At 43.0% G+C, this 57,671-nt stretch carries 53 protein-coding genes and 1 pseudogene (2 of these 54 running past the window's edge); 23 read left to right on the forward strand and 31 right to left on the reverse strand.

Features of this window, described 5'->3' with window-relative positions; translation table 11 throughout:
• The 3 genes from P4S58_RS07765 to cobU all read right to left on the reverse strand — a co-directional run.
• Nucleotides 1-1,177 carry the 5' portion of an extracellular solute-binding protein gene (locus P4S58_RS07765; protein ID WP_337163462.1) on the reverse strand. Its footprint begins 83 nt before the window's first position, so the window shows 1,177 of its 1,260 coding nt (coding positions 1-1,177); the start codon lies at nucleotides 1,175-1,177; the stop codon falls past the left edge of the window.
• Nucleotides 1,178-1,666: 489 nt separating this feature from the next.
• Nucleotides 1,667-2,290, reverse strand: coding sequence for a histidine phosphatase family protein (locus P4S58_RS07770; protein ID WP_337163463.1), 624 nt, complete (start codon nucleotides 2,288-2,290; stop codon nucleotides 1,667-1,669).
• Nucleotides 2,287-2,844: a bifunctional adenosylcobinamide kinase/adenosylcobinamide-phosphate guanylyltransferase gene (gene cobU / locus P4S58_RS07775; protein WP_337163464.1), complete on the reverse strand. Its 558-nt coding sequence runs from the start codon at nucleotides 2,842-2,844 to the stop codon at nucleotides 2,287-2,289. Before cobU ends, P4S58_RS07770 begins: the two co-directional genes overlap by 4 nt.
• Before the next feature lie 310 nt (nucleotides 2,845-3,154).
• Here cobU and P4S58_RS07780 point away from each other — a divergent pair, with 310 nt between their 5' ends.
• The 6 genes from P4S58_RS07780 (at nucleotide 3,155) to P4S58_RS07805 (ending at nucleotide 9,091) form a co-directional block, all read left to right on the forward strand.
• Nucleotides 3,155-4,126, forward strand: coding sequence for a tripartite tricarboxylate transporter substrate binding protein (locus P4S58_RS07780; protein ID WP_337163466.1), 972 nt, complete (start codon nucleotides 3,155-3,157; stop codon nucleotides 4,124-4,126).
• Nucleotides 4,127-4,318: 192 nt separating this feature from the next.
• Nucleotides 4,319-4,816 carry a tripartite tricarboxylate transporter TctB family protein gene (locus P4S58_RS07785; RefSeq protein WP_042487513.1) on the forward strand — a complete coding sequence of 166 codons (498 nt, stop codon included), beginning with the start codon at nucleotides 4,319-4,321 and terminating at the stop codon, nucleotides 4,814-4,816.
• Nucleotides 4,817-4,825: 9 nt separating this feature from the next.
• Nucleotides 4,826-6,352, forward strand: a complete 1,527-nt coding sequence (locus tag P4S58_RS07790; RefSeq protein WP_042487517.1) for a tripartite tricarboxylate transporter permease — start codon at nucleotides 4,826-4,828, stop codon at nucleotides 6,350-6,352.
• 166 nt (nucleotides 6,353-6,518) lie between these two features.
• Nucleotides 6,519-6,875, forward strand: coding sequence for a diacylglycerol kinase (locus tag P4S58_RS07795; RefSeq protein ID WP_102942526.1), 357 nt, complete (start codon nucleotides 6,519-6,521; stop codon nucleotides 6,873-6,875).
• Between the two features lie 4 nt (nucleotides 6,876-6,879).
• Nucleotides 6,880-8,520: a phosphoethanolamine transferase gene (locus tag P4S58_RS07800; protein WP_337163470.1), complete on the forward strand. Its 1,641-nt coding sequence runs from the start codon at nucleotides 6,880-6,882 to the stop codon at nucleotides 8,518-8,520.
• 133 nt (nucleotides 8,521-8,653) lie between these two features.
• Nucleotides 8,654-9,091: a DUF3859 domain-containing protein gene (locus tag P4S58_RS07805; RefSeq protein WP_337163471.1), complete on the forward strand. Its 438-nt coding sequence runs from the start codon at nucleotides 8,654-8,656 to the stop codon at nucleotides 9,089-9,091.
• A 75-nt stretch (nucleotides 9,092-9,166) separates the two neighbouring features.
• Here P4S58_RS07805 and P4S58_RS07810 read toward each other — a convergent pair whose 3' ends face one another.
• Together P4S58_RS07810 and P4S58_RS07815 are read right to left on the reverse strand one after the other, a co-directional pair.
• On the reverse strand, nucleotides 9,167-9,808 hold the full coding sequence (locus tag P4S58_RS07810; RefSeq protein WP_042487529.1) for a LysE family translocator: 642 nt from the start codon (nucleotides 9,806-9,808) through the stop codon (nucleotides 9,167-9,169).
• Nucleotides 9,809-9,857: 49 nt separating this feature from the next.
• Nucleotides 9,858-10,697 carry an AraC family transcriptional regulator gene (locus P4S58_RS07815; RefSeq protein ID WP_337163473.1) on the reverse strand — a complete coding sequence of 280 codons (840 nt, stop codon included), beginning with the start codon at nucleotides 10,695-10,697 and terminating at the stop codon, nucleotides 9,858-9,860.
• A 332-nt stretch (nucleotides 10,698-11,029) separates the two neighbouring features.
• Here P4S58_RS07815 and P4S58_RS07820 point away from each other — a divergent pair, with 332 nt between their 5' ends.
• Nucleotides 11,030-11,851 (forward strand): transporter substrate-binding domain-containing protein, encoded by an 822-nt coding sequence (locus tag P4S58_RS07820; protein WP_337163475.1) that lies wholly within the window; start codon nucleotides 11,030-11,032, stop codon nucleotides 11,849-11,851.
• Between the two features lie 118 nt (nucleotides 11,852-11,969).
• Here P4S58_RS07820 and P4S58_RS07825 read toward each other — a convergent pair whose 3' ends face one another.
• The 5 genes from P4S58_RS07825 to mglB form a co-directional block, all read right to left on the reverse strand.
• The gene (locus tag P4S58_RS07825) at nucleotides 11,970-12,476 is read right to left on the reverse strand and encodes a DUF6653 family protein (protein WP_102965893.1); all 507 of its coding nucleotides are present in this window, start codon (nucleotides 12,474-12,476) and stop codon (nucleotides 11,970-11,972) included.
• Nucleotides 12,477-12,670: 194 nt separating this feature from the next.
• Complete coding sequence (locus tag P4S58_RS07830; RefSeq protein WP_337163478.1) at nucleotides 12,671-14,239, reverse strand: ATP-binding cassette domain-containing protein; 1,569 nt, start codon at nucleotides 14,237-14,239, stop codon at nucleotides 12,671-12,673.
• Between the two features lie 373 nt (nucleotides 14,240-14,612).
• Entirely contained in the window at nucleotides 14,613-15,620 is a 1,008-nt protein-coding gene (gene mglC / locus P4S58_RS07835) for a galactose/methyl galactoside ABC transporter permease MglC (RefSeq protein ID WP_042487540.1), read from the reverse strand.
• Between the two features lie 10 nt (nucleotides 15,621-15,630).
• On the reverse strand, nucleotides 15,631-17,139 hold the full coding sequence (gene mglA, locus P4S58_RS07840; RefSeq protein WP_042487542.1) for a galactose/methyl galactoside ABC transporter ATP-binding protein MglA: 1,509 nt from the start codon (nucleotides 17,137-17,139) through the stop codon (nucleotides 15,631-15,633).
• A 126-nt stretch (nucleotides 17,140-17,265) separates the two neighbouring features.
• Entirely contained in the window at nucleotides 17,266-18,240 is a 975-nt protein-coding gene (gene mglB, locus P4S58_RS07845) for a galactose/glucose ABC transporter substrate-binding protein MglB (protein ID WP_042487545.1), read from the reverse strand.
• Between the two features lie 531 nt (nucleotides 18,241-18,771).
• Between mglB and P4S58_RS07850 the strand changes: the two genes are divergently transcribed.
• From P4S58_RS07850 to P4S58_RS07860, 3 genes are all read left to right on the forward strand, one after another.
• On the forward strand, nucleotides 18,772-19,248 hold the full coding sequence (locus P4S58_RS07850; RefSeq protein WP_052404618.1) for a NifB/NifX family molybdenum-iron cluster-binding protein: 477 nt from the start codon (nucleotides 18,772-18,774) through the stop codon (nucleotides 19,246-19,248).
• 15 nt (nucleotides 19,249-19,263) lie between these two features.
• Nucleotides 19,264-19,467 (forward strand): (Na+)-NQR maturation NqrM, encoded by a 204-nt coding sequence (gene nqrM, locus P4S58_RS07855; RefSeq protein WP_042487548.1) that lies wholly within the window; start codon nucleotides 19,264-19,266, stop codon nucleotides 19,465-19,467.
• Between the two features lie 138 nt (nucleotides 19,468-19,605).
• Nucleotides 19,606-19,947 carry a DMT family transporter gene (locus P4S58_RS07860; RefSeq protein ID WP_337163482.1) on the forward strand — a complete coding sequence of 114 codons (342 nt, stop codon included), beginning with the start codon at nucleotides 19,606-19,608 and terminating at the stop codon, nucleotides 19,945-19,947.
• A 92-nt stretch (nucleotides 19,948-20,039) separates the two neighbouring features.
• Here the strand turns inward: P4S58_RS07860 and P4S58_RS07865 are convergent, their stop codons facing one another.
• Nucleotides 20,040-22,487: a sensor histidine kinase gene (locus tag P4S58_RS07865; RefSeq protein ID WP_337163484.1), complete on the reverse strand. Its 2,448-nt coding sequence runs from the start codon at nucleotides 22,485-22,487 to the stop codon at nucleotides 20,040-20,042.
• 6 nt (nucleotides 22,488-22,493) lie between these two features.
• The gene (locus P4S58_RS07870; protein WP_337163486.1) at nucleotides 22,494-23,603 is read right to left on the reverse strand and encodes a response regulator; all 1,110 of its coding nucleotides are present in this window, start codon (nucleotides 23,601-23,603) and stop codon (nucleotides 22,494-22,496) included.
• Between the two features lie 416 nt (nucleotides 23,604-24,019).
• On the opposite strand from P4S58_RS07870, the gene P4S58_RS07875 reads away from it, so the two are divergent.
• Both P4S58_RS07875 and P4S58_RS07880 read left to right on the forward strand, forming a co-directional pair.
• The gene (locus tag P4S58_RS07875) at nucleotides 24,020-24,418 is read left to right on the forward strand and encodes an NUDIX hydrolase (protein ID WP_102968226.1); all 399 of its coding nucleotides are present in this window, start codon (nucleotides 24,020-24,022) and stop codon (nucleotides 24,416-24,418) included.
• A 132-nt stretch (nucleotides 24,419-24,550) separates the two neighbouring features.
• Nucleotides 24,551-25,726 carry a sugar efflux transporter gene (locus P4S58_RS07880; protein WP_337163487.1) on the forward strand — a complete coding sequence of 392 codons (1,176 nt, stop codon included), beginning with the start codon at nucleotides 24,551-24,553 and terminating at the stop codon, nucleotides 25,724-25,726.
• A 96-nt stretch (nucleotides 25,727-25,822) separates the two neighbouring features.
• Here the strand turns inward: P4S58_RS07880 and P4S58_RS07885 are convergent, their stop codons facing one another.
• The 14 genes from P4S58_RS07885 to P4S58_RS07950 form a co-directional block, all read right to left on the reverse strand.
• Nucleotides 25,823-26,287, reverse strand: coding sequence for a hypothetical protein (locus P4S58_RS07885; protein ID WP_042487566.1), 465 nt, complete (start codon nucleotides 26,285-26,287; stop codon nucleotides 25,823-25,825).
• Nucleotides 26,288-26,336: 49 nt separating this feature from the next.
• Nucleotides 26,337-26,558 (reverse strand): hypothetical protein, encoded by a 222-nt coding sequence (locus P4S58_RS07890; RefSeq protein WP_042487569.1) that lies wholly within the window; start codon nucleotides 26,556-26,558, stop codon nucleotides 26,337-26,339.
• 240 nt (nucleotides 26,559-26,798) lie between these two features.
• Nucleotides 26,799-27,077 carry a DUF4242 domain-containing protein gene (locus P4S58_RS07895; RefSeq protein WP_042487572.1) on the reverse strand — a complete coding sequence of 93 codons (279 nt, stop codon included), beginning with the start codon at nucleotides 27,075-27,077 and terminating at the stop codon, nucleotides 26,799-26,801.
• A 166-nt stretch (nucleotides 27,078-27,243) separates the two neighbouring features.
• The gene (locus P4S58_RS07900; RefSeq protein ID WP_337163490.1) at nucleotides 27,244-27,717 is read right to left on the reverse strand and encodes a response regulator; all 474 of its coding nucleotides are present in this window, start codon (nucleotides 27,715-27,717) and stop codon (nucleotides 27,244-27,246) included.
• A complete protein-coding gene (locus P4S58_RS07905) occupies nucleotides 27,704-29,038 on the reverse strand; it encodes an ATP-binding protein (RefSeq protein WP_337163491.1) in 1,335 nt (444 codons plus the stop codon). The genes P4S58_RS07900 and P4S58_RS07905 overlap by 14 nt, the downstream gene beginning before the upstream one ends.
• 12 nt (nucleotides 29,039-29,050) lie before the next feature.
• Nucleotides 29,051-30,472, reverse strand: coding sequence for an SLC13 family permease (locus P4S58_RS07910; protein WP_102953108.1), 1,422 nt, complete (start codon nucleotides 30,470-30,472; stop codon nucleotides 29,051-29,053).
• A 322-nt stretch (nucleotides 30,473-30,794) separates the two neighbouring features.
• The gene (locus P4S58_RS07915) at nucleotides 30,795-31,268 is read right to left on the reverse strand and encodes a DUF2947 domain-containing protein (protein WP_042487584.1); all 474 of its coding nucleotides are present in this window, start codon (nucleotides 31,266-31,268) and stop codon (nucleotides 30,795-30,797) included.
• 9 nt (nucleotides 31,269-31,277) lie between these two features.
• Nucleotides 31,278-31,868: an HD domain-containing protein gene (locus P4S58_RS07920; RefSeq protein WP_337163494.1), complete on the reverse strand. Its 591-nt coding sequence runs from the start codon at nucleotides 31,866-31,868 to the stop codon at nucleotides 31,278-31,280.
• 1 nt (nucleotide 31,869) lies between these two features.
• Nucleotides 31,870-32,448, reverse strand: coding sequence for a GNAT family N-acetyltransferase (locus P4S58_RS07925; RefSeq protein WP_102963425.1), 579 nt, complete (start codon nucleotides 32,446-32,448; stop codon nucleotides 31,870-31,872).
• Nucleotides 32,448-33,992 (reverse strand): transcriptional regulator TyrR, encoded by a 1,545-nt coding sequence (tyrR, locus tag P4S58_RS07930; protein WP_102953105.1) that lies wholly within the window; start codon nucleotides 33,990-33,992, stop codon nucleotides 32,448-32,450. Before tyrR ends, P4S58_RS07925 begins: the two co-directional genes overlap by 1 nt.
• A 102-nt stretch (nucleotides 33,993-34,094) precedes the next feature.
• Complete coding sequence (locus P4S58_RS07935; protein WP_337163495.1) at nucleotides 34,095-35,117, reverse strand: YcjF family protein; 1,023 nt, start codon at nucleotides 35,115-35,117, stop codon at nucleotides 34,095-34,097.
• Complete coding sequence (locus P4S58_RS07940; protein WP_337163497.1) at nucleotides 35,114-36,493, reverse strand: YcjX family protein; 1,380 nt, start codon at nucleotides 36,491-36,493, stop codon at nucleotides 35,114-35,116. The genes P4S58_RS07935 and P4S58_RS07940 overlap by 4 nt, the downstream gene beginning before the upstream one ends.
• Before the next feature lie 111 nt (nucleotides 36,494-36,604).
• On the reverse strand, nucleotides 36,605-36,790 hold the full coding sequence (locus P4S58_RS07945) for a hypothetical protein (protein ID WP_042487601.1): 186 nt from the start codon (nucleotides 36,788-36,790) through the stop codon (nucleotides 36,605-36,607).
• Between the two features lie 123 nt (nucleotides 36,791-36,913).
• Complete coding sequence (locus tag P4S58_RS07950; protein WP_042487602.1) at nucleotides 36,914-38,431, reverse strand: fumarate hydratase; 1,518 nt, start codon at nucleotides 38,429-38,431, stop codon at nucleotides 36,914-36,916.
• A gap of 178 nt (nucleotides 38,432-38,609) precedes the next feature.
• On the opposite strand from P4S58_RS07950, the gene pabB reads away from it, so the two are divergent.
• The 7 genes and pseudogenes from pabB (at nucleotide 38,610) to P4S58_RS07985 (ending at nucleotide 48,417) form a co-directional block, all read left to right on the forward strand.
• Nucleotides 38,610-39,992, forward strand: coding sequence for an aminodeoxychorismate synthase component 1 (gene pabB, locus P4S58_RS07955; protein ID WP_337163498.1), 1,383 nt, complete (start codon nucleotides 38,610-38,612; stop codon nucleotides 39,990-39,992).
• Between the two features lie 87 nt (nucleotides 39,993-40,079).
• Nucleotides 40,080-40,697: a CoA pyrophosphatase gene (locus P4S58_RS07960; RefSeq protein ID WP_042487608.1), complete on the forward strand. Its 618-nt coding sequence runs from the start codon at nucleotides 40,080-40,082 to the stop codon at nucleotides 40,695-40,697.
• 265 nt (nucleotides 40,698-40,962) lie between these two features.
• Nucleotides 40,963-42,216, forward strand: coding sequence for an aromatic amino acid transport family protein (locus P4S58_RS07965; protein WP_337163499.1), 1,254 nt, complete (start codon nucleotides 40,963-40,965; stop codon nucleotides 42,214-42,216).
• Nucleotides 42,217-42,303: 87 nt separating this feature from the next.
• Nucleotides 42,304-43,664: pseudogene (locus tag P4S58_RS07970) on the forward strand (L-serine ammonia-lyase).
• A 185-nt stretch (nucleotides 43,665-43,849) separates the two neighbouring features.
• Nucleotides 43,850-45,031: an efflux RND transporter periplasmic adaptor subunit gene (locus tag P4S58_RS07975; protein ID WP_337163500.1), complete on the forward strand. Its 1,182-nt coding sequence runs from the start codon at nucleotides 43,850-43,852 to the stop codon at nucleotides 45,029-45,031.
• Nucleotides 45,031-46,989, forward strand: coding sequence for a MacB family efflux pump subunit (locus tag P4S58_RS07980; protein ID WP_337163501.1), 1,959 nt, complete (start codon nucleotides 45,031-45,033; stop codon nucleotides 46,987-46,989). Before P4S58_RS07975 ends, P4S58_RS07980 begins: the two co-directional genes overlap by 1 nt.
• A 3-nt stretch (nucleotides 46,990-46,992) precedes the next feature.
• Nucleotides 46,993-48,417, forward strand: coding sequence for an efflux transporter outer membrane subunit (locus P4S58_RS07985; RefSeq protein ID WP_337163502.1), 1,425 nt, complete (start codon nucleotides 46,993-46,995; stop codon nucleotides 48,415-48,417).
• Nucleotides 48,418-48,509: 92 nt separating this feature from the next.
• On the opposite strand, the gene fdhD is transcribed toward P4S58_RS07985, so the two are convergent.
• From fdhD to P4S58_RS08000, 3 genes are read right to left on the reverse strand one after another with little or no spacing between them, the layout of a single operon-like run.
• A complete protein-coding gene (gene fdhD / locus P4S58_RS07990; protein ID WP_337163504.1) occupies nucleotides 48,510-49,346 on the reverse strand; it encodes a formate dehydrogenase accessory sulfurtransferase FdhD in 837 nt (278 codons plus the stop codon).
• Nucleotides 49,346-50,263: a LysR family transcriptional regulator gene (locus tag P4S58_RS07995; RefSeq protein ID WP_337163506.1), complete on the reverse strand. Its 918-nt coding sequence runs from the start codon at nucleotides 50,261-50,263 to the stop codon at nucleotides 49,346-49,348. The genes fdhD and P4S58_RS07995 overlap by 1 nt, the downstream gene beginning before the upstream one ends.
• Before the next feature lie 15 nt (nucleotides 50,264-50,278).
• A complete protein-coding gene (locus P4S58_RS08000; protein ID WP_337163507.1) occupies nucleotides 50,279-50,476 on the reverse strand; it encodes a hypothetical protein in 198 nt (65 codons plus the stop codon).
• A 302-nt stretch (nucleotides 50,477-50,778) separates the two neighbouring features.
• On the opposite strand from P4S58_RS08000, the gene P4S58_RS08005 reads away from it, so the two are divergent.
• Nucleotides 50,779-53,103: an FdhF/YdeP family oxidoreductase gene (locus P4S58_RS08005; protein WP_337163508.1), complete on the forward strand. Its 2,325-nt coding sequence runs from the start codon at nucleotides 50,779-50,781 to the stop codon at nucleotides 53,101-53,103.
• A 137-nt stretch (nucleotides 53,104-53,240) separates the two neighbouring features.
• Here the strand turns inward: P4S58_RS08005 and queD are convergent, their stop codons facing one another.
• Entirely contained in the window at nucleotides 53,241-53,606 is a 366-nt protein-coding gene (gene queD, locus P4S58_RS08010) for a 6-carboxytetrahydropterin synthase QueD (protein ID WP_042487637.1), read from the reverse strand.
• Nucleotides 53,607-53,907: 301 nt separating this feature from the next.
• Here queD and P4S58_RS08015 point away from each other — a divergent pair, with 301 nt between their 5' ends.
• Together P4S58_RS08015 and asnS are read left to right on the forward strand one after the other, a co-directional pair.
• Nucleotides 53,908-55,521 (forward strand): methyl-accepting chemotaxis protein, encoded by a 1,614-nt coding sequence (locus tag P4S58_RS08015; protein WP_337163509.1) that lies wholly within the window; start codon nucleotides 53,908-53,910, stop codon nucleotides 55,519-55,521.
• A gap of 165 nt (nucleotides 55,522-55,686) precedes the next feature.
• A complete protein-coding gene (asnS, locus tag P4S58_RS08020) occupies nucleotides 55,687-57,087 on the forward strand; it encodes an asparagine--tRNA ligase (RefSeq protein WP_042487642.1) in 1,401 nt (466 codons plus the stop codon).
• Nucleotides 57,088-57,161: 74 nt separating this feature from the next.
• Here asnS and P4S58_RS08025 read toward each other — a convergent pair whose 3' ends face one another.
• Nucleotides 57,162-57,374, reverse strand: a complete 213-nt coding sequence (locus tag P4S58_RS08025) for a hypothetical protein (RefSeq protein ID WP_102953092.1) — start codon at nucleotides 57,372-57,374, stop codon at nucleotides 57,162-57,164.
• Nucleotides 57,375-57,607: 233 nt separating this feature from the next.
• On the opposite strand from P4S58_RS08025, the gene P4S58_RS08030 reads away from it, so the two are divergent.
• Nucleotides 57,608-57,671 carry the 5' portion of a hypothetical protein gene (locus tag P4S58_RS08030; RefSeq protein ID WP_042487649.1) on the forward strand. 173 nt of this gene lie beyond the right edge of the window, so only the first 64 of its 237 coding nucleotides appear in the window; its start codon is at nucleotides 57,608-57,610; the stop codon falls past the right edge of the window.

A 57,671-nucleotide genomic window follows, 5' to 3' on the forward strand; every position in this document is an offset into this window, starting at 1 on the left:
TAGAGCTTAACGCTGCATCAACCTCATAGGTGTAGATGCCGTAGTTCACTTCTGGAATCTGACCTAGCCAATCCGTGAAGTTCGCGTAAATTTTCTGACCACCAAAAAACTCATTGCTGTACTGATAAGCCGCCGATTGTCCAGAAGGCATATATGAACCAACCGCACCACGCTCTTTAAGAATAGTTTCATAGAAAGGAACATTAGAGCCAAAGGTTGCGTTAAGGAACTTAATCGCTTCTTGCTTCTCTTTTGAAGAACTCAATACGTACCAGCTTGAACCACCTAAGTTCGATGCGTTTACCGCGCCAGCTTTTTGCAGACGAGGTGTCGCTGTCACAGCCCACTCACCCGCTTGGTCTTTACCTGCTTCAACCGATGGCGTAATCCAAACACCAGTAACAATAGAAGCCACTTGACCACGGTTTAATGAACCTACCCACTCAGACCAACCAATTGTTGGGCGAGAGACTTCTGGGCTCATCAACTCTTTAAATACATTTAGTGCTTCTTTTAGTGATTCGTTAGTAGTGATATTTAGAGAGCCATCTTTGTTGAAGTACCACTCACCACCTGATTGCATCATCACGCGCACTAGGCCAAGGTCATCTGGGTTCATGCCCAGCATGGCAACGCCCGTTTTTGCTTTCACTTGCTTACCAATTTCGATGAAACGTTCCCAAGTGATGTTCTCTAAATCTTTCGCAGTAAAGCCTGCTTTCTCAAGCAAGTCTGTACGGTAGTACATACCTGTAACACCAGTGTCGAAAGGTAAGCCGTAAACTTCACCGTTCAGCGTCATAAGGTTTACTTTGTATGGTGCGAAGTTTTTGTAATCAACATCTTTTGTCATAGGCGCAAAAGAACCTGGGTATGACTGAAGGTATTTTTGAGCGTTGTAATCTTCAATAAGAACCACGTCAGGAAGTGATGACGTAACGCCTGATGCAAGCATAGTGTGCAGTTTTTGCTCGAGGTCAGCCTTAGCAAAGTCCACCACATTGAACGTGGTTTCTGGGTGGTCTTTCATATAAACCTTCGCTGCTTCTTCCATAATCGCAACGTTAAAGTTTGGATCCCAAGCCCACACGGTAATTTCGTCGGCAAGTGCTGCATTACTGAAACACGCCAAACCAATCGAGGTTGCAAGCATATTCTTAAGCATTTTCTTATTCATAATCACATTCTCTTTTTTATGAGTAGGGTGCCATATCACTTCAACCAACCACTGATTTGCACGATGAAAACATTCCGTGTTCATCATTCATTAAAGTAACATGGAAACGTTTACAATTCAGGTTAACATTCACCATCATGAATAAGTAAGATCTAACCCTCATTTTCGTGATCGTCTAAGCATTAATTTCTAACACCGCAGCCACTCTGAGGCTTTCAACTTTACATTTCGCGCATTTACATAAACGACAACCAACACAAGAACACATGATAAGTGTATGTATTTATTACAAATATAAAACAGAAAGCAGCTAATTATTAGATGTTAATCCTAAAGCCACCTTAATCTAGGTGGCTTCGGCGTTAAGTATCTGAAAGGTTAAAAAACGGAGGGTATAAAATGAACAGATTGAAAATAAAAACACTGTAAACGCATCCAATCTCTCATATAAAAAAGAGAATTTTTTATTAAACCAGTGGTATAGCACTATTAAATCAATGGAATACCAATTGCTTTTACAGAGAAAAAGACTTTGCCAGCAAACTTGCTGATTTGAATATGAGTAATGCTCTGATTATCGATAGAGAGAGAGGTGTATAGCTGAGGATTTTGCCAGTCAAGCCCAAGCACATGAGCAAGAATGAAGCGAATAGGACCACCGTGAGAGACGATCAGCGTATCTTGCTCGCAATGCTGAACAATCTGTTCCCAAGCTTCGGTGACACGCTCATACCCCACTTGCAACGGCTCCGCGTTAGGTAAAGTGTTTTGCGCAGGATTCGCCCAGAACTGCTCTAGCTTTTTCCACTCATGAGTTAAGTCATCGAAAGGTACGCCATCAAAATCACCAAAGCTCTGCTCTTTTAAACGTGGTTCGATCACCAGCTTAAGTGTCGGATTAAGTCCTGTGACGATCTCTGCAACTCTTTGACATCGAATCAAAGGCGAAGCATAAACTTTGCTAAACGAATATTGTTCTAAAACACGATGAGCGATAGCGTTCTGAATTGATTCATCAACCACTACATCTTTATGACCATTCAGCGCGGGCTTTCCCTTGGTTTTCCCATGCCTCAAGAGGTAAAGGTTAAACTGGTTTTGGCTTAAACTCATTTTTCTCCCTTCAGAGTCATTGGCATTCCTGCGACGACAAAATCGACTTTCCCAGCGATTTTTGCCACCGCTTGATTCATCCATCCGCTATGGTCGACATACAATCTGGTTAATGTGCCCATAGGTACAACGCCCAACCCTACTTCCGTCGAAACACAAAGTATAGTGGCTTGGGTTTCGGCCAATGCGTGAGTGATCTCATTCAATTTCTGCTTTATTTGTTCACTGTTCGCGTTCTCCCCTAAATAGTGAATCACATTGTTCAGCCAAACCGTCAGGCAATCCACCAGCACCACATCGTGCGCTTCAAACTTGGACAGCAATTGTGCTAACTCTACAGGGCATTCATGATTGTTCCACATTTCATCTCTGCGAGATTGATGTAATGAAATACGATCTTTCATTTCTTGGTCGAAAGGCTCGGCGGTTGCAACATAGTGGAGTTGTGTTTGAGGGTGGCTGAGTTTACCTTCTTCTAACAGTCTTATTGCTTGTTGCTCAGCATAAGCCGATTTCCCACTGCGAGCGCCCCCTAAATACAACCTTACTGACATGTTGTGTTCTCCACTATTTCTGATTCGATGAATTAAGCCACATATTTGCTATGAAGCACAGTGAGTTATCGCACTTTATAATGAATTGATTTGCCAGCCCCTTCACACCATCTTCTCACTTATCAACCGTGAACTTTATGAACAAAATCGACACAATAGACAATATTATTTTTATCTCGTCTTTACAGACTTATCGTTAACACACTCATAACATTTCACTACCCGTTAAGCACTTTATGCCCTACATGCGGGAAACATAACTATAAGCGTCATTCTGACTGGATGATGCGGAAACATAAGGAACGTGAAAATGTTAAAACATATCAAACCAACCCTTACTGCGTCGCTTCTTGCGGCTATGTTCTCACTACCTAGCATGGCAGCAGAGCTAGAGAAAATTCACTTTTTAATTCCTGGTGGCGCTGGCGGTGGTTGGGATATGACGGCTCGTGGTACCGGTGACGTATTAATGAAAACTCACCTAATCGACAGTGTTTCTTACCAAAACCTTTCTGGTGGCGGCGGTGGTAAAGCTATTGCACACCTTATTGAAACTGCCGATCGTCAAGAAGACACCTTAATGGTGAACTCTACTCCTATCGTTGTTCGCTCCCTTTCAGGTGTATTCCCTCAATCATTCCGTGATTTAACACCCGTTGCAGCAACAGTAGCGGATTACGGCGCACTGGTTGTATCTGGAGATTCCAAATACAACTCTTGGGAAGACGTCGTTGCTGATTTCAAAAACGACCCTAAAAACGTGAAAATCGCTGGCGGTTCAGCACGTGGCAGTATGGACCACTTGGTTGCAGCGGCGGCATTTAAAGGTCAGGGACTAGACCCGAAAGCGGTACGTTATGTTGCGTATGATGCAGGCGGTAAAGCTATGGCAGCACTGCTTTCTGGTGAAACTCAACTGCTATCTACTGGCTTGGGTGAAGTGCTGGAGATGTCTCGCAATGGTCAGGTAAAAGTACTGGCTATCACAGCACCTAAACGTCTTGAGTCTGCGCCTGATATTCCAACTCTGGGTGACTACAACAACCCTACCGTATTTGCTAACTGGCGTGGTTTCTTCGCAGCTCCGGGTATAAGCCAAGAGAAAGTGGATGAATGGAACGCGGCACTAAGCAAAATGTACACTACAGATGAGTGGAAAGTGGTTCGTGACCGTAACGGTTGGATCGACACTTACAAAGCGGATAAAGAGTTCTTTGCGTTCTTAGAAGATCAAGAAAAGCAAATGGGTGACCTAATGCGCGAACTCGGCTTCCTGAAATAATCTCTCCCATGGGGCAACTCATCCTTGCCCCAAATTTTCCCCGTAATTGAGTGTGCTTATAACTCCTTTGTTTATTGGTTGGAAATTCGACTAGCAGCGAATGACTTACTTTTGGTTAATGATGTTCATTACCTTGCTCAATTACGGTTCTTTTTTCCTAGATTAACTACTACGTAAAACATGGAGTTGGATATGTCGGAGTCGCCAACGAATTTATTCAGCAAAGAGAACTTATTGTGCCGCGATCGAGTGGGCGCTATGGTTTTTCTGGTGCTGTGCCTTTGTTATGGGTATCAAACCTCTCAGATCCCTATGTTTCCCGGCGATGAATATGAACCCTTCAACGCCAGAACCCTACCAACAATCCTGACCTATATCGGTGTTGGATTATCGCTTCTTCTGCTGATAGCGGGCCAACCTGATAAGAAAAGCGGTGCGGTATTGGATTTCAACTGGAAACTTCTGATTGGCTTTCTAGTGCTAATGACGCTTTATGGCGTTGGCTTAACCTACTTAGGCTTTGTGCTGGCAACGGGTTTGTTCCTTTTAGCCGGTTTCTACTTACTGGGCGAACGTCGTAAGTCTGTGCTGTTTGGCGCATCCTTCCCGTTTGTTGTCGCTTTCTATTTGTTATTAACCAAAGGGCTGGATGTTTATCTAGAGCCCGGTCTTATTTTCACTATTTGGTAGGAACGGATTATGTTAGACGGAATTTTACAAGGACTCTCTACCGCCGTAATGCCATTTAATTTATTGATGGTTATCGTCGGATGCTTTGTCGGTACTTTCATTGGTATGTTGCCGGGTTTAGGACCAATTTCAGCTATAGCGTTGATGATCCCTATTACCTATGGTTTAGACCCTTCTTCAGGCCTGATTTTAATGGCGGGTGTCTACTACGGTGCGATTTTCGGTGGTTCAACATCGTCGATTTTGATCAACGCGCCGGGTTGTTCTGCAACTGTGGTTACCGCTTTTGATGGCTACCCAATGGCGCAAAAAGGACAAGCAGGTAAAGCGCTTGCTCTGGCGGCTTATGCTTCGTTCACTGGCGGTACCTTATCAGCCATCATGTTGCTGGTTGCGGCTCCTGCGTTGGCAAAAGTATCGCTCAGCTTCCAGTCTTCTGATTACTTTGCACTAATGATGATGGGGCTTTCTGCCGTGGCTGCATTTGCCGGTAAAGGGCAAGTCCTTAAAGCATGGATGATGACCATTCTTGGTTTGATGCTATCAACTGTGGGTATCGACAAAGGCATTGGTGTTGAACGTTTTACCTTTGGTTTAACCGATTTAATGGATGGTTTTAGCTTCCTACTGTTGGCAATGGCTACGTTCGCGCTGGGTGAAACCTTAATGGGCATTTTAAAGCCCGAGCTGGATACACGAAATGAAGAGAGCAATAAGCTAAGCAACATCGGCAGTATGAAAGTCACTAAAGAAGAAGTGCGTGAAGCTGCGCCTGTGGCACTGCGTTCATCACTCCTCGGCTTCTTTACCGGTGTTTTACCGGGTGCGGGTGCAACCATTGCAGCCTTTCTAAGCTACGGTATGGAGCGTAACCTTGCACCTAAGAACAAACGTGAAGAGTTTGGTAAAGGTTCATTACGCGGTCTGGTTGCTCCAGAATCGGCAAATAACGCGGCTTCAAGCGGTTCGTTTGTTCCGCTACTTACACTGGGTATCCCAGGTTCAGGCACCACAGCGATTATGCTTGGCGCGTTGATCGCTTACGGCATTCAACCAGGTCCAAGACTGTTTGTTGAGCATCCGGATGTGTTCTGGTCAGTGATCATCTCAATGTATGTCGGCAATATTGTTCTACTTGTTTTGAACTTGCCGCTGATCCCTTATATTTCGAAGTTACTGGCGGTACCAAGAACCGTGCTTCTGCCTATGATTTTGTTCTTCTCAATCACAGGGGTTTACTTAGTTTCATTTAACACGATGGACGTGTTCATTATGATTCTAATCGCTATGGGTGCTATTGCTTTACGTCTTGCTAACTTCCCGTTGGCTCCCCTACTACTTGGGTTTATCTTAGGTGGTTTGATGGAAGAGAACTTACGCCGCGCGTTAATGATCTCAGATGGTGAAATCAGCTTCTTGTGGGAACGTCCGATTACACTGGCATTTACTGTTATTTCAGTAATAGTGCTCACTAGCCCAATCGTGGTGGCAATTGCGCAGCGATTCCGTCGTCCACAAACGGCCAAAGTTTCATAACCTTTATTGTATTTATCTCTTCAAGCCTAGTGTTCTCACTAGGCTTTTTTGTGTCTGGAGAAAATAAACTTAAGGATGAGTTTTCGAATTTTTTGTCGACATAAATTTCACGCTTGTACTCGTAGTATCTGCGCTATAGGTACAAATACTCTCAGAGGTACAAACCGTGAAGCCAGGTAGAACAGGTATTCAACGCATTATTTTCGCAACAGGCTATTCATTGAAAGGTCTTCAAGCTGCATGGATCAACGAAGCCGCTTTCCGTCAGGAATTAGTAGCTTCCGCACTGCTCACCATCAGTCTGTTTTTTCTCCCTGTCACTAATCTAGAACGCATCGCTATGGTGGGTTCTTTAACACTGGTTTTACTTGCAGAACTCCTCAACTCAGCGATAGAAGCTGTGGTTGACCGCATTGGTAGTGAAAAACACGAACTCAGCGGACGTGCCAAAGATATTGGCTCGGCTGCGGTGTTTGTTGCTTTGGCATTTGCTGCTTTTACTTGGCTAATTATTTTGGTGTAACACGATGAAACTGACTAAACCAAACATCTCACTTTCTTATGCCGGTATCACCTTAGTACTTGCCGTCTTTTTCGCATTAGTAATGAACCTGCCGGTATATTCTTCGCTGGTTGGCATTTTCGGTAAGCTAGATAGCGTAAAAATTGGCTTCATCATCTCTTTGCCATTTTTCTTCGCTGCCGCGTTGAACTTTTTGTTCAACTTGTTTAGTTGGCCATACATTACTAAGCCTTTCTTCATCACGTTAATCATTGTCTCTAGCTTTGTAAGCTACGCGAGCTATAACTACGGTACGCTGTTTGATACAGAGATGATTAACAATATTGTTGAAACCGATACCAGCGAAGCCGGCTCTTACTTAAGTCTTTATTCTCTCGTTTGGGTTGCGCTACTTGGCTTCCTGCCAGCAACTTTGCTAGCGTTTACCAAAATAAGCAAGCCACGCTCATGGCTAAACTTCACCTTGAGAAAGCTCGGCTCCATGATGGCCTCTTTGGTGGTCATCGGTGTGATTGCCATAATGTACTATCAAGACTATGCCTCTGTTGGTCGCAATAACAGTTACTTGAAAAAACTGATTATTCCAACTCAGTTCGTTTACAGCACAACTAAGTTTGTTCAACAGAAATACTTCTCTACACCCATCGTCTACAAAGAGCTTGGTTTAGATGCAAAACAATCGCCTAAAGCACTGGCTGCTGCGGAGTCCAAGCCGACACTGTTTGTCTTCTTGTTGGGTGAAACCGCTCGTTCATACAACTATGAGCTAAATGGTTATGATCGCCCAACTAACCCTTACACTCGTGATTTAAACGTAATTTCTTTTAAGGATGTAAGCTCATGTGGTACTGCAACAGCGGTTTCTGTACCTTGTATGTTCTCGGCGATGGACAAAGGCAGCTTCAGTCGTGATGTAGCTGACAACCAAGACAACGTTCTGGACATTCTTAGCCACGCAGGCGTAGACGTCGCTTGGCAAGAAAACGATGGTGGCGACAAACAAGTGGCTAAACGTATTAAGAAAACCGAAGTTAACCGCAAGCGCGTTGATGATATGTGTAACGGCGAAACCTGCTATGACATGGCAATGCTGGAAAACTTCGACCAGAAAGTGGACGAGTTAAAAGGCAACCGCATGATGGTGATGCATCTTATTGGTAGCCATGGTCCCACTTACTTCCAACGCTATCCAAAAGAGATGGGAGCATTTCAACCGGATTGCCCTCGTAGCGATATCGAAAACTGTAGTGTTGATCAGATCGTCAATACGTACGACAACACCATCGCTTATACCGATTACGTAGTAGCGCAAACCATCGATAAGTTGAAGGCATTACAAGACAAATACAACACCGCTTTGGTTTATATCTCTGACCATGGTGAGTCCTTGGGTGAAAACGGTATGTTCTTACATGGTATGCCTTACGGCCTAGCACCGAATAACCAAACCCATGTGCCGCTTATTGTTTGGCTGTCTGATGGCTTTAAACAAGAGAAGCATCTAAAAACAGATTGTTTGAAGAAAAACGCAACAAGCCATCAGTACTCACAAGATAACGTGTTCCATTCGTTGCTTGGCATCATGGACGTGAGCACTAGCGCCTACAACCCTGATATGGATTTATTCGCTAGCTGTCGTTCTTGATTGATAAATGATGTTTATTACTGCGCTATGTTTGCGCCCTTCAACGGGCGCTTCTTATTACTGGTGACGTCGTTTGAACACAATCCGGTATTTAAGTAGAATCGCCACACATTCAAATAACGAGCATAAGCCAGTGGCAAAACATACACCTGTGATAGAAATGACTTCTTATGGTATCTATTCCCATTGGGATGCCAAAGCCAAAGAACTGCCGAAGATTAAAGAGTTCACTCAGGTGATTACCGCAGAGGAAGACATTGAATTTGGTTTTATCGTCAATATTAAAAAAGCCAAAGGTCAGCTTCTTCAGTTTTGTATCCATCATCCCGGCATCATCAACAAGAAAGGACAAGTTCTGGCACCATTTGATGGTGAAGTATATGTTCGCAGTAATGATTGGAACTTCTATCTTGGCGACACGATTCAAGTGCTCTGCCCGATTAACGGACTAGAGAGCAACTTCGGCGAATGGCGCATGACGTTAGAAATGGAAGGTAAAACCATTGCCGAGAAGTCATTTAAAGTTGTTGCACGCGATGAAGGACAGTTCTGGAAAAAGCGAGGATTTTAACCTCGCTTTCAGATACACACCATTTGCAAAGTGGTTAAGTACTGCTACATCAAAACTACGTTTTTGGTAGAACAGTTAGGATAAGTAACCCGTAAATAACGTTATTCCAAAGAAGATCAGCACCAATCCAGCCACTCTTTCTATAATGTGTATCACCGCTTTGAGTTGCATCTGAATGCGTGGACGCCCAATCGCAGATGCGATAAATAGATCCCAGAGTAAAACCGCAAAAAACATCCATACTCCGCAAGAGACTTGCTGAATCAAGGTGACTTCACTTCCCAGAATAACGGTCATTAAGCTCATGTAAAACAAAGCATTCTTTGGGTTGAGCAATGCTGAATTCAAACCAAGGAACAGCTGATTAATAGCCGATGGAGCTTTCTCCTGTTCGTGTTCAGCCTCGACTAATGTCTCTGTTTTTTGACTTCTCAGTAACCGTTGCCCTATCCACAAAAGATAGATAGCCCCCAAAATTTCCACAAAAGAAAAAACGAGCTGATTGTCCCGAATGTTGGTCCAGCCCAGTATGGCTAATGCGATGTAAAGAGCGTTTCCTAGCGCGACGCCAAGGCAGATAAATCGACTACCTTGCAATCTATGACGAATTGAGTGACCAACAATTAAGAAAAAGTCCTGTCCTGGGCTTAAAAGCGCAACAAAGTGAGCCAGCGCCAATGCAGGAAAAGCAACGGGGAAAAGAGTTGAAAGTGACATGAATATTTACCTATAGCCAAAACTGTCGTCAGACTATAGGTTTTCCAACTTAACAATTATTGTCGAAAATTGACGTTACTTGCTGATATTGACGTGGTGTTGAGGCGGTATAGTTAACGAATGTGCGATGCAACTGACTTTGGTCTGAGAAACCGACTTCTGCTGCCACATCAACAATGTTCATCCCTGACTTAAGTAAGATCTTCGCTTTTTCGATGCGACTGTTGTTCAAAAATGACTTGGGCGTGATACCAAGCTGCTTTTTGAATAGTCTAATCAATGTTTCTTTTGGTCGACCCAGTTCCTGAGAAACAAGATCCAGCGACGGCGCACAAGCAATATCCTGAAGCAGTCGCTCGCGTAACTGTCCTACCAACTCATTTTCATCGTCGTTGTGCGTTTGTGGCATACAGTAACGGCTCACCAAATTCAATAAGCGACTCTCAACTTCAGTCACCACACTCTGAGATGGCTGATCCAACAATTTGAAAATTAAACCGGATAAGTTGGCATCGCCTTCGATTGCAGTGTGCAGTTTTTGCTCACAATAATATCTTGTGACCTCGTACCCGTAGATCTTCGACAACACCTTACGGCACCATTCATCATCCAGATATAACATATGGTAGCTGCGAGGCTTATTCCCTACCGGATTACAGGCATGAACAATGTTAGGTTCTATCAGAATAATGTCCCCCTTTTTGAGGACAATATTTCCATTAGGGAGTGACAGTCGGGTCTCTCCCGACTCAATGATGCCAATGGATAGCTCACGATGGCTGTGAGCTTTATAACTCTGTGTACTGTTGCAAGTAGTGCGGAACGTCAAATAAGGAATATCCTTATTTTTCCAAAAACGCTGGTTTACATCACGAACCGTTTCTGCCACAGCACTCCACTCCATACACTCAAACTTGTTGGATATCGTATTGCACTGAACCGTTAAGCGCAATAATCGGGCTAACAATAGCCAAAGGATTATTCGAGTACTTTCAGTTACTGCCTGATGCTAGTTGTATAACCCACTCCCAAAACGTGCGTTTTTTAACCGTTAAGAATACTTTCCAAATGTAATCTAAGAGAGGAATAAAATTAGAATATCTTATAAAGAATAATGTATTGATTATTCGTGTAAATTCTTCATCATTCAAGGGCTTCACCGTCTGACGTTCTCAGACCAAACACAACAATAGAAAAATAAGAAATATTTGGATGTATAAAATGAAGTTAAAACCTTTTAAACAACAAGTTCGAGGTGTATTCGCCTCTTCAGTTGCGCTTTTCACTCTTTTGTCCCCAGTAAATGCAAACGCTGCTGAATCAGCACTGAATGGAATTCTAAGTTCCGGTGAGCTTAAGTTCTGTTTTGAGTCGGGTTATATCCCGTTCGAAATGACGGATAAAAATGGAAATTATGTTGGATTTGATATCGATTTAGCCAAACAGATGGCACGCGCTATCAACGTTAAATTTGTTCCGGTAAATACAGCTTGGGATGGCATTATTCCAGCTCTAAAGACCGGAAAATGCGATTTTATCGGCGGTATGACTATCACGCCCGAGCGTAATTTAAGTGTCAACTTCGCTGATCCATACATTGAAGTTGGCCAGACGATACTAATTTCACCTAAGCTGGCTGGCAAAGTTCACTCGTTCCGTGAACTAAACGATGGTCAATATACAGTGGCTACCCAAATGGGTACTACAGGTGCTGAAGCTGCTAAAAAGTACTTATACAACGCAAAAATCGACCTTTACGAAACCTCTGCTGATGCGGCACTGCAAATTGCAAATGGTCAGGCAGACGCTTTCGTATATGACTTTCCTTACAACGCTATGTATGAAGCACAACACAAAGATACTGTTGTACACCTAGATGAAAGCTTCACTTTTGAACCGCTAGGCTGGGCGATACGTCAGGGAGATCCAGATTTCTTAAACTTCCTGAACAATTATCTGCGTCAAATTAAAGGTGACGGCACCTATCAGCGTATCCATGACAAATGGTTCAAATCTGATAAGTGGGTTAACAACGTTCAGTAAACATAAATTGATCTGCAATCAACTACCGAGCAGTTCTGGCTAGTTGATTGCAGGAATTCTCAGTTTACAAACACGAAAACTAATAAGCCTGGAATATCTGAAAAGGTATTCTCTGCACCTACTTAAGCCAGCTAGAGTATTCAGGATTGGTCTCTTTCATATCAAGGTATAACCAAACCATACGGTCAACAAACCAAGCTTTGAAGACCATTATCCAAAGGTTTCCTGCTAACACAAAGCTTAGATCTAAACTCCACAAGCCGTAGATAAATACAGGTATCCCTAAAGACGTTAACGACTGCAGGATTAAAATTGGTTTGATATGGTGCTGAGGTATCGGCTCAACCTTTCTTTTCAAATAGATGCGCTCGCCAAACGTAGCCATTGAAGCCCAGTTGTTCGTTTTCTCGGGAACGCCAAATAGTCTTGGGTTAACCCACACCCATAAGAAAGAAAGTAGAATCGCAATTACTGAATAACCCCCTATCCATTCCCGTGACCAAAATGCGAGAGAGATGATAGGCAAAACCGAAAACCGGCTATAAACACTCCATGGATTTGAATGTCGATGCCAACTCGATTCATCCATTGTCATCATCTTCTCTAATCTTTTGATTACATCCACAACAATTCCTCTGTTATATGTCTGTTGTTATCGCAAAAGGGAACGAAATCGACAGTATAGGCTCTTTGACACACTGATTATGTGACACAACTATGAGAGGGGCAGAACTGAATAACTAGCTGTAGCTAGTTTACAATCTGAAAATGGAGCAACACCACGCTGCTCCACAGTGTCTACCCTATGATGTGTAAGGCTTACAAACTCACTTGCCGATTCACACCTGACTCAATGGCAAAGTCATAATCATGGCTAACGAGAATAAAACCTCCTCGGTAATTCGATAAAGCCTTGGCTAGCATAATTTTCGAATCGAGATCGAGGTGGTTGTCGGGTTCATCAAGTAACAACAAAGGCTGCTCCTGTTGATGGCTAACAATCAACATAGCCAACTTCATCTTTTCACCACCACTAAGTGTATTCCCTAAACGAAATACACTGTCACGACGGAATCCAATCCCGGCGAGTAAGGTTCGGGCATCATGTTCTTTCATACCGTGACAGTGCTCGGTCAAGTTCTCCAGCATCGACAGATAAGGCTGAATCGTTCCGAAGTGCTGATCAAGATAATATAAGGGCGTATTTAATTGCAGATCCCCTTGGCTAAATGAGAACTGACCTAATAGCGTTTTCAAAAAGGTAGATTTACCACAACCATTTCTGCCAGTAAGGTGGATTTTGTTATCAGCGTAGATTTGCAGCGTGATGGGCTGAGAGCAACCAAAAGGCAATACACCTTCAAGCACTGACACTACCTTTCGCAAGCGGCTTTGGCTGTCAGCCAGATAAAGCTTTTGCTCTTTCATTAGCTCCTGTCTGGCTTTTAACGTCTGTTCTTTCTCTTGCAGATAAGTTTGACGCTGCTGCTCATTTTTATTGCGATTTGCTGCGCTCGCCGTTGCTTTGTCTTTCTTACCATCAAGTAAAATTTTAGGCTGACTGCCCTCCTTCCGTAGCCTGTTGCCTTGTGCTGCTCTTTGTTCCGCCTTTTCCCGATTTCGCTGTGCTTGTTCTTCTAGTTTCTTTTTCTGCTTATCAATACTCGCGAGTTGTCTCTCTACAGCTTGCAGCTCGATTCGCTTCTGTTCAGAGTAATTATCGTAATTGCCACCGAACACCTGCAAACCTAACCCTGACAGCTCCCAAATTTCTTCCATTTCCCGGAGTAACTCGCGGTCATGGCTGATAAGTAAAATAGCACCGTCGAAAACGCGCATTGAGTCAATTAACCACTGCTTTGCATAGCTATCAAGGTGGTTGGATGGTTCATCAAGAATTAACAACTCAGCGTCACTTTCCAACAGTTGCCAAAGTTGTAATCGGGCTAACTGCCCGCCACTGAGTTGCGCACAAGGAAATTCTGGCTCTGGTGGTAAACTCAAATCCTTGAGTTTCTGACTGAGACGCGCTGAAATGTCCCATTGTTCCCCGATAGCGTCGAACAAGTGTTCAGAACAATCCCCAGATTGAACCTGCTTTAATGCTTTCAGTACGTCGTCTTTACCTAAAAACTGGGCAATCGTTAAGTCACCCGACAATAGATGCGAGGGTTGCTGATGATAAACCGCGTATGATTTAGGTGCTGATACGCTGCCACTAGAGGGCTGTTTCTCTCCGCACAACAGCGATGCGAATATCGATTTTCCAATACCATTGCGTCCGACCAACCCAACACGTTGCTTAGTCATGGAGCATGAGACTTGCTGAAACAACACCTCTCCGTTATCAAATTGAAAGCTTAAATTGTTTGCTTGTAAAACTGGCATAAATTGCCTCCTGTATAACAGGGACAAGGGCCGTAGCATAAATATCTAGAGATGAGATCGTTGCAAACACACAGATTCAGGCTAGGTATTTCCCTAAAACATGGTCGCAATAAAATATCGGAAAGTGAGCTACGCCTACTAACCCTGTGAATCCAAAAAATAAAATGAAAAATGGATAACAGGTTTAGTTATTCATATTGGCGTAATCTCCTGAAGAAATGATGGTCGTAGATTAGTGCATTGAAGCAAGATGAGTCAAGAGCGTTACTCATCACCTTAACTCAAGTCTTTTAGTATTGTTGAACTGGGTTACCTTTCTTGAGATAAAAAAAGCGCTGCCGAGGCAGCGCTAAGTACGAATAGAAAATTAATCTTATTTCTTGTTTGCGTACTTCATTGAGTCCAATGCTACCGCGAATACGATGATTGAACCTTTGATGATGTACTGCCAGTAAGGGCTAACACCGATGTAAGTCATACCGTAGTTGATAACGGTGAAGATGAGAACACCCGTTACTACACCAGCAATACTACCAACACCACCTGCAAATGACACACCACCGACCACACAGGCTGCGATTGCATCAAGTTCGTACAAGAAACCTAAGTTATTGGTTGCACTACCGATACGACCCGCTTCTAACATACCACCGAAGGCATAGAAGACACCTGAAAGTGCGTACACTTTTAGTAGAGTCATCGGTACGTTTACACCTGATACTTTTGCAGCTTCTGGGTTACCACCAACTGCGAAGATGTTTTTACCAAATACTGTCTTGTTCCATAGTATCCACATGAATATTACAGCGATGATGGCATAGAAGGTTATGTACGAGAATCGGAATCCACCTAACCGAATAAAGCCTTGGGTGAACACTGTAAAGCGTTCGTCAAAGCCCGCGATTGGTGATGCACCTACTGCGTCGTAGTAAAGAGAGTTAATACCATAAACGATGATCATAGTACCCAGTGTTGCGATGAAAGGTGTTACTTTCAAGTAAGCAACGATCACACCGTTCACTAGACCAATGATTGCGCCGATAAAACATACACAAAGGATAACCGCTACGATTGGCACGTCACCAATACTTGGGAACACTTTGTTCACGTTTTCAATCGACTGTAGCAAGGTTGCTGATATAACCGCCGCTAAACCCACCTGGCGACCAGCAGATAAGTCGGTACCTTGTGTAACGATAAGACCCGCAACACCAAGCGCAATAATTACGCGCACGGAAGACTGAGTTAGAATGTTACTTAAATTTCGTAAACTTAAAAATGATGGTTCTTGAATAACGATAACCGCTAATAAAATAAACAGAACCGCGTAAATTGCACCTTCTTTTAAGTGCTTTAATGCAAATGACTTAACAGCATCCATAATAGTTTCCCTAGAGGTAACGAGAGGCTAGCTCTAATATTTCAGTCTGAGTGGTTTCTTTAGTATTCACGATGCCCGCTGCGCGGCCGTTACTCATTACTAAAATTCGATCGGTAGTACCTAATAACTCTGGCATTTCAGAAGAAATCATAATGATTCCTTTATTTTTCTTCGCGAGCTCCAACATTAGTTGGTAAATTTCAAATTTAGCACCCACGTCGATACCACGAGTTGGTTCATCCAACATTAATATTTCCGGCTGAGTTAATAACCAGCGTCCAATAATAACTTTTTGTTGGTTACCACCTGATAGTGAGCCTATATGAGTTTGATGCGTTGGTGTTTTAACACTCATCGAATCAATTACCCACTGAGTATCACTCTTCATCTTTTTATTACTTAATAAACCAGATTTCGTTTTATACTCATCAACGTTTGCAACCAATGAGTTAAAAGTAATATCGAGGTTACCGTAAATACCTGTTGAACGACGTTCTTCAGTTACCAATGCAAAACCATTGCGAATTGCTTCATGTGCATCACGGTTTTTCATTTCACGCCCATGAAGAACAATGTGCCCTTCACTTCTTTCACGAATACCAAAAATCGTTTCAACGATATCTGTACGACGTGAACCAACAAGACCTGCTATACCTAGAATTTCGCCCGCTCTAAGTTCAAACGAGACGTCTTGAATTGAAGGCTGGTTCAACGCTGTCAGGTTATTAACTTCTAAGATGACTTCTTTAGGAACGTTAGTCTTCTCAGGGAAACGGTTTGTGAGTTCTCGGCCTACCATCATCGCGATGATCTTATCCATATCTAGGCCTTTCAATGGGCGAGTATCAACCCATTGACCATCACGTAGAATAGTAATTTCATCACAGATAGAGAATATCTCTTCCATTTTGTGAGAGATATATACCACACCACAGCCTTTATCCTTCAGCTTATTGATAATGGTAAATAAGTGATTAACTTCTTTTTCTGTTAGAGAAGAAGTTGGCTCGTCCATGATCACTATTTTTGCGTCGTAAGAGAATGCTTTCGCAATTTCCAACATCTGCATTTGAGACACAGATAAAGTCGCTACTTTAACTCTAGGATCAATATTAATATCTAACTCTTCGAAAATGGCTTTTGTATCTCGATACATTTTATCGTGATCAACAAATAAACCTTTTCTTGGATAGCGACCAAGCCAGATATTATCCATTACTGAACATTGTTTAACCTGGTTTAATTCTTGGTGAACCATGGACACGCCAGATTCTAATGCTTCTTTAGAAGAGGAGAAGTTAATATGTTTTCCTAAGAAAATAATATCGCCTTCATCTTTTTCGTAAATTCCAAATAGACATTTTAATAGCGTCGATTTACCCGCTCCATTTTCACCCATTAATGCGTGAATTGAGTGCGGTCGAACTTTTAAATTAACTTTATCTAATGCCTTTACACCTGGAAATGATTTACTCACCCCTGTCATCTCTAACAGGAATTCATGTGTTTGATCTACCATGGCATCACTTAATTGTTTTTAATTTGAAACCAATAAATATCAATTAATAATTATCAATGAATAAGTACTAATTAAGATATTAACGGGTAAATATAGGGGCTGGGCGCCCCCTAATTATAACGTCTGTTACTCAAGAGTTGATTTATCAACACCTACGTAAGGAACGCGAACAATTTTGTCTTGCATTTCCCACTGAGTGCCTTCAGTTGCTGATTTACCTTCAGCTAGGTTACGAGCTAGTTCGAATGTTGCTTTCGCTTGAGAAGTTGCATCGTTTAGTACAGTACCAGCCATTTCGCCAGACTTAACTAGAGCTAGAGCTTCAGCTAGAGCGTCAACACCGAATACTGGGATTTTTTGGCCAGCGCCACGTAGTGCTTCGATTGCACCCATTGCCATGCCGTCGTTGTTTGCGATAACAACTTCAATTTTGCTACCGTTAGGGCCAGATAACCATGCATCCATTTTATCTTTAGCCATTGCGGTATCCCACATACCAGTATCCATGTGAAGCTCTTCAGTTTTGATACCGTTCTCGTTGATTTGCTTAACAGAATAAGTAGTACGAGCTTCTGCATCTGGGTGGCCAGGTTCACCTTTTAGCATTACGTATTGAAGTACGCCATCACCGTTTTTGTCCCAAGATGAGTTTGCTTTCCAGTGTTGTGCAATTAGATCGCCTTGGATAACGCCAGATTCTTTAGAGTCAGTACCTACATAGTAAGCTTTATCGTAGCTTGCTAGTGCTGCTGCACTTGGTTCTTTGTTGTAGAAAACAATTGGTACATCATCAATTTTCGCTTTGCTAATAATAGAAGGTGCTGCAGCTGGGTCTACAAGGTTGATAGCAAGCGCTTGAACGCCACGAGCCAACATAACGTCAACTTGGTCGTTTTGCATTGATTGGCTGTTTTGAGAGTCGTTCATTAGAAGACGAACGTCTTTGTCGCCAGCAGCTTCTTTTTCGATAGCTTGGCGTACTACAGACATGAAGTTGTCATCGTATTTGTAGATTGTGAAACCCAAAGTGGTGTCAGCTAGAGTTTGCGTAGCGAAACCCATACCAGCAGTTAACATAGCAAGTGCAGTTAGCTTTCTCATGTAAGTGTCCTATTTATCTTATTAATATACGTGTAGGGAAACGTTTACCATTCCAATGAAAACGTTTACGCATTGAAGTATATTGATTAACAGGATGAATTGTGTGAGCCAGATAGGATTTTGTTAGCGCCAATTAACAATTGTAACGGTTTGTTTAAATTGTTTGAGGCCACATGCAAAAACAGACCTCGTACGTAACATAGTGTAACAGCGAGACTTATTTCGCGTTTTAGGGGCAATACAGATCACATTTCGATAGCATTTGATTCATATATGAATGCATTTAATCACATATAAATCATCCACATAAGATGAAAGATTTTTGAAGACGATGACGCAGAGATCCTTGTTATACCTGTAAATGAACAAAATTTGAATACTTAAATTGCACTTAAAATAATTGGCATATGCTATTTATGAGTTCACTATCCTCTGTATCCCCTGTTTTACATGTCAAATCATGTGAAGATTTAACAACTCTGTAAAATCTTCATTTAACGGGGAAGGTCATTTACTCGTGAGGACAATTTTATGAAATACGCTATCCCTATCTGTAACGACAAGCTGTTTAATCACTATTCGAAAGCACCTCAGTTCTTGCTTGTAGATGATGTTACAAAGCACGAACAAACCATTGATTTGACGCCTACGATAAAGGCAAAAACCTGTGGTAAGAAGACTCAGATGCTTTCTCTATTCACTGCTCATAATGTTGGCGCTGTGATTATTAAAAACATCGGTGAAGCGATGCTTTCAACTTTATTTGATCAGGGAATAAAAGTATTCCGCCTTAACAGAGGCGCTGATATTCATGCGTTGGATTTTTCTCAGCTAGTACCCGTAGAGGACTTAAGTTATGCAAAACCTTCCGTCAATAAACGCAATAAGGTCCATACTTGTTGTAAGGGTAAGCAAACTGGTTCTTCCTTTAAATGGGAACCTAAAGAAAGCCGCCTTGATGCTAAGACTCTAAGAAATCTGCGCAGCATTCATAAAATTCATCTTTAATAGGAGCTGGCCAACATGATTTACCTAATCACATTCGGTGCGTTTATTCTTTTTGTTTTACTCATGACACTGGGTGTTATGGCAAAACGAAAACCAATACAAGGTAGCTGTGGTGGCCTGTCAAATGTGGGAGTTGATAAGGTGTGCAACTGTGAAACGACATGTGAAGAGCACAAAACTAAGCTTTATACGATTAAAGAGCCAACACCAAAGCGTTAACGGCCTTATTGCACACAAGCTTTTCTAGTCGATACTAAATCTAAGTATTTGCTTCACTTACTGTTCTGAATTAAAAAAAACGCAATATTGTGGGCATATTATTCGCGTAACCAACCTTTTAATGTTATCGGAACACTCATGCTTGCTCTGCCACCTCTAGCGACATTAATGATCGCTATTTTGTTAGAAGTCATCGCGACATCCTATCTGCCTAGAACTCATCAGTTTACCTCCCTCTCTGTCACTGCGGGCGTGCTGATTACCTATGCACTCGCCTTCTACTTTTTATCGGTGACGGTTAATACCATGTCTCTAGGCATCGCTTACGCTATTTGGTGTGGAATAGGGATTGTTCTGGTTGCCAGTATATCTTGGCTTGTCTATGGGCAAAAACTCGATATTTACGCCATCGTTGGTATAAGTTTTATTCTGATGGGAACAGTCATAATTAATGTGTATTCAACATCGGTAAACCATTAACTATTGTAAAAGTAACAGAAAATAAAAACGGCAGAGAATAAAAGGCAGCGCCGGTAAATCCAGTCACTGCCTTGCTAAAACCTCGATGGAAGTTAACAACAATCGTTGTTTAATAACCCTTTCTCTTTTAGAGATTTTTCAATTCTGTCCGTAGCGACAAGTGCACTGGTATAGTCGCAACTAGAAATGAACGCTGCCAGCTGGTTACTGCAATTTGGCACAACTTTGTCGAAGTAAGCTTTTTGCTGTAGGAAGTAATCTTCAGCAGCAAGATTGTTATCATTTAACAGTTGATTCAGACAGTTAAGTTTTTCAATTAGCATTTCTAAATCGACTTCTTCCAATATTTCAGCATCTGACTCTTGAAGCTTAGATTTGTAGTCAAGATTACTTAGACGCATTGAATTGTTATGTTGCTCAGGATTGATATCAAAACTCGTATCTAAGGTAACTTCGAACCAAAATGTACTCCCTTCTCCTGTTATACTATCAACGCCGATCTCACCGTCCATCAATTGAGCGATACTTCTAGAGATTGTCAGGCCTAAGCCGGTACCACCGTATTTTCGAGTGGTGGAAGCATCAGCCTGTTGAAAGCTTTCGAAGATTTTTTGTTGTTCTTCGTTCGTTAAACCGATCCCTGTATCTTTTACTTCGATACGGACTTTCTTCTTACCGACTAGAGTCGCAGTAACATAAATGTGGATATTGATGTCACCCTGAGCCGTAAACTTAACGGAGTTGCTGATAAAATTGAGTAAAACTTGCTTGATGCGCAACGGATCGCCGATCAAAGTTGGAATCTTTTCTTCTACATCAAAGTGGAAACCCAGACCTTTGGTGGTGACTTTTGCTTCAAACAGCTCATACACATCTTGTGCAATCGAGTAAATACTGAAAGGGATTTTTTCAATATTTAGGTGCCCAGATTCAATCTTTGATAAATCTAAAACATCATTAATCACTAAGAGTAAATGCTCACCAGATTTTTTAATCCTAGTCAGAGAGTCTTGTTGATCACGATTAACATTGCTCGCCAGTAACATATCTGACAAGGCCAAGATCGAATTCATCGGCGTTCTGATTTCATGACTGATATTAGAAATAAACTGACTCTTAGCAATATTCGCTTCTTCAGCCTCTATCTTTGCGGTTTTCAGCTCATTCGTTAATTTACCTAATCGACCGCCCATTATTATGGTTGCATTGGCAGTGTCATTTAACTCTTTGAGGTTAAATTGTTCATGAGAAACATCGAAGTTGCCCGAACTCATCTTGTTAAACATATTTCTGATTTGAGATAGAGGAGCGGCAATTGATTCGCTCATCCGCTTTGATACCATCCAAGTAAAAGCTAAGAAGAGAATATAGAAACCGATCAAACCCATAATCATGATGTAACCGATGCCTTGGTATTTTTCTTTCAACGCCATCGATTCACGATACATTTCATTTTCATCAACAACGAACAGCAATTTCCAGTTTGTTTCCGGAATGGTCACCCAAGAGACCAGCTTGTTTTCATTGTTAAGCACTAGCTTAGTCAGTCCCTGACTCTGACCATCAAATTGAGGCTGCAATGATTTTGTGTCTGGCCTTTTGAACAGGTTAAAGTCTTCAGGCTTGAACATCTCATGCGTGACCGCGCTTTCATAGTTATGTTGTTTCAGTTCCTTAATATTAAAGTCCTGCTCTCCTTTTGGAGGCAGCGCCATGATAGTTCCTTCGCTGTTTGCAAGAATGGCATAGCCATTCCAAGGAACAATCAAGTTTTGTATGTTTTTTACAATAGTATCTACAGTAATATCTATACCAATGACGCCTTCCAACTTGTCACCGTTATACACTGGTGCAATCGCTGAAGTCATCCAGCCCTGCCCTGCAGGGTCGATATAAACTTCGGTCCAAACCACTTCTCTTTCTGGATTGTATTTATCCATAGCCAAATAATAGAAATTGTATTCTGGGATATTCATATCCGCTGGATATTGATCCAAGGTTTGGAACCAAGGGTAGATATGATTATAAGAATCCCAACTATTGAAATAGACGGCAGCAATAAATGGATCGCTATTTTTAATCTCTTTCATTAAAGAGTCTAATTTGGCGAGCTTAAATATTTTATCCAAATCCTTCTCATTATTTTCTGTGAAGGCTGAATAAAAGGAGGCCGAACCACCTTTATCATCTTTGCTGTGTAAAACACCGTTATCACTGAATGCCAAATTTGACATATCCACATCATCAGGATGCAGTGATTCCTTGAGAACTCGTTGAGTTTCATTTCTGTATATTTCTGCAAGTCGAGATACTGAATTTATACGTTCTCGCACTACATCACTTTCGATAGAGGAAGTGATATACAGTTCATTATTAACCTGTGAGCGAATGTAGTTCATGTTGTCTGAACTAATGAAATGATTACTGATCAGATAAATGGTAACTAACAGAAGTTCGACCAGAATCAATGGAATGATTCCGGTTTTGACCATGGAGCGCCATACCCAGGCTTGTACACTTATTTGGTTTTCTTTATTCATAGCAAATCACACGTAACGTATTGCGATTGAATGGATATCCTCTTGAATATCCATAAATGCTTCAACGATGGTTGGATCAAAATGAGCGGCACTTTCACTGCTGATCATTTTGATGGCTTCATCATGACTAAAGGCCGGTTTATAAATACGCTTACTGATCAATGCATCATAAACATCAACAATAGCCATCAGTCGTGCCGAAAGTGGTATATCTTCGCCCGACAATCCTTCCGGATAACCGCTACCATCCCATTTTTCATGGTGAGAATGTGCAATTTCCTTAGCAACACGAAGAAAACTCATCACTTTACCATTGTTCTCTTCAGCCTTATTGATCGCTTCAAACCCAATAGTGGTATGAGTTTTCATGATCTCAAACTCTTCTTCTGTTAACTTTCCTTTCTTCATCAATATATGGTCTGGAATGCCTATTTTTCCTATATCGTGTAAGGGTGCGGATTTAAAGAGTAAGTTGATAGTGTTGTCGTCCAATTGATTGGCATACTTAGGGTCTAAACGTAGACGTTCAGCTAGGAGTTTAATATATAATTGTGTGCGACGAATGTGATTGCCCGTTTCGTTGTCACGAGTCTCAGCAAGCGAGATCATCGCGTTAAACGCGATATCCTGAATGACATGTAAATCTTCAATTTGCTTAATACTTTCTTGAGTTCTCTTTTGAACCTCTTTTTCTAATGACTCATTTTCCCCCTTAAGGAGATCTGAGGCCATTTTTAAAGATAAATGAGTTCTAACCCGTGCCTTGACGATTTCAGGCACGATAGGCTTCGTGATGTAGTCTACAGCACCTAACTCAAGCCCTTTTCTTTCATCAATACTTTCGTTCTTTGCAGTGATAAATATAACGGGAATATCTTTGGTTGAAGGATTCTCTTTTAAGTACGAACATACTTCAAAGCCATCCATATCAGGCATCATGACATCAAGCAAAATTAAGTCTGGTTTATCGTTAGCGGCGATCGATAAACCTTTGTCGCCACTATTGGCGCCTTTAACTTTGTAATCATCTTTTAACAGCTTATACATTAAGCTGAGATTTTCGGGGATATCGTCTATGACAAGCAATGTCGGAGTGTACGAAAAAGAATGGTACATCTCTAATGTCCTTAAGTTATTGATTATAAGAATATTGCCGTTCGACGAGATGAATTTATTTTTATTTTAATAATCAATATAAACAATAAGCTAACTAAATTTAGAAACTGCTTATACATGACATATAGCGTTTATCATATAGAAAGGCTGTGACAGAAATCTACTTATTTTATTTCCATAAAAACAAATAACTTATTTTAGAGCGATTACTCTTTCGATAATTAAATCAATTATATAGAAACAGCTCTTTTATTTAGTTCATTCTTTCGATCAAATAAGTTTTTATGTTTTAAGATCCTAATAATTTTTTTCACCAGATAACAATAAACACTATTTTTTTTATAACCCTCTCATCGACACATGATGATCATGCTATGCTTTCCAACTATCCGAAGGATTATTACATGGAAATAAAAATGGAAGTATTTGAATGTGTGTCATTTATCTTATTGAAAGATAAACAAGTTTTATTAGAGCATCGCTCAAAATTAAAAGAAACCGATCCCGGTATGATCGCAATACCCGGCGGTCATTTAGAAGCTGGTGAGACCCAACAGCAAGCATTATTACGAGAACTAAAAGAAGAACTCAATGTGACACCAAGAAATGCGAAATATCTCTGTTCACTCTATCATCCAACGATTGAACTACAGCTTTTGCACTATTACGTTATCACCGAATGGGAAGGTGTAATTGTTCCATTAGAAGCGGACGCTGTTGATTGGTTTGAAATTGACAACGCACCTGTAGCAACTGAAGCTGACCAAATCGCACTTGCAGAAATTAGTCGTGTAAATCAGTTCTTAGTTGATTGAACTTCAATCGAAATTTCGCATACATTAACAGCATAATACTTATGAGAGATTTGCTCGCAAGCTCATAAACCAGCCACTTATCGGAGTGTTAAATGGTGCATATCACTAATCTCACTCAAAAGGAGATAAACGTTGTTTAAAAGCCAAACTCCGGTTTTGTTCGCTATCAATGGACTGACCGCACTCGCTTTTTCTTTTATTATGCCCATCATGAGCTTGTTCCTTGTTAGTGAACTTCATACGGAACCAGCGCTTATTGGCCTCTATACATCCCTAACTGCATTGATGACGATTATTGTCAGCCAGAAACTAACAGGGTTGATTGATAAAGGCGTACCAAGCAAGTTTCTCTTATTGCTATCACTTGCTGGTATTTTTTCTGCGGCCATAATGTTTTCTCTCGCAACAGAGTTTTGGCATGCTATCGTTATTGGCTGCCTCTTAATGCCCGTGGCTTCAAGCTCTATTCCTCTTATCTTGACCGTGATAAGACGCTATGCAGATTCAACCGGAAAAAACAGCGCCAAACTCAATTCTCAAATGCGCTCTGCCGTTTCTTTTCTTTGGATATTTGGCCCACCTTTAGCTTTTTTATCAGTCGACCAATTTGGTTTCGATAACAATTTCTATATTTCAGCCGCTATAGCCGGTTTTGTGATTATTTGGATTGCATTCTTGTTCCAAATGCCTGTCATGGAATCAGACAAAGTTAAAAACAAGCCTAAAATCAAGCTGCCTTCAGCTGTCTGGTTTCTTGGGGTTGTCATACTTATCGCTAACATTGCTAACAGCACTTACATCAATGCAATGCCTCTCTTTATGACTCATGAACTCGGTTTATCAAAATCTTTCCCTGGCATCTTATTGGGAATAACAGCGGCGGTCGAAATACCTGCGATGCTATTAGCTGTTGGCTGGGCGCAGCGCTTTGGGAAAAGCCAAGTGATACGGTTTGGATTTGTGGCCGGTGCCGTTTTTTACCTTGGTATGTATTTCAATACGTCAATAAACATCTTCTTGGCTTTGCAGATTTTGAATGGGCTCTTTTTTGGCATCTTTGTTGGTTTAGGCATTACCATCATGCAAGATTTTGCACCAACTGCCGTAGGTAAAGCTTCGGCGTTTTATACTAATGCAATGCTGGTTGGCACTATGATCGGAACAAGCACCATGGGTATTATTTCACAGTATTTTGGGTTTAAAGCTCCGTTGCTTCTGTGCTTAGGCGCTATCACTTGTTCGTTTGTTGGTTTGATACTGTTTGACGCCTATATTGCAAATCAACAACGCAAGGTGCAGTGTGCCTAACAATAAAATTGGCGTGATGAGCACATGAAAAGGCGGTGACGTTTTTGTGCTCACCTGAACCCAATGACTTGTATTTCTACAAGAGATTTCCGTAATTTAATTTTGTATGTCTTTGAACTGTTTATACAGATACCAGTATAAAAGTGCATTCCAGATGATATACAACATCGTTTCCAAACCTTCAGTAGAAAAAGTTTTTCCTGACTCTAGATGGGTGGAAAACACCAACGAATTAACAAACGCTATCGGTATCAAAAACACTATAAAACGAACTGTAACGACAAAACCTAAGCTGAAATATTTTCCTAGAAAATCAAAACCGTTATTGCCACCATTAACATGGTACGTTGCGTAAGTACCAATGAAGAGTATGATTAAATTCGCTATAAAACTCGTCAGATACCACTCATTAAATTCGTATCTGTCAGGAGCGAAGCTCAAGATTTCTATAGTGATGGTCATAAAAAGCAAGTATATGAACAGATAGATAAAGCGATCTGTTTCCGTTAGTTGGTTACGTTTAATATCCTGTTTTAACTGGTTAATATTCCATATATACAAGTTGATTCCTCCATTTCTAATTTCTAAGTAATTTTATTGCGCAAAAAACTCACTCAAACTCGTTTCCCATATTTTCAAGTACTTTTTTGCCGCAGATTGTGCAGGTGACATAGCGGTTCATGTTGTAGTAGTGACCGCCGTTGATGAATTCATGTATCAACAACATGCAACGCCCAGCTATAGATTTGTCTCGATCATAACTCGACGGTTTACGCACTAAACTCTCTTTATGCTCTGTCGGAGCTTTGCAACGCTTGCAGTATCTAATCATCGGTATATCCTCTTAGCGTTAAACACTTAGCGAATATACGCCTTTGCGAAATACGCACTTAAATGCACATAGATTTATGCGAGTGACTTAAAGAATTGGCGGGATATCAGACGGAGAGGGTGTTCTGACTGGATACATTAGTAGACAAAGGTAATGTATCAATGGGGTATGAGCACTCCTAAACATTAACCATTAAAGTTCAGGAGTACTTAAATAAATTAACGAACGTTTACTGCCCCACTAAGCTACCTCAGCAGCAGTTGGGTCTATAACAGATGTTACTTCGTTAATTTGGTTGGCTGGGAATCCTCCCATTTCAGCATGCTTACGGACGAGTTCTTTATTTTCCGCTATAAAAACGCAATAGATTTTGTTGGGAGTAACATACGTCTCTTGCCACTGTATTTTAGGGCCAAGTTGCTGCAGTACTCCACAAGATGTTTGAGCAATATCCTGAAGTTCTTTCGGTGTAAGATTACTGGCACCTTCAACTTCTCTCTCGATAACATATTTAGGCATAATTACCTCCTTTCGCTCAGTTCAATTTTAGTCCAAAAGCATTAGAGGTGATTAATAAAATAAGAATTATTCTCAAACTAACCAATAAACAAAATGTTACACAAGGCACGTATATACACTTTACCAATTTGAAGTTATGCCCACTTGGTCGTAAAACAAACAACCCTTAACGCAGTCTATTCAAAACAACAGACTTGTCTAAATTACTCTGCCATTCAGTATAATCAAGACCTTTATCAAATATGAATTCAGTGACTAATGTTCTGACACATTCCACTAACTCTCTTGTACCCCAAGGCTTTTCAAAGTAGCGATTAATACCAGCACTATTAATTGCATTTATAGTGTCAGAATGGGTTGCCTGTCCGGTGAGCAGAACTTTTTTAGTATAGGTAAAACGAGCATCTGCACTAATTTCTGTAAGGAGTTCAACACCTGTTTTTTCTGGCATAACATGGTCTGAGATCACCAAAGCAACATACTCGCCGTTAGCATCGAGTTCATCCATAAGTTCTAACGCTTCAGAGGCTGACTCACAGTCTTCGATATTCAGCCAGAAGCAGAGAGGCTCTAGGTCTTGTAACACTGCGCTTAGCACTTCCCTCTGGTCATCCACGCATATGATATTAAGTTTCTCCATGGTCATCCTCTACTGGTAACTTTATTCTGAAAATGGTTGCGTCTTGATCGCTTTTGACCGCGATACTTCCGCCATAACTTGAAACGATTCGCTTAACGATAGACAACCCCAAACCTAAACCAAACGATAACCCATATTTCTTAGTAGTGAAGCTTGGTTGAAAGATTTTCCGCCTTGTCGCTTCATCGATTTCAGGCCCGTTATTGGTCAAGGTGACGAGAAGACGATGCTTACTATATTTGGTTTGGATATCTAATCTTGGCTCCGGCGTCACCATCATGGCATCACAAGCGTTCTTAACGATGTTGACCCACACCTGAACCCATTCTGTTTGCGATCCTTTTAACTTAGGTAAATTGCCCGGTCTCATTCTTACTGAAACTCTACGTAAGTCGCTTTGCAAAAGGGTCAGCGCTCTGTTTATTGTGTCGTTAATGTCTAGCTCTTCATCGAGATTAACTTCACTTCTTGCAAGCTGCTTAACGGACTTCACAATGCCTACAGTGTGGCTCGACGCCACACGTAGATCGTGTAAATCCCTGCCCATTTGCCAGTAACGAATGGCGAGATTCGCGTTACTTATCCAATGAGAAGACAGTTCGTCTTCCGGTACGGCGCGTGCAAGTTCTCTCGCAACGTTTTTAGGAAGTTGATACTTACGTTCTAGTATCAATCCTCGCCGTCTGGCTTCACTGGAAGAGACTTTTTGACCATGCATTAATCCATAATCAAAGAACTGGCTGGCCTCGGGATGAACCTCTTCCAACAGTTCCATAAAAAGGCTTTCAAGACGTTCGCTTTTACTGCTAACTACACCTATTGCATTGTTTAGCTCGTGAGAAATGCCCGCAGCTAACTGTGCCAATGTGGTCATCTGTTCTGCGGAGTGCAGTTTTTCCAACGCTTTCTCTTTTTCTACCGCTTCCTGATGCGCTCGACGCTGGCGACGATTTAACTCCGCAACAATGACCGGCATAAATTGAGTACTGAGTGGGCCGAATTTTTCTACCTCTATGGCTTCACAGTGCCTGTCTATCCAACTGAGTTTTACTTCGGTTTGAGCCACAACCGTTGAAGAAGCCGTCCATGTTCCAGAAAAGAAACTGTGTACGCCAATAAACGCGCCTTTTGATGCAGAAAATACCTTTACATGGCGACCTTCATACTCTTCAAAATCCCCCACCAGTTCACCAGAATGGACATAGTAAAGTCGGTCATTGTAACCATCTTGCTGAATCACTTTACTGCCCGCTGACAGGGTTATCGTTCTCTCATTGTTTCTGAAGTAACGCTCTACAAGCGTGCGTTCTTGTTCATTCATGTTATTTGCCGACTAACCAATGAATCCGACCACATTCAAAGCCGCAACCATAACAAAGCTCAATAACACCCCTACGAGTCCAAGTACAACTCCAACTCTTGCCATCTGATTACTTTGCACATAGCCAGTAGCATGAGCCAAAGCATTAGGAGGTGTACTGATCGGTAACGACATACCCAAAGAGGCAGCAAAGGTCACCACCAAAATTAAAGTAACTTCACCACCCAGTGCGCTAAGAGATGTCATTGAAGCGCCTAATGCTGCCATTATCGGCATAAGTAAGTTTGCAGTCGCAGTATGAGACATAAAGTTTGCCATTAGCAGACATAACAATGCAGCACCAAACAACACCACGTAAGGCGAAAAATCACCGAAAGGAATGCTGTGAACAACCAGAGCGGCTAACCCTGTTTTATCTAACGCCAGCCCCAGAGCGATACCACCGGATACCAGCCAGAGCACATCCCAAGATATCTTTTTCAAATCTTCTTTGTTGATGATCCCTGTTACTGAGAATACTGCGACGGGAATTAACGCCACGGTATACGAGTTCATACCGTGTAAATCCCCCACCAACCAGAGCAATATGGTCGCGGCAAAAGTGATATACACCACCAGAGCCTTTGGTGTCTTAAGGAATTTGCCTTTAATCGTCAGCTCAATTCGTTGCTGATCGGCTTTGTATAGTGAGCAAATTAAAAACCACGACAATGCCATCATCACAACCACAAACGGCACACCAAACGCCATCCATTCACCAAAAGTAATGAGATTGTCACCGACGAGATATTTGAGTGCTATAGCGTTAGGCGGCGTTCCGATAGGGGTTCCTATCCCGCCAATATTAGCTGCAACAGGAATACACAGAGCAAACGCTATCCGTCCCGGGTCTTTCGGCCCAAACACAGCAATAACGGGTGCCAAAATAGAAAGCATCATCGCAGTAGTTGCAGTATTGGACATAAACATCGAAAAAACGCCCGTGATCAGCATTAAGCCAAGCATGACGTATTTAGGATTCTGACCAAATGGCTTGAGTAATACCCGAGCTAAGTTGACATCCAATCGATACTTAGTTGCCGCCATCGCCAAAAAGAAACCGCCGAGAAACAGCATAATAATTGGGCTTGCGAAGGTTGCCATAATGTCGCTGTATTTAAGCAGTTGCCCAAACTCGGGTTGCGATTCGTTTAAACGAAACAGAATAAGCCCTTTGTTTGAAAGCATCAGCAATTCAAGGACAATGATAACAACCGAAGTGGCGTAGATTGGGATGGGTTCAAACACCCACAACAGGGCAGCAAGCAAGAAGATTGCAATGACACGTTGCTGAATAAGCGTCAAACCGTCGAATGGAAAAGCCGACAACGGCATAAGCAAAATAAGTAAAGGTATTACAATTGGAATAATAAATTTTAAGTAAGGGCGTACCATCGATGCTCTTCCTTGCTGCAGGTTAAACCAATCTGAAAAAATGGAGTTTCAAGACCAATCACTATCTGTTCTTTATTGCCCTAAGCGATTTTCACAGCGCAAATGCTTGAAAGAAAAATGACAGGTTTTGATATGACACCAGAATTCAAACTAACGGATACATTATGGAAGAGCGAAAACAAAAAGTTAGGAGTGAGATCAACGATTCAGTGTTCCTTCAAAACAACATGTCAAAAATGAGGGCTTAGACACAAACTCGGCCCTATAGCATCAAGATAACCGAATGAAGAAAAAGAAAAATCCGGCCTAAGCCGGATTGGGTTTAATCGTGGGTGCCTAATTTCACTTTGCCATTGGTTTTAAACCACAGCGCTTCTTTGCGACGACGACCAAGCAGAATAGGACCATCATCATAGAATAAGAAGTTCTTCCAGTGACGTTTAAACACGGACCATTTGGTTTCAATCACATTGTATTTTTCATAACAAAAATAGACAGTAACATCGTCTTGCCAGTCAATGTGTTCTAACACAGCTTGTGGTAGATCTTCATCATCACTCTCCCACTCAGCCATCCAGTCTATTTCGTTCGACCAACTGTCTGCTTTGCTCGGCCAGTCTTGAGAGCTGAAACGCTCGGCATCTGGGCTCTGCGAGCTTAAGTTCTCTTTCCAATACTGAGCAGCGCGAAGTTGAGTCATAGGTTTTATCTGTGCCAAATCCTCTTCTGGAACTGGCATAGATTGATGGGTAAAAATCCATTTTCTTTGGTAATCATCCAAAGGCAAATACGACATGAAATGTCCTTAGGCTTTGAGCCATCCATTTTCGGTGGCTTGTTCAATCATTTGCTGCGCATATTCCCACAGCGTATGTGAACCATCGTCAATACGTCGATTCACGGTTAATGCTTGTTGGCGAGTTACGTTATTTTCTCTCCAACCAATCCCCTGATTGTTGAAATTCAGCATCATAGGAATCAATCTGTCGAGCGCTTTGGCAAATTTAGCATCCGCGCTCTCGGCGGCTTCGAATTCACGCCATAGAGAAAACAGCTCTTCCGCCTGATCGTCTGGTAATAAACCGAACAACCTTTCAGCAGCAGCCAGCTCTTTTTGCGCTTGCTCTTTTGAAGCTGCTGCATCATATACAAAGGTGTCGCCAGCATCAATTTCAACCATGTCATGCATCAATAACATTTTCAGAACCCGACTAATCTCGACAGGTTCATTCGCATGCTCTTGCATCACCAGTGCCATCATAGCGACGTGCCAACTGTGCTCAGCACTGTTTTCTAGTCTATCTTCCGCACATTGAATACGGGTACGACGCAACACAGATTTTAATCTGTCCAATTCTAAAACAAGACTGAGTTGTTGTTGCAATCGCTGATTCATATTATTCCTCTTTCCAATGCGCGTTGATCAGTGACATCAGGTTGTGATCTTCCCACTTACCGTTAATCAGAATGTAGTCTTTGGCATGCCCTTCGTGTGAGAAACCTACACGTTCGAGTACACTTTCACTGCGTTTATTCCGAGGGATATAAGCCGCCATAATGCGATGCATATTCTGAACAGAAAACATGTAGTTGCATGCCATTTGCAATGCGCGGGTCATGGTTCCTTTGCCTTGTGCATCACAGGCAAGTGAATACCCAACGTTGCAAGTATAAATAGGGAAGCGATTTAAGTTACTGAATGAAATAGTGCCAAGCATTTTATCGGTCTTGGCATCAATAATCAGCAGGTAGTAACCCAAAGAAAGTTTATGTACCTCGGTGAGCTTAAGTAGTCTCTGCTGCCAACCTTCTGCAGTAAAGAAGGCTTCTTCACGCGCAGGGTCCCATGGCTTTAGGTGTTCTCGGTTCTCTTTGAAGTATTGGGCAATACGCTCAGCATCGCTGAACTGAGCGGTAACCAGTAGTATTTCGCCATCAGTTTCATAGACTGACGTTGGCGTGCTGTTCGATTCAATCAACGTTTCTTAATTCCATAATCTCGAAGCTTGTTGGCAACAGAGGTGTGTGAGACGTCTAGGCGCTTAGCCAGTTTGCGGCTTGAAGGGAAAGACTGATACAAACGGTCAAGCACTTGAGCTTCGTAATCTTTCATGATGTCGTCCAGTGAGCCATCAAGATTAATATTGGTGACACCCACATTATTGCTTTCCAACTGTGGCAAATGGAAAAGTTCAGCAGTAAGCACATCGTCTTGCAACTCAGTAAGCGCACGTAAAACCATATTATCTAGCTGACGAATATTGCCCGGCCATTGATACAAAGCCAGTTGATCGAGCAAACCTTCGTCCAGTTTCGGCTTAGCCATACCAAGTTTTGCAGTGTGCTTGGCAATAAACAGTTCCAACAGAGGCTGAACATCACTAGGACGCTCTCGTAACGGTGGAATAGTCAATGTCAGTACATTGAGACGGTAGAAAAGGTCTTCGCGGAACTTGCCGGATTCTGCCAGCTCAGCCAGCTTATAACGTGTAGAAGCAATCACACGCACATTGACATGGATTTCGTGTTCTTCACCAACGCGGCGGAAAGTGCCATCTTGCAAGAAACGTAGCAGCTTGATTTGCAGATGGGGACTCATTTCACCGATTTCATCCAGCAGTACTGTGCCGCCATTCGCTTGTTCAAAGATACCTTTATGACCTTGCTCATGGTTGAACGAACCCGGAGCATGACCAAACAACTCAGTCTCCGCCACATCATCAGGCATAGACGCACAGCTTAAAACTAAGAATGGATGATCGGCACGGTCTGAACGATTATGACAGGCTCGGGCAAGCATCTCTTTACCTGTACCCGTATCCCCTTCAATCAACAATGGTTGATCGAGCATCGCAAGCTTTTTCGCTTGGGTGATAAGTGCCTTATGGCGATTCGAAATACCGACAAAGTGCTCGAAACCAAGGTTGTTATGCAGAGACAGCTGAGTTTCAGTTGCAACACCGGTGACTCGAGGGCGAATGATCATCATAGCGCTGGCAAAGGTCGATTCTTTGGATTCGCCAGTGATGTACACAGGCATCATTTCCATTAAGTAATCCAGACCATCCAATACGATCTCCTCGCGAAGACGAGACTTACTGCCTTCTATCCAACGCTGGAAATTGAAACTTGGTAACAACGTTGAGATGTGTACACCATTCATATCGCCAGTGTCTTTGTTAAACAGAGACAATGCAGAATGGTTAGCCATATCGACAGAGCCCTTTAGGTCAATCGATAGCACCGCATCAGGCAAATTGTTCAATAAGGAAATCAGTTCCGTATTGTGCCTTTCCATTGGCATAAACTGAATTTTACGTACGTCTTTAACACCGGAAATTCTACGAATTTCAGCCATTAACTCACTGAAAGTTTCAAAATCAATGTCTGGACAGTTTAAGTAAATGATTCCGGAAATATCGATTTCGATACCACGTAAATCGATATTTTTAGAGGCGAGTATGTCGAGGAGTTCTCGAGTCAGACCAAGTCTATCTTCGCAAAATACTTCAAGGCGCACAGAATGATTTCCCAATAAGAAAGTGTCACGAAAAGTTGACAGTAGTTTCTATCAAGGGCTGAAATGCGTCAAGTAATCTGTGTGCCTGTCGCGAGTTTTCTCTTATTTCACGGTCAACGCGGTGACTTTCGTAACGATTTGTTTGCGTATTGCGCTCAATTTTACAGCGCGATCTTTATGCCATGGTAACGGACGTAACAATGTCATTGCTTTTAAACCTAAACGTGCCGTTAAGATACCCACACCGATACCCTGTCCTGCACGCGCCGACACTTTGCCCGCTAAATCCATAGAAAGCAGATCCATACTGGCATCGATCACCAGTTCGCTTGCCCCTGCTGCGGCCATGTTAACCAATACAGATTTAAACAGTTTCAATCGTGACCAATACCCAAGCTCAACACCATACAACTGCGCAAGTTGATCAATCATGGTGAAGTTGCGCCAAGCCACCAGCAACATATCTGCAATCGCTAACGGACTTATCGCCACTAATGCAGCCGCTTCGGTTGAGAACTTAGACACAAGCTGAGTGGCTTTTTTATCTTGTTCGCTCACCACCATAGCATCATACATATCTAAAATTTCAGCATCGCTGTGACTGTCACTAACACTGTTTTTCCAGCGTTCATAAGCTGGCGACGTAGTCAGCACTCCACCTTGTTTTGCCAAAGACTCGCAAAACGCTTCACCCTGCCCAACCACGTCTTTGGTCATTAACGCTTCCGCTTGCTCCTGAGTTGAAAAATGATTTCTCAACTTGCGGAGTTTCCAGAGCTCTCGACCTATCGCACCTAGTCCTAGCGATGCAAGCGTGGCGATAAATCCTGTCCAGCCAAGGCTTAACCAATCTGATGTTTGAACCGCCTGAATCACAGAGTCTATCGCCTGCCAAGTAACAAGGCCGCCAAAGCCTACTAATAAGCCGGAAGCCAACCAGCGACGACCGCGCTTAGGTCGGATAATTTGCTCTAGTTGCGTTTCAATATTGCTTTCTTCAATCTCAGCGACTGAAGGGACGAACTTCTCTTGTGCGGTAAACTGCTTTTGCGCAGTAAGTTCTACTTTGTCATTTTCTTTGTCTAACGACTGAGTGAAGACTTGTTTTGCTTTTAAATCGCTCATTGCAGCTTATCTCCAATCAAAGTATCCAACGCTTTGTCTACGCGAATATGCTGACAAGGCTCATCATGATTCATGCTCGCAGGTCGGAACAAAGTGAAATCGAAACGGCTCTTTTGCCAAAAATCAGGATTTGGCAACTTGTTAGGCACTTCTCCCGGATACAAAGTGAGCGACTCTCCTGCTTCAGTCAAACCCTGAATAGCCGGAACTCTACCTTCATTAGTATCAATATGACCGGATTTGGTTGCACGAACTGAGGCCATGCTAATACAGCTCATCTCAATGTTTTCATACGCCGCTGACTGCCAAGCAGGATGAATCATCTGCTGAAGCAGCGACACTAGGTTCCCATATTGATCGGGGGTTATGTGGTCGGCTTTGGTGGCTGCAAACAGCACTTTATCGATCTTGGGAGAAAAGATGCGTTTCAATAAGCCATTTCTGCCATAACGGAAGCTATGCATAATTTGTTCAAGCGCGCTTCGCATATCCATAAAAGATTCGTGACCATCATTCAGAGGGGAAAGACAGTCGACCAGCACGATTTGACGATCAAAGGTTGAGAAATGGTGTTTGTAGAAGGCTTTAATAACCTTGTTCTGATATTCCTCATAACGCTTTTTCAGCAGAGATAAAACACTGTGCTTACCCGCCTTGGTCGCAGCTTCAATATTTCTACACGGGAAAAATTGCAGTACAGGAGCCCCTTCCAGCTCTCCGGGTAAAACAAATCTTCCCGGCTGAACCCAATGCAACCCAGACTCCTTACATTTGTGAAGATAGTCTGTATATAGCGAAGCAATGTGCGCGAGTGTTTTTTCATTCGCTTCTTCATTCAAATCGAGTTTGTCTAGCTCTTCAAGCCAAGGTTTCGCCAGTTCGGCTCTAACGCCATGCATGGCATTGAATTGCTGTACAGACCACGTAGCAAAATCCAGCTCAAGCATCGGCAAATCAAGCAGCCACTCACCCGGATAATCGATAATATCCAGATACAGAGTCGAAGTACTACTCAGTAACTTTTTGGTCCGCTTCTTAGTTTTGTACTTGATAGCTAAACGAATTTCACTCACATCGCGAGTTGGAACCGGCCACTCTGGTGGCATAGAGTGCAGTTGCGCCATTGCTTCGTCATAACCAAAACGCGGCACCATTAGGTTGGTTTGTGGAACACGTTTCGCGCCGATAATTCGCTTATCTCGCGCTGCCGCTAGCAATGGCAAATTATCATGTGTGGATGTATGCAGCAGTTGATTCACCAACGACGTAATAAATGCGGTTTTGCCTGCACGGGATAGCCCCGTGACGGCTAATCTCACATGGGCATCTAAACCACGATTAATTAAGTCATTCACTTCTTGGCGAATTCGCTTCATTGACAGTCTCCCAGAAAATCTTTAGCGCATCATGACGATGTTAATCTTAATACGAGATGAATAAAAAAGCCCCTGAATAAAATCAGAGGCTTAGTATTCGTTTTTAAACGGTTAGTCTTCTTCAATCAACTTGTAGATAACAAACAGTGCGATTTCCAACATCACGAACAGCACACAGGTAATCGTTACGTACTTATCATCAAAGATACTGATCCCATGAAGAATAAGGTCGTAGCCCACAAAAGCACCGATGACCACGGCTATGAGGATTTGAAGAATTTTTATAAAGCGAGGCATCATGCTCTCCTGACGTTTCAATAAGTTAACAAGCCAATAATTATTAAAGCATTATATAGACAAAAAGTGCCGCTTTCGCCGCACTTTTTGTGATTTATTGGTCAATATTATCTTTATTAAGAATTACTTGGCAGCTTCAGCGATTTTTACGCGCCAAGTATCCGGACCAGTTTGGTGTGCGTTTGTCCCCGTAGAATCAACCGCAACAGTTACTGGCATATCTTCCACTTCGAACTCGTAGATCGCTTCCATACCTAAGTCTTCAAAAGCAACCACACGAGCTTTCTTAATCGCTTTAGCAACAAGGTAAGCTGCGCCACCCACTGCCATCAGATAAACCGCTTTGTGTTTCTTAATCGATTCAACCGTTGCAGCGCCACGCTCTGCTTTACCAATCATGCCCATAATGCCTACTTCTTCCAGCATCATGTCAGTAAATTTATCCATACGCGTTGAGGTTGTTGGGCCTGCAGGACCAACCGCTTCATCACCCACCGCATCGACAGGACCTACGTAGTAGATAAACTTGTCTTTTAGATCGACACCTTCAGGTAACTTCTCACCATTTTGCAGCATGGTTTGAATACGCTTATGCGCAGCATCACGACCTGTAAGGATCTTGCCTGAAAGCAGTACCGTTTCACCCGTTCTCCAAGACTGTACTTCTTCTGCTGTCACAGTATCTAGGTTAACTCGGCGAGTATTCGAACCAGCTTCCCACGTGATTTGTGGCCAATCTTCTAGCTTCGGTGGCGTTAGCTCCGCTGGGCCTGAACCGTCCAAGGTGAAATGTACGTGACGCGTTGCAGCACAGTTTGGAATCAAACACACTGGTTTAGAAGCTGCGTGTGTCGGCGCTGTTTTGATTTTAACGTCAACAACGGTTGTTAAACCGCCAAGACCTTGAGCACCGATACCTAATTTATTTACACGGTTGAAGATATCAATACGCAGTTCTTCTTCCGCATTTTGTGGGCCACGAGCAATCAGCTCATGAATATCGATATGCTCCATCAAGGATTCTTTTGCCAGTACTGCCGCTTTCTCAGCCGTACCGCCGATACCAATACCTAGCATACCCGGTGGACACCAGCCTGCACCCATGGTTGGCAATGTTTTCTCTACCCATTCTGCAATATCGTCAGACGGGTTTAACATCACCATTTTGGTTTTGTTTTCACTACCGCCGCCTTTAGCCGCGATTTGAATTTCAACTTTATTACCCGGAACCATATTGATATGTACAACCGCTGGCGTGTTGTCTTTAGTGTTAATACGTTTACCAGCAGGATCCATCAAAACAGATGCACGTAGTGGGTTGTCCGGATTGGTGTATGCCTGACGAACACCTTCGTCCACCATTTGCTGAACCGTCATATCAGTAGAGTCCCACTGAACAGCCATACCAATGTTAACAAAGCAAGTTACGATACCTGTGTCTTGACAGATAGGACGGTGGCCTTCTGCTGACATGCGAGAGTTAATCAAGATTTGCGCGATAGCATCTTTCGCAGCTTGGCTTTCTTCTTTGTTGTAGGCTTCTTCTAGGGCTTTGACAAAATCTAGCGGGTGATAGTAAGAAATGTATTGTAGAGCATCCGCTACACTACTGATTACGTCTTGTTGTCGAATTACCGTCATTGCTTGCCTCTTTTATTGTTATGCTTCCTTGAGCTTTTAAAGAGCTTACCTTTGAATCAGAAAATTGCATGGAATTGGTGAGCCCATCAAGTGGCTTTATGATACTCTTGCTTTCCTCAACGCGCCATTCGGTGAACGGTCTCTTTGTCACAAATTACTAAAATGACAATTTATTAAAATGAATAACAACGAACAAAAAATCATTCAGTCAAAAGCACTTACCTATCATGCGGATATTGCAACTCAACTGTTTTCAAAGGTAGAAAATCGCCCTTGGGCCATGCTGTTACGCTCGGCTTCTGAGACACATATCGACAGCCGCTATGACATTTTGGTGGCGAACCCAATAGCGACACTCACAACCACTGGTGAAGAAACAATCATCACTGAACCCTCCGGTGTAACTTCATCCTTAGAAGACCCATTTGCACTGCTTGCTACTTTGCAAAATCAGTATCTGCCTAAGCAAAGTTATAGTGAGAGCCTGCCATTTGTTGGCGGTGCAGTCGGCTATTTTTCATATGATTTAGGCCGCAGAGTCGAGAAACTCCCTACTCTTGCCAAGCACGATATCAATATGCCAGATATGGCGGTGGGTATTTATGAGTGGGCAATTGTGGTCGATCACCACAGCAAAACGGCTCAATGGGTTGGCGTAAACTTAGATCAGGCGCAGCAGTGGCTGGAAATGCAAGACAGCGACGCCCAAGACGCAAAGGCCAAACAAGCATTCTCTCTTACAACGGCTTGGCAATCGAACATGACACCGCAAAGCTACGCTGAAAAATTTGCGCAGGTTCAGGAATATTTGAAATCCGGAGATTGTTATCAGATCAACCTCGCACAGCGTTTCGAAGCTCAATATCAAGGCTCTGAATGGCAAGCGTACCTTAAGTTAGAAAACCACAACCAAGCACCCTTTTCTGCCTTTATTCGTACTGAAGACGGCGCAATTTTAAGTGTTTCGCCAGAGCGTTTTTTACAATTGCGTGGAGACGAAATCGAAACCAAACCGATTAAAGGCACCCGACCAAGAAGCCAAGATAAACAATTAGATGACGCTTTTGCATCAGAGCTTGCTCATGCTGAGAAAGACCAAGCCGAAAATCTGATGATTGTTGATTTGCTGCGTAATGACATTGGTCGTGTCGCGGCGCCGGGCTCTGTTCACGTACCTAAACTGTTCCATATTGAGAGCTTCCCAGCGGTTCACCATCTTGTCAGTACCATTCGTGCCAAGCTAGACAGCCAATATTCGGCTTGTGATCTACTCAAAGCAGGCTTTCCGGGCGGATCCATTACAGGGGCACCGAAAGTGCGTGCAATGGAAATCATCGAAGAACTCGAACCTCATCGTCGCAGCGCTTACTGTGGTTCGATTGGTTACATCAGCCGACACGGGCAAATGGACACTAGCATTACAATTCGCACCCTAGTTGCGCACAATCACAAAATCTATGCTTGGGCTGGTGGCGGTGTGGTTGCGGACAGCCAATGTGAATCAGAATTTCAGGAAACATTGGACAAACTGAGCAGAATTTTGCCTATATTAGAAAGATAAGTTGAACGCCAGATAAGCAGCTTCTTCATGAAATTGCTTATCTGGTTACCTTTTCTAATGTCATAGAAACAAAACAATTGAGTCAGTATGAAAGCAAGAACACCGCTCACGAAAACGGAACTAATACAGCGATTCCAACTTCATCAACCCGTTGATTATCATGTTGAATCAACGCGTCGCTATGACAAAATCCCAAGAGATTCACTACGCAAAGCATCTGTACTGATTGGATTTGTACAAAGAGAGCATGGGTTGAATATTGTTTTGACCAAACGCGCAGAACATCTCAAACATCACCCCGGTCAAATTAGCTTTCCGGGTGGAAAATACGAAGAAGGCGATCTGACGCTGTACAGAACAGCGATACGAGAGGCAGAAGAAGAAATCGGAATTACCGCTTCTGATATCGAAACCTTCGGTCAGTTGCCCGAAATCGTCACCATAACTAAGTTTTCAGTCACTCCTATCATGGCTTTTATCAATCCTGACTATCAGGCAACGATTGATCCCAACGAAGTTGAAGAGGTATTTGAAGTCCCCGCCGATCATTTGTTAGACAAAAACAAACTCTATTCGGGTATTTTTCAGGTCAAAAGTCAGCCGCATCGAATATTTGCCATCCCCTATCAGCGACATTTCATCTGGGGTATGACGGCGCAAATCATCCAAGCTTTGCAACGTCACATTAATATCTCTCACAAATAAGTCCATATCATTAACATTAGTAATGCTTTTTATTCGAGCACAAAGCGATAACAATTAATTAAACTCAAGATTACTATTAGTTTTTCTAATCAAACATCTCAAAATAACTCATGTGTGGCACGTAAATTTCGTGATCTACTTGTTATTTTGAGTAAACAACTTATCTACAGAACTGTTGATGTGATTTATATCAACTATTTTTGCAACACAAACAAAGAGAATTGCGCCCGAAATTATTTTCCCATAAAAAATTGAGATATAAAAAATGAACACATCGATTGCTATCGAAAAATCAGAACAATCTTCTAATAAATGGACTTATCAAGATTTTGCATGGACTCTCTCACTTTTTGGTACAGCTGTAGGCGCAGGTGTACTTTTCCTTCCAATTAAAGCGGGTGCAGGTGGTTTTTGGCCATTAGTAATTCTGGCATTGATCGCAGCCCCAATGACATGGTTCGCTCACAAGAGCTTAGCTCGTTTTGTACTGTCAGCTAAAAACCCTGAAGCAGACATCACTGACACTGTAGAAGAACATTTCGGTAAAACTGGCGCAAACCTTATTACTTTCGCTTACTTTTTTGCTATTTACCCTATCGTTCTTATTTACGGCGTTGGTATCACTAACACGGTTGATTCATTCCTAGTAAACCAAGTAGGTATGGAATCTATACCTCGCTGGCTGCTATCTGGCTTATTGATCGCAGCAATGACTGCAGGTGTTTTATTTGGTAAAGAACTGATGCTGAAAGCAACTTCAGCAATGGTATACCCACTTGTAGCCATTCTACTGGCTCTGTCTTTCTACCTTATCCCTGAGTGGAACAGCTCTATGGTAGAAGTAGCACCTGATTGGTCTTCAATGCCTTCAATCATTTGGTTAGCAATCCCAATTATTGTGTTCTCTTTCAACCACAGCCCTATCATTTCTCAGTTCTCTAAAGAACAGCGTATGAAATACGGTGAAGACGCAGTTCAGAAAACAGACTCAATCACTGGCGGCGCTGCTATGATGCTGATGGGTTTTGTTATGTTCTTTGTATTCTCTGTTGTTCTTTCTCTTTCTCCAGAGCAACTAGCAGAAGCAAAAGCACAGAACATTTCTGTATTGTCTTACCTAGCAAACATTCATGAATCACCGCTGATCTCTTACATGGGTCCACTGGTTGCTTTCGCTGCAATTACTTCTAGCTACTTCGGTCACTTCCTTGGTGCTCACGAAGGTCTGGTTGGTCTAATCAAATCTCGTTCACAATCACCAGTAAGCAAGATTGAAAAAACATCTCTATTGTTCATCGTTCTTACTACTTGGATCGTTGCAATTGTTAACCCAAGCATCCTTGGTATGATTGAAACAATGGGTGCACCAATGATTGCTGCTATCCTATTCTTAATGCCTGTGTTCGCAATGCATAAAGTTCCTGCGATGGCAAAGTACAAGACTTCAGCTCCTGTGCAAATTTTCACAGTTATTTGTGGTCTTGCAGCAATTAGTTCTGTAATCTACGGCGCGTTTTAATCCCAAACTTTGTAAAGTCCGATTAAACTAAAAATATAATAGTAATAAGCCTCCTTTTTACAGGAGGCTTAGTTTGAGGTAATCGCTATGATTAGTGTGTTTGATATCTATAAAATTGGCATCGGTCCTTCGAGCTCACATACAGTTGGACCAATGAAAGCCGGTAAACAATTTGTTGATGACTTAAGCGCAATGGATAAGCTACAAGACATCACCAAAATTACCGTGGACGTTTATGGATCATTATCGCTGACAGGGAAAGGTCACCATACAGATATTGCTATCATCATGGGCTTAGCAGGTAACACTCCTGAGCATGTTGATATCGACAGTATTCCAGGTTTTATTGAAAGCGTTCAGCAGACTGAACGTCTTCCTGTTGGTACGCACAATCATACCGTTGCTTTTCCACGTGAAGGTGGCATGGTTTTCCATAAGAGCTTCTTGTCTTTACACGAAAACGGCATGTCAATTCATGCGTGGAACGGTGACGAAGTTGTTTACAGTAAAACCTACTACTCTATCGGCGGTGGTTTTATTGTTGATGAAGAGCATTTCGGTCAAAAAGCAAAAACTGAAGTATCAGTTCCTTACCCTTTTAACTCTGCAGAAGAGCTTGTTAACCAGTGTAAAGAGAGCGGACTTTCTATCAGCACTCTAGTAATGGAGAATGAGAAAGCTCTTCATACTGATGTTGAAGTGAAAGAGTACTTCGCGAACATCTGGAGAACCATGCAAGAGTGTATGGAGCGTGGTATGGGTACTGAAGGTATTCTTCCAGGCCCACTACGTGTGCCTCGTCGTGCAGCAGCTCTACGCCAACAGCTTTTGACTTCGGAAAAATCACTAACGACCCAATGGCCGTTGTTGACTGGGTAAACATGTACGCTTTCGCAGTGAATGAAGAAAACGCAGCGGGTGGTCGTGTGGTTACAGCACCAACTAACGGTGCATGTGGCATCATCCCAGCAGTACTTGCTTACTACGACAAGTTCATCCAAACAGTAACAGAGAAAGATTATACTCGTTACTTCGCAGCATCTGGTGCTATCGGTGGTTTGTACAAGCAAAACGCTTCTATCTCTGGCGCTGAAGTAGGTTGCCAAGGCGAAGTTGGTGTGGCTTGTTCAATGGCTGCTGGTGGTCTAGCTGCACTGCTAGGTGGAAGCCCTGAGCAAGTGTGTATGGCCGCTGAAATTGCCATGGAGCACAACTTAGGTCTGACGTGTGACCCAGTAGCAGGACAAGTACAGGTACCATGTATCGAGCGTAACGGTATTGCTGCTGTGAAAGCAATCAACTCTACCCGTATGGCAATGCGCCGTTCTTCAGCACCACGTGTTTCTCTCGATAAAGTGATTGAAACCATGCTGGAAACAGGTAAAGACATGAACGCAAAATACCGTGAGACATCGCAAGGCGGTTTAGCGGTTAAAGTAATCTGCTAATCGTTAGTATCTGATCTCATTTACGAAAGCCTGATGATTTATTATCAGGCTTTTTTCTTTTCTTCAATTCAACTTCTTGACCTACCTTTACTTAGTTTTACTTTTTGAACGCTTGTTTAAAAAAGCGATTCGCTCAAAAATGGTTCTCATTACAGCTTTTCATCATTTGGAATCATTTAACCCACATGGCTATACGTATTACAACTAAAAAAGTCTTCGTCGTGCTTACTCTTATCGCAGGTATGAGTGGCGCTGGTTACTACTTTTATCCAAAAGAAGCACCACCAAGTTTCGTTACAGAAGCCGTACGAAGAGGCGATATTGAAAACACGGTCCTTGCCACTGGTATGTTGCAGGCCTCAAAACTGGTCGCAGTCGGTGCTCAAGTCTCGGGCCAAATCGAAAAGTTGGGAGTTAAGCTTGGTGATGAAATCAAACAAGGCGACTTAGTGGCTCAAATAGACAGCCTCACTCAGCAGAACAGCCTCAAAGAAGCGAATGCATCACTAAGCAAATTAAAAGCGCAAATCATTGCGAAGCAAGCACAGATTCGTCAGGCACAATCAGAATATACACGTCAGAAATCGATGCTTGCAGATAGAGCCAGCTCCCAAGCTGACTATGAATCGGCACAAGCTACCCTAGCAGTTTACAAAGCAGAACTTGAACAGCTAAAAGCTGAGTTGGAGCAAGCGAAGATCAGTGTCGACAGCGCACAAGTTGACCTCGGCTACACCACAATTACCGCACCTATGGATGGCACCGTGGTTTATAGCGCCGTTGAAGAAGGTCAAACGGTTAACGCCAACCAAACTACCCCAACCATTATTGAACTGGCTCAGCTTGAGCGTATGACGGTTAAGGCTCAGATTTCAGAAGCAGACGTTGTGAACGTCAAATCGGGGCTGCCTGTTTATTTCACTATTTTGGGTAAACCCAACCATCAGTATCACGCGACTTTAAGAGCTATTGAACCGGGCCCTACTCTTATGGACGGTGATGACAGCGACCTTTCTGTCAGCAATGATGAAGCAATTTATTACCATGGCCTGTTCGAAGTGGATAACCCAGACAAGACGCTGCGTATCGGTATGACAGCGCAAGTATCCATTGTGTTGAACAGAGCTGATAACGCCTTATTGGTTCCCGCCCAAGTTGTGATTAAACAGCCGGGAAAAACACCACATTATCAAGTTCCGGTATTGGTTAACGGTCAGCAAGAATTGCGTGATGTGACCATTGGTATCAACAACAAAATCTTTACTGAAGTCACCAGTGGACTAGAAGAAGGCGACAAAATTATTGTTGGAGCACCAAATGCTGGCGGCTCGCGTTCTAGTCGTATGGGTTCACCGAGGATGTTTTAATGTCACGTCCACTACTTGAAATATCCCATATCTATCGCAGCTTCGCGGCGGGTGACGAAGAGCTAACGGTACTCAAAGACGTCAACCTCACTATTGAACGTGGTGAGATGGTTGCTATTGTCGGTACATCTGGCTCTGGTAAATCGACCTTGATGAACATCCTTGGTTGCCTTGATCAGCCAAGCCGCGGCGACTACTGGATAAATGGTCGAAATACCTCACAGCTCGATTCTGATCAACTGGCTGAACTACGTCGCGAACACTTTGGCTTTATATTCCAACGTTACCACCTGCTGGGTGATTTAACCGCTGTCGGTAACGTTGAGATTCCTGCAATTTATGCTGGCAGCGATAAGAAAGCGCGTCAGGAACGGGCGGAAAAATTGCTTACCCGCCTTGGTCTTGCTGACCGTCTGGATCACAAACCGAACCAATTAAGTGGTGGTCAGCAGCAGCGTGTTTCTGTTGCTCGCGCATTAGTTAATGGTGGCGACGTCATACTGGCTGACGAACCGACAGGTGCGCTCGATAGTAAAAGTGGCGAAGAGATGATGATGCTGCTGCAAGAGCTTCATCAGCTTGGTCACACTATCATCATCGTGACACACGATTTGAAAGTCGCCCAGCACGCTGATCGAATCATTGAGATCAAAGACGGTGAAATATTGAGTGACACCGTCACCAAAAAAGAACTGATTGCACAGAACAGCGATAGCGTAAAACCTGCTCCTGCTACAGACGTATTAGAGAAAGGTCGTAATCTGTTCGACAACTTGTGGGAGGCACTCAAAATGGCGTTGGTGGCGATGTCTAACCACAGATTAAGAACATTCCTGACCATGCTCGGTATTATTATCGGTATCGCTTCAGTTGTATCAGTGGTGGCGTTGGGTAATGGTTCGCAAAAAGCCATTCTAGAGAATATTTCTGCCATGGGCACAAACACCATCGATGTTATGCCGGGCACAGGTTTTGGTGACCGACGTTCAGGCCGTATTAGAACCTTAACAGCAGCCGATGCTGATGCTCTGAAAAACATGCAGTTTGTCGATAGTGTGACACCAACACTGAGCACATCGGTCACTCTGAAATATGGCAACCAAGCGGTAACAGCGTCAGTTCAAGGTGTGGGTCCGGATTACTTCCGCGTACGTGGCTATGAGCTGGCTGAAGGTCAGTATTGGGATGATTCCAGTGTCGCCAACATGGCTCAAGAAGCGGTGATTGATAACAATACTCTCAAATCATTGTTCCCTGATAAAAATCCGATTGGTGAAGTGATTTTTGCCGGTAACCTACCCGTTCGAATCATAGGCATTACTAAAGCAAAAGAAAGTGCATTTGGTAACAGTGATTCGCTCAACATTTGGGTTCCTTACACCACAGTGAGTGCGCGTATGGTTGGGCAGAACTATCTCAACCGAATCTCAGTGCGCATCAATGACAACACACCAAGTGAAGCGGCAGAACAGGCAATTATTCAGTTGTTGAAAATGCGCCACGGTACAGAAGATTTCTTTACGATTAATACCGATACCATTCAACAGAATATTGCTAAGACCACCGCAACCATGACCTTGCTGATTTCAGCTATTGCTGTGATTTCACTGATTGTTGGTGGAATTGGCGTTATGAACATTATGTTGGTTTCAGTAACAGAGAGAACACGTGAAATTGGCGTGCGTATGGCAGTGGGAGCAAGGCAAAGTGACATTCTCCGTCAGTTCTTAATTGAAGCAGTATTGGTTTGTTTGTGTGGCGGTACCATAGGTATTGGCATGGCATATTTGATTGGCGTAGCGTTCGCCTCCTTTGGTAGTAGTTTTACTATGATTTATTCCACAACATCGATTGTTTCAGCATTTCTATGCTCCACCTTGATTGGTGTGCTGTTTGGTTATCTTCCAGCGAAGAATGCCGCGCAGCTAAACCCAATTGACGCGTTATCTAGGGAGTAAGCCATGTTACGTCGATATAAATACTCCACACTTGCGCTGTGTGTCGTTCTGGCAACTGGCTGTGTGTCTCGTTCAGAGTTTCCTGAACCTGAAGTTCAAGTTCCTCAATCTTGGCAATCAACAAAGCAAGCATCGAGTGAAACAGCTTCAACAAATGAAAACGCGACACCAGTTATCAATCGCTGGTGGACCAGTTTTAACGATGAACAGCTCAATCAATTGGTTGAGAAAGTACTCGCAACCAACAGCGATTTAGCCATTGCCACACTGACGCTAAAACAAGCTCGTTTACAAGCCAACTTAGCCGGACGGGATCTCTACCCTGACCTCTCAGGCAATGTTTCTGCTGATGGCTCTCGTTATTTGGATAGTGGTGCTTCATCTGAAAGCTACCAAACAGGGCTTTCCGTCAGCTACGAAGTGGATCTGTGGGGTAAGCTTTCTGCAGCCGCAGATGAAAGTGAATGGACTGCCCTTGCCAGCTTAGAAGAGCGAGAAGCAACTGCTCAGAGTTTAGTGGCAACCACGGCGCAGCTTTACTGGCAAATCGGTTATCTTAACCAGCGCATTGAACTCAGTAACAGTGATATTGCTGATGCGACGAATACATTGAAGCAAGCACAGAGTCAGTTCAGTAATGGTTCTGTCACCCGTTTAAATGTATTAGAAGCAGAACGAACCCTTGCGGGTCTGGAAGCCACACATCGCGATTACTTGCAGCAGTTAACTGAAGCGCAGAATGCTTTTGCTATTTTGTTTGACCAAGCGCCACAACAAATGCTGAAAGAGATTAAAGCACTGCCCGAAGGTGATTTGCCTGAAATTGCGTCTGGAGTTCCTGCTGATGTGTTGAGCCGTCGACCAGATATCAAACAAGCACTGTATGAGCTGAAAGCAACATTTGCGGCTAAAGATTCAGCAGATGCTGCCTATTTCCCTACGCTAACTTTAACCGGTGCTCTGGGCGGTTCTTCAGAACAACTACGTAACTTGTTAAGCGATCCACTAGGCTCTATTGGTGCTGATTTGACCATGCCGTTCCTTAACTGGAACACCATGCAGATCAATCAAGATATCGCGCAAGTGAAATACGAATCTGCGATCATTTCATACCGCAAAGCGCTCTATACTGCGTTTCAGGATGTGGATAATGCCCTATCTGCTCGTGAAAACTATCAGTATCAGGAAGAGAAACTGCAAAAGCAGTATGACAGCGCAGCAGAAGCGGCTCGCATTTACGCCAGTCAGTATAAGTATGGTGCAATTAGCATTACCACTTTGCTTGATGCTCAAGACAATGAGCGCAGTGCCAAAGCGTCACTGTTAGAGAATCGATACAACCAACTCGTCAATCTCACTACGATTTATCGAAGCCTAGGTGGAGATGATTTGGTACCTCAAGCAACTGCTGAAACTTCGCAGCAATAACAACGCTTTTGTAGAAGTAAATTGGCAATTCATAAAAAAGAGAAACGCTTTACAGTCGTTTCTCTTTTTTCTATCTGACTTCCCAACTGATTTTATGGCGCAGGGCTGTATAACCTTGGCGAGCCCGAATGAGGCAGGTGAATCAAGTTCAGATTGTTTCTTCTCGCCCATTCAACAGTTAATGCGGTTGGGGCAGATAAACACACCAGCGTTGAAAGCTTTGCTCTTACAGCTTTATGAATAAGCTCCAGACTGCAACGACTGGTCACTATCGCAAAGCCGCTTTTGATATTGAGCTGCTCTGATGCCATTGCACCAATCAGCTTATCCAGCGCATTGTGGCGACCAATGTCCTCGCGGCAGAGCACAATCTCTCCTTTTGCATTGGCAAATAAAGCGGCATGCAGCGCGCCGGAAATTTTTGCCGCTTGCTGATGTTGAGAGATTCTCTCTCTCAACCCTTCAAAGACTAACGGATTAGGTGGTGAGGATGAATCCAGTGGAGACAAATCAGGTAAAGCTTGTTCAAGAGCTGCCACACCACAGATACCACAACCGGTCGTACCGGCCATATGACGACGTTGATTTTTCAGATTCCAAAAAGCGCGGTTACTGATTTCCACTTCTGCGAAGTGAGAGTCGCCCTGCCCGCCAATTTCTATGTCTCGAATTTCGCTAAAGCTACTCACAATGCCAGCACTAAGGCTAAATCCGCGAACGAAATCTTCAAGATGACCGGGGGTGACCATCATCACCGCTTGGTTGATACCGTTGTAACTGATCGCTAAAGCAGACTCGCTGGCTAACGGAGCATCTAGTATTTCACTTTGACCGGTTAACTCACGGTAGTAATGCGCACTCGGTGCAGCTGGCGCTTGGTTAAAATCATGCAGCTCACTGTAAGTTTGAGTATCTATCGTGCAGGACATCAAATCACCTCCATCACTTGCATGCGTGATTTAGGCTTAGCAAACAGATGTTTCGCTTCAGCAAAGCACTGATCAACAAGCGCCGATGAGGGTTCTTGTTTACGTTTGAGTAAAACCAGAGGTGAATGCACCACCGCTTTCTCAATCGGGACGATACGCAGTTGTTCGTTGAGTTCTGCTAACCCAGAATTGAGCGGCATAATTGCACAGCAAAGTCCGCTGGTGACCGCTTGGATTAAGTGAAAGGTGGAATTACTTTCAATCACCGTTTGCGGTACAAGTCCCTTACTGCCAAAACTCAAATCGATGGAGTGGCGGTAATGCATCCCTTTTGATAGCAAGCCTAATGGAATGCTGCTTAAGGATTCCCACATCACAACGTCTTCAGCGAAGTCAAAATAACGATGATCGTAAAGCACGCCTAAATCTGTTGAGCTCATTTCGACTACGTCAAAATAGCTCGTATTCACCTGATCGATGTAACACATACCCAAATCAAGCTGATTGCGATTGAGCTGGTCTATGATCTGCTCAGACGCCATAGACATTATCTGAAAACGTAACTCTGGATAGAGTTCTGACAGTGGTTTAATGAACTGCATCGGGTTCTGGCTTGCCAAAGGAACCATGCCTAATCTCAATGAACCGACCAACTGTCCTCGACAATTTGCCGCTTCAGCTTGTAGCCCATCGTGAGCAGCCAATACCGTTTTTGCCCAAGCAAGAATCCGGTCCCCCGATTCGGTAAATCCTTCAAATCGTTGACTTCTTGTGATGAGTTCAAGCTCTAGCTCTTCTTCTAAACGTCTAATCCTCATCGACAATGTTGGCTGCGTGATATGACATAATGCCGCCGCCTGACCAAAATGCTTGGTCTGATCTAAGGCGATTAAATACTTAAGTTGTTTGATATCCATTGTCGATTACAAGACCTAAACCGTATGTGACAAGAGCGTTTTTTCAGAAAATGAGGATCGGAAAAAACTCAGCAATAATTGATCTAAATCAAGATTATTCTTATCAAATACCAGGGTCAAATCTAAATTATCTATAGCGTGATAGATAGCAACTATCAGACAATCTTCGGCCAGATAAGGAATAACGCGATCAATCGCCTTATTTTCAGCCAAATTATTACTTCGTTAATATATGCGGTTTATCAGCAGCTATTCATTCGTTTTTTGCATTCATCATAGATTCTGTTTATCACTCAGTCGGTAATATCAATTGGACGCATATCATGGGACGCAATAATCTTTGATTTAGATCAAGACATTATGTCAGCAGATCCAATCTGAAATTTAAAAGCAGTAAGCAGGACTCTTCTAAAACCATAATAAGCCGTATTACTACTTCCGCTTTATTCCCATATCGCGCCTGTTTTCACCGGTACTCCTGTTTGCTGTTGTTCCTGTTCGTGAGGAGTAAAGTCGTGAGTCAAAAAGAACATATTAAGCAATACAAAGGCCCTGCAGGTGGTTGGGGGGCATTGAAAGCCGTCACGAAAAGTTTGTGGGGCAGCGAGAACGCCGTTAAGAACATTCGTACCATGCTCAAGACTAACCAAAATGGAGGCTTTGACTGCCCCGGTTGTGCTTGGGGAGAATCACCGGAAAGCGGCAAAGTAAACTTCTGCGAAAACGGTGCAAAAGCGGTTAACTGGGAAGCCACCAATCGCGTGGTTGATCCAGAGTTTTTCGCTACTCACAGCGTTTCATCACTATTAAAACAAACCGACTATTGGCTTGAGTATCAAGGTCGCATTACGCATCCGATGAAATACGACTCTGCCAGCGATCACTACGTTCCGGTAAGCTGGGATGAGGCATTTCAGTTAGTTGCTAAACATCTCAATCAACTTGAATCACCACATCAGGCTGAGTTTTATACATCTGGTCGTGCAAGCAACGAAGCAGCGTTCTTATACCAACTGTTCGTGCGTGCTTTCGGCACTAACAATTTTCCTGACTGCTCCAACATGTGCCATGAAGCCAGTGCAATTGGTATGAAGGACACCATTGGTGTTGGTAAAGGAACAGTAATTTTTGACGACTTTTCCAAAGCCGATGCGATTTTTGTTATTGGTCAGAATCCGGGAACCAACCACCCGAGAATGCTCGAACCTCTGCGTGAAGCAGTAAAACGTGGCGCGCAAGTGATTTGCCTTAATCCGCTGAAAGAACGCGGTCTGGAACGATTTCAAAACCCGCAAGTACCAATTGAAATGCTCAGCAACGGTTCTAAACCAACCAACACAGCGTACTTAAGACCCGCTCTCGGTGGCGATATGGCGGTATTTCGTGGTATCGCCAAGTACTTGCTGCAATGGGAACGCCAAGCTCTGGAAACCGGTGGTATAGCGGTATTCGACAGAGCATTCATCCGAGAGCACACCATTGGGATTGATGAATATTTGAGAGAAGTCGATGCGACCACATGGGAACATATCACAGAGCAATCTGGCCTTGAATTGAGCGAAATTGAAATGGTTGCCGATATGTATCGTCGTTCAGATCGTGTGATCATGTGCTGGGCTATGGGTTTGACCCAACATCGTCACTCAGTGCCAACGATTAAAGAAGTAGCAAACGTACAAATGTTACGAGGCAACGTAGGTAAACCGGGCGCTGGACTGTCTCCCGTTCGCGGCCACAGTAACGTGCAAGGTGACCGCACTATGGGCATTGATGAAAAACCTTCAAAAGCCTTTCTTGATAGCATTGAGCGCCGTTTCAACTTTAGTGTTCCTCGTGAAGTTGGCCACAACACCGTCCAAGCGATTAAAGCGATGGAAGAACAGAAGTCGAAAGTGTTCATTGGTTTAGGTGGAAACTTCGCCCAAGCCACTCCGGATACTGAACGTACACATCTGGCGATGAAAAATTGCGACCTGACGGTTCATATCTCAACCAAGCTCAACCGCTCACATTTGGTGACAGGAAAAGATGCCCTTATCCTGCCATGTTTGGGGCGCACAGAGATTGATATTCAAGCTCACGGCCCACAAGGTGTAACCGTTGAAGATACCTTCAGCATGGTTCACATCTCCTACGGTCAGTTGAAACCTCGCTCGGAACATTTACGTTCAGAACCAGCCATTATTGCCGGAATTGCCCATGCGACTCTCGGCTGCCACCCGATTGACTGGAACTGGGCAATTCAGGATTACGAACGTATCCGCGATTTGATTTCTGAGACTATTCCTGGTTTTACCGATTTCAATCAAAAACTGCGTAATCCAGGTGGCTTCCATCTTGTAAACTCAGCAGCAGAACGTAAATGGAATACACCATCAGGTAAAGCACAGTTTAGTGACAGCCCGTTACCCAAACAGCTGATCAACGAGGCCGTCTTGGAGCAAGGCAACAAACCCGATTTGATATTGCAAACCATGCGTTCACACGACCAATACAACACCACCCTTTACGGTTTGAACGACCGCTATCGCGGTGTGTTTGGTATGCGTGAAGTGCTGTTTGTCAATGAAGATGATATTGCCAAACTTGGATTTAAAAACGGTGACAAGGTGGATATGGTGTCGCTTTGGGAAGATGGCGTTACACGTAAAGTACAAGGCTTCACCTTAGTAGCGTACGATATTCCTAGAGGTCAGGCTGCCGCATATTATCCAGAAACTAATCCGCTTGTACCTTTGGATAGCTATGGCGAAAGAACCTTTACTCCAACGTCTAAGTTCATCGCAATTAAGCTTGAAAAAGCCTCTTCAGATGAAATTCAACGTTCTAAAGTCGAATAAAAGAATCTGAATTAGCAAACAAAAAAACCACCCGACACTTCATGCATTATTTAGCGATATAAAGTTAAACGATGCAGAGTTAAGGTGGTTTTCTTCTTCAGCTTGAAGCGCCGACGAATAAGACGCTACAGAGCGAGTTAAGCTTGGCCAGTATAGATACAGCCAGCGGTACAGGTTTCTTTGATTTCAACTTTGCTCAGCAAAGGCAAAGACGGTTTTAGCTGCTGCCAAATCCACTTCGCAAGAACTTCACTGGTCGGGTTTTCTAACCCTTCAATATCATTCAGATAGTAGTGATCCAGTCTGTCATAGATAGGTTTGAATGCCGCTTTGATTTCTGCGAAATCCACTAACCACCCAGTATGCGGATCAACATCGCCAGCGACGTATAGGCGAACCAAAAATGAGTGTCCATGCAGACGCCCACATTTATGCCCTTCTGGCACATGCGGTAAGTGGTGCGCGGCTTCGAACATGAACTCTTTGTAAATTTCAGTCTTCATATTGGTGATCAGTCTATCAATCTGGCTAGTAAAAATGAGGCGCAATAGTAAGTAATCTGACACTAGGAAACAAGCGTAGGATCTCACTTTTCACTGCAATTTCAGTTTTAACAAAACAATAATTCGATGTCGAAATTATGGCAGCAGCGTCAAATTTCTGAGCACAGCATTTCTGTGTCACAAATATAAAATCCATATTTTGTATGTGGTCACAGTAACAAAAACACTCATTTTCCCTTTATTTTCTAACGTCTATATTTAGTTAAATAATATTTAATAACTCTATAACAATAAGACCATTATGAGCTCAACAATTACCTCCAAACTACTTCTGACGCTGGTGACAGTTTTCGCACTGGTTCTGGCTAGTTCAACTATTTATCAGTCTATTCAACAACGGGATTTGATTAACTCCGTCTTGGGTGAGCAACTGCACGATAAAGCCAGCAACTATTTCGATAGCCTCAATATGATGATGCTTACCGGCACTATGGCGCAGAAAGAAACGCTGCGTCAAAAAGCCTTAGCGCAAGATGGTATTGAACAAGTGCGTGTTTTGCGCTCTGACTTAGTCAGTAAACTTTATGGTCCGGGTCAGGAAAACCAAACACCTGTTGACGATATTGATAAACGTGCATTGAAAGGCGAATACATTTTAGAGCCGATAGAAGCGAGTTGGGGTAAAGGCATTGTTGTCGCTCTGCCAATGAAATCCAGCGAAAACTATCGCGGCACAAACTGTGTGGCTTGCCACATGGCGCCTGAGGGCGAAGTGTTGGGGGTTATCCGCCTTGAGTACAACCTAAGTCATATCAACAGCCTGATTAACCACAGAACACTGATTGGTGTCGGAATCATGGCTGCTATCGCTATTGTTGGCTTCTTGATTACACTCACGCTGATTAAGAGATTCATTGTAAGACCATTGCAAACAACCACACTGTTTATGAGTCAGGTCAGTAAAAGTAAAGATCTTTCACCGCGACTTGATAACGTCAAAAAGGACGAATTGGGACAACTCGCTGCCTCAATTAACTCCCTTATGGACACCGTATCGGACAGCTTGCAACAAGTACAAACAACATCACACTCCCTCGCATCTTCCGCTAATCAGTTAACGGGCGTCGCGCAGGTAACAGACAGAGCCGCAAATAACCAACAGAGTGAAACTTCTGATGTGCAGTACAACATCGAAGAAATGCAAAATAAGCAGCACGAAGTTGAGTTGTCGACGGCGGATGCTGCTCAATTAGTCAAACACACAACGAATGTTGCCCAAACTAGTGCGAAACAAGCGCACTCTGCCAGCGAAGATATTAAAAACTTGGTTGGTGACATTGAAGATGTGAAAAACAAGATAGCGCAACTGAACAACCAAACTGGCGAAGTCTCTACCATTTTAGGCGTGATTAGAGGTATCGCCGAACAAACCAACCTACTTGCACTGAACGCAGCAATTGAAGCGGCACGAGCTGGCGAACAAGGTCGCGGATTTGCGGTGGTGGCTGACGAAGTTCGTAACCTTGCTTCGCGTACCGCAGAAGCGACGGGGAATATTGAGAAAATTATTGCCCAGTTCCAAAGAGAGAGCGAAGAGTCGATGGTTTCAGTAGATAGCGTCTGTTCAGAGGCTCATGCCCGCTCAAATGAAATTGAAGAACTCTCTGCTGCGATGACGAATGTTGTGGCTGAAATGAAGCAGGTTCTCGAGCACACTGAAAGTATTCAGCGCCAGACCCAGATGACTACGCAAGTAAGCCAGAATGTTCAGCAAAAAGTAGAAGTGATCGCGCGCCACGCGCAAGACACTTCTCACTCTGCAACAGAAACGCGCGAAATCAGCTTAAATCTAGAGCGATTGTCACAACAACTGGAGTCTTTGCTCAATCAATTTACTCTTTCGCGTAAGAATTAACCACCAAAGTAAGATTAAAGGTTGAAGCTGACGAATTGACAGGTAATATGTCCCGTTGAATCAATAAGAATTCTATCCAACCCAATGAATCGTCTATTTAATAAACAATAATGACGAAAAAACACATTGGGTTGAATGTTTACCTCAATGGAGACTATATCAAACATGACTTACGCGCCTGTAACTGACGTACTTGGCGGCAAGCTAGCAGTAGACAGTGAAGTCACTGTACGCGGCTGGATCCGTACACGTCGTGATTCCAAAGCTGGAATCTCTTTCCTTGCCATTTATGACGGCTCTTGTTTCGACCCGATTCAGGCCGTGGTCCCAAATAATCTTAATAATTACGAAAACGAAGTATTAAAGCTAACAACTGGCTGCTCTGTTGAAGTAACAGGTAAGATTGTTGAGTCTCCAGCGTCTGGTCAAGATTTCGAACTAGCAGCAACTGAAGTTAAAGTTGTTGGCTGGGTTGAAGATGCTGAAACATACCCAATGGCGAAAACTCGTCACTCTATCGAGTACCTTCGTGAAGTGGCACACCTTCGTCCACGCACTAACGTCATTGGTGCTGTTGCTCGTGTACGTAACTCTCTTTCTCAAGCGATCCACCGTTTCTACCATGAGCAAGGCTACTTCTGGATGTCTGCTCCACTGATCACGGCTTCAGATGCAGAAGGTGCTGGTGAGATGTTCCGCGTATCTACGCTTGATATGGCGAACCTACCACTCGATGACAAAGGCAATGTGGACTACAACGAAGATTTCTTCGGCAAAGAAACATTCCTAACTGTATCTGGTCAGCTAAACGCAGAAGCCTACGCTTGTGCATTAAGCAAAGTGTACACTTTCGGCCCTACTTTCCGTGCTGAAAACTCAAACACTAGCCGCCACTTAGCCGAGTTCTGGATGGTTGAGCCAGAAGTTGCATTCGCAGAGTTGGATGACGTAGCAAAACTAGCAGAAGACATGCTGAAGTATGTATTCAAAGCGGTACTGGCTGAGCGTCGTGACGACCTTGAGTTCTTTGCTTCTCGTATCGACAAAGATGCGATTACTCGTCTAGAGCAGTTTGTACAATCTGACTTTGCACAAGTGGATTACACTGATGCAATTCAAATCCTTCTAGATTCTGGTCGTGAGTTCGAGTTCCCAGTTGAATGGGGTATCGACATGTCTTCTGAGCATGAGCGTTACCTAGCTGAAGAACACTTCAAAGCGCCTGTTATCGTTAAGAACTACCCGAAAGACATCAAAGCTTTCTACATGCGTCTGAATGATGACGGTAAGACAGTAGCAGCGATGGACGTTCTTGCACCGGGTATCGGTGAAATCATCGGTGGTTCTCAGCGTGAAGAACGTTTAGACGTTCTTGATGCACGTATGGTTGAAATGGGCATCGATCCTGAGCACATGAGTTGGTACCGCGACCTACGTCGTTACGGTACTGTACCTCACGCTGGTTTCGGTCTAGGTTTCGAGCGTCTAGTATCTTACGTAACGGGTATGGGTAACGTGCGTGACGTGATTCCATTCCCACGTACTCCTCGCTCAGCGAACTTCTAATCACTTTTTAGTGATACGTAATTTAAAAGACCTCCCTAGTGGAGGTCTTTTGTCTTTTCTGGCACTCAAACTGGTTAACTTTCTTTTTGATCTGCTTTCAACGCGTACTTTATACCTACAAAACACAGACTAAAGATAACGAATGGAATGATCGCTGCGGTGTACTCAACCCACGCATACTGTGCAAATGATTTGGCCAAGATAAGGTGTGCAAACACAAGCAAGAAAGCACTAAATATCGCCACTATAATCAGTGTTAGTTCATGTTTTACCAACTGCTTTTCCATCATCACTCCTAACTAAAAGGTTGTTATTACGCTGATTAAACCACATTAAGAGAATGGTGAACCGATACAGTTGTTGTGATAAATACCTTAACAGATACTAGTAACTCTCCTATTTTTTGATGTGCCATTAACAGGTATGGAGGTGTTGAGTCGTAAGTAGTCTTGAAACTAGCTGTCACTTGAAAAATTATGTTCCATACTTTCAATGGAATGACGAATTTTTGGAGGAAGTTATGAAAGTTTTTAGAATGGAAGACCTCAACTACAACGGTATAAAAGATAACGTGCACAGTTGGG

This window comes from Vibrio sp. Hal054, assembly GCF_037162405.1.
Lineage (GTDB): Bacteria > Pseudomonadota > Gammaproteobacteria > Enterobacterales > Vibrionaceae > Vibrio > Vibrio diazotrophicus.

Excerpts from the sequence above, each read along its gene's own strand:
- P4S58_RS07770 (WP_337163463.1), bottom strand. The coding sequence starts at position 2,290 with ATGAGTTTAAGCCAAAACCAGTTTAACCTTTACCTCTTGAGGCATGGG.
- cobU (WP_337163464.1), bottom strand. The coding sequence starts at position 2,844 with ATGTCAGTAAGGTTGTATTTAGGGGGCGCTCGCAGTGGGAAATCGGCT.
- P4S58_RS07780 (WP_337163466.1), top strand. The coding sequence starts at position 3,155 with ATGTTAAAACATATCAAACCAACCCTTACTGCGTCGCTTCTTGCGGCT.
- P4S58_RS07785 (WP_042487513.1), top strand. The coding sequence starts at position 4,319 with ATGTCGGAGTCGCCAACGAATTTATTCAGCAAAGAGAACTTATTGTGC.
- P4S58_RS07790 (WP_042487517.1), top strand. The coding sequence starts at position 4,826 with ATGTTAGACGGAATTTTACAAGGACTCTCTACCGCCGTAATGCCATTT.
- P4S58_RS07800 (WP_337163470.1), top strand. The coding sequence starts at position 6,880 with ATGAAACTGACTAAACCAAACATCTCACTTTCTTATGCCGGTATCACC.
- P4S58_RS07810 (WP_042487529.1), bottom strand. The coding sequence starts at position 9,808 with ATGTCACTTTCAACTCTTTTCCCCGTTGCTTTTCCTGCATTGGCGCTG.
- P4S58_RS07820 (WP_337163475.1), top strand. The coding sequence starts at position 11,030 with ATGAAGTTAAAACCTTTTAAACAACAAGTTCGAGGTGTATTCGCCTCT.
- P4S58_RS07830 (WP_337163478.1), bottom strand. The coding sequence starts at position 14,239 with ATGCCAGTTTTACAAGCAAACAATTTAAGCTTTCAATTTGATAACGGA.
- mglC (WP_042487540.1), bottom strand. The coding sequence starts at position 15,620 with ATGGATGCTGTTAAGTCATTTGCATTAAAGCACTTAAAAGAAGGTGCA.
- mglA (WP_042487542.1), bottom strand. The coding sequence starts at position 17,139 with ATGGTAGATCAAACACATGAATTCCTGTTAGAGATGACAGGGGTGAGT.
- mglB (WP_042487545.1), bottom strand. The coding sequence starts at position 18,240 with ATGAGAAAGCTAACTGCACTTGCTATGTTAACTGCTGGTATGGGTTTC.
- P4S58_RS07850 (WP_052404618.1), top strand. The coding sequence starts at position 18,772 with ATGAAATACGCTATCCCTATCTGTAACGACAAGCTGTTTAATCACTAT.
- nqrM (WP_042487548.1), top strand. The coding sequence starts at position 19,264 with ATGATTTACCTAATCACATTCGGTGCGTTTATTCTTTTTGTTTTACTC.
- P4S58_RS07860 (WP_337163482.1), top strand. The coding sequence starts at position 19,606 with ATGCTTGCTCTGCCACCTCTAGCGACATTAATGATCGCTATTTTGTTA.
- P4S58_RS07865 (WP_337163484.1), bottom strand. The coding sequence starts at position 22,487 with ATGAATAAAGAAAACCAAATAAGTGTACAAGCCTGGGTATGGCGCTCC.
- P4S58_RS07870 (WP_337163486.1), bottom strand. The coding sequence starts at position 23,603 with ATGTACCATTCTTTTTCGTACACTCCGACATTGCTTGTCATAGACGAT.
- P4S58_RS07875 (WP_102968226.1), top strand. The coding sequence starts at position 24,020 with ATGGAAGTATTTGAATGTGTGTCATTTATCTTATTGAAAGATAAACAA.
- P4S58_RS07890 (WP_042487569.1), bottom strand. The coding sequence starts at position 26,558 with ATGATTAGATACTGCAAGCGTTGCAAAGCTCCGACAGAGCATAAAGAG.
- P4S58_RS07895 (WP_042487572.1), bottom strand. The coding sequence starts at position 27,077 with ATGCCTAAATATGTTATCGAGAGAGAAGTTGAAGGTGCCAGTAATCTT.
- P4S58_RS07900 (WP_337163490.1), bottom strand. The coding sequence starts at position 27,717 with ATGGAGAAACTTAATATCATATGCGTGGATGACCAGAGGGAAGTGCTA.
- P4S58_RS07905 (WP_337163491.1), bottom strand. The coding sequence starts at position 29,038 with ATGAATGAACAAGAACGCACGCTTGTAGAGCGTTACTTCAGAAACAAT.
- P4S58_RS07910 (WP_102953108.1), bottom strand. The coding sequence starts at position 30,472 with ATGGTACGCCCTTACTTAAAATTTATTATTCCAATTGTAATACCTTTA.
- P4S58_RS07915 (WP_042487584.1), bottom strand. The coding sequence starts at position 31,268 with ATGTCGTATTTGCCTTTGGATGATTACCAAAGAAAATGGATTTTTACC.
- P4S58_RS07920 (WP_337163494.1), bottom strand. The coding sequence starts at position 31,868 with ATGAATCAGCGATTGCAACAACAACTCAGTCTTGTTTTAGAATTGGAC.
- P4S58_RS07935 (WP_337163495.1), bottom strand. The coding sequence starts at position 35,117 with ATGAGCGATTTAAAAGCAAAACAAGTCTTCACTCAGTCGTTAGACAAA.
- P4S58_RS07940 (WP_337163497.1), bottom strand. The coding sequence starts at position 36,493 with ATGAAGCGAATTCGCCAAGAAGTGAATGACTTAATTAATCGTGGTTTA.
- P4S58_RS07945 (WP_042487601.1), bottom strand. The coding sequence starts at position 36,790 with ATGCCTCGCTTTATAAAAATTCTTCAAATCCTCATAGCCGTGGTCATC.
- P4S58_RS07950 (WP_042487602.1), bottom strand. The coding sequence starts at position 38,431 with ATGACGGTAATTCGACAACAAGACGTAATCAGTAGTGTAGCGGATGCT.
- pabB (WP_337163498.1), top strand. The coding sequence starts at position 38,610 with ATGAATAACAACGAACAAAAAATCATTCAGTCAAAAGCACTTACCTAT.
- P4S58_RS07960 (WP_042487608.1), top strand. The coding sequence starts at position 40,080 with ATGAAAGCAAGAACACCGCTCACGAAAACGGAACTAATACAGCGATTC.
- P4S58_RS07965 (WP_337163499.1), top strand. The coding sequence starts at position 40,963 with ATGAACACATCGATTGCTATCGAAAAATCAGAACAATCTTCTAATAAA.
- P4S58_RS07975 (WP_337163500.1), top strand. The coding sequence starts at position 43,850 with ATGGCTATACGTATTACAACTAAAAAAGTCTTCGTCGTGCTTACTCTT.
- P4S58_RS07980 (WP_337163501.1), top strand. The coding sequence starts at position 45,031 with ATGTCACGTCCACTACTTGAAATATCCCATATCTATCGCAGCTTCGCG.
- P4S58_RS07985 (WP_337163502.1), top strand. The coding sequence starts at position 46,993 with ATGTTACGTCGATATAAATACTCCACACTTGCGCTGTGTGTCGTTCTG.
- fdhD (WP_337163504.1), bottom strand. The coding sequence starts at position 49,346 with ATGTCCTGCACGATAGATACTCAAACTTACAGTGAGCTGCATGATTTT.
- P4S58_RS07995 (WP_337163506.1), bottom strand. The coding sequence starts at position 50,263 with ATGGATATCAAACAACTTAAGTATTTAATCGCCTTAGATCAGACCAAG.
- queD (WP_042487637.1), bottom strand. The coding sequence starts at position 53,606 with ATGAAGACTGAAATTTACAAAGAGTTCATGTTCGAAGCCGCGCACCAC.
- P4S58_RS08015 (WP_337163509.1), top strand. The coding sequence starts at position 53,908 with ATGAGCTCAACAATTACCTCCAAACTACTTCTGACGCTGGTGACAGTT.
- asnS (WP_042487642.1), top strand. The coding sequence starts at position 55,687 with ATGACTTACGCGCCTGTAACTGACGTACTTGGCGGCAAGCTAGCAGTA.
- P4S58_RS08025 (WP_102953092.1), bottom strand. The coding sequence starts at position 57,374 with ATGGAAAAGCAGTTGGTAAAACATGAACTAACACTGATTATAGTGGCG.